This is a genomic window from Siminovitchia sp. FSL W7-1587, from assembly GCF_037963795.1.
GTDB classification, from domain to species: Bacteria; Bacillota; Bacilli; order Bacillales; family Bacillaceae_C; genus Siminovitchia; species Siminovitchia thermophila.
Genome location: NZ_CP150169.1, coordinates 4,202,663 through 4,260,333 on the forward strand (window position 1 = coordinate 4,202,663; position 57,671 = coordinate 4,260,333).

General features: G+C 42.8%; 59 protein-coding genes (2 of these 59 running past the window's edge). 53 read left to right on the forward strand and 6 right to left on the reverse strand.

Going from position 1 to position 57,671, the window contains the following annotated elements:
* The 16 genes from NST31_RS19680 to NST31_RS19755 form a co-directional block, all read left to right on the forward strand.
* On the forward strand, positions 1 to 212 hold the 3' end of the coding sequence (locus tag NST31_RS19680) for an ATP-dependent RecD-like DNA helicase (protein ID WP_077110562.1). 2,185 nt of this gene lie to the left of the window's left edge; 212 of the gene's 2,397 nt are visible here — the last part of the coding sequence; its start codon lies off the left edge, out of view; it ends in the stop codon at positions 210 to 212.
* A gap of 39 nt (positions 213 to 251) precedes the next feature.
* Positions 252 to 782 carry a PRC-barrel domain-containing protein gene (locus NST31_RS19685; RefSeq protein ID WP_339162784.1) on the forward strand — a complete coding sequence of 177 codons (531 nt, stop codon included), beginning with the start codon at positions 252 to 254 and terminating at the stop codon, positions 780 to 782.
* Complete coding sequence (locus NST31_RS19690; protein WP_339162787.1) at positions 742 to 930, forward strand: hypothetical protein; 189 nt, start codon at positions 742 to 744, stop codon at positions 928 to 930. The genes NST31_RS19685 and NST31_RS19690 overlap by 41 nt, the downstream gene beginning before the upstream one ends.
* Before the next feature lie 456 nt (positions 931 to 1,386).
* Positions 1,387 to 2,457 carry an AI-2E family transporter gene (locus NST31_RS19695; RefSeq protein ID WP_077110568.1) on the forward strand — a complete coding sequence of 357 codons (1,071 nt, stop codon included), beginning with the start codon at positions 1,387 to 1,389 and terminating at the stop codon, positions 2,455 to 2,457.
* A gap of 326 nt (positions 2,458 to 2,783) precedes the next feature.
* Complete coding sequence (gene alaS, locus NST31_RS19700; RefSeq protein ID WP_339162790.1) at positions 2,784 to 5,411, forward strand: alanine--tRNA ligase; 2,628 nt, start codon at positions 2,784 to 2,786, stop codon at positions 5,409 to 5,411.
* A gap of 71 nt (positions 5,412 to 5,482) precedes the next feature.
* A complete protein-coding gene (locus NST31_RS19705) occupies positions 5,483 to 5,752 on the forward strand; it encodes an IreB family regulatory phosphoprotein (RefSeq protein ID WP_077110572.1) in 270 nt (89 codons plus the stop codon).
* Positions 5,753 to 6,178 (forward strand): Holliday junction resolvase RuvX, encoded by a 426-nt coding sequence (gene ruvX / locus NST31_RS19710; RefSeq protein WP_077110573.1) that lies wholly within the window; start codon positions 5,753 to 5,755, stop codon positions 6,176 to 6,178. It begins immediately after the preceding gene.
* Positions 6,179 to 6,183: 5 nt separating this feature from the next.
* Positions 6,184 to 6,468, forward strand: a complete 285-nt coding sequence (locus NST31_RS19715) for a DUF1292 domain-containing protein (RefSeq protein ID WP_077110575.1) — start codon at positions 6,184 to 6,186, stop codon at positions 6,466 to 6,468.
* Positions 6,469 to 7,166: 698 nt separating this feature from the next.
* Positions 7,167 to 8,273: an endolytic transglycosylase MltG gene (mltG, locus tag NST31_RS19720; RefSeq protein WP_205179938.1), complete on the forward strand. Its 1,107-nt coding sequence runs from the start codon at positions 7,167 to 7,169 to the stop codon at positions 8,271 to 8,273.
* A 12-nt stretch (positions 8,274 to 8,285) separates the two neighbouring features.
* Positions 8,286 to 8,921 carry an O-methyltransferase gene (locus tag NST31_RS19725; protein ID WP_077110577.1) on the forward strand — a complete coding sequence of 212 codons (636 nt, stop codon included), beginning with the start codon at positions 8,286 to 8,288 and terminating at the stop codon, positions 8,919 to 8,921.
* Between the two features lie 181 nt (positions 8,922 to 9,102).
* Positions 9,103 to 9,579, forward strand: coding sequence for a transcription elongation factor GreA (greA, locus tag NST31_RS19730; protein ID WP_077110579.1), 477 nt, complete (start codon positions 9,103 to 9,105; stop codon positions 9,577 to 9,579).
* Between the two features lie 174 nt (positions 9,580 to 9,753).
* On the forward strand, positions 9,754 to 11,517 hold the full coding sequence (locus tag NST31_RS19735; protein ID WP_077110581.1) for a penicillin-binding transpeptidase domain-containing protein: 1,764 nt from the start codon (positions 9,754 to 9,756) through the stop codon (positions 11,515 to 11,517).
* A 62-nt stretch (positions 11,518 to 11,579) separates the two neighbouring features.
* Positions 11,580 to 12,215 (forward strand): YrrS family protein, encoded by a 636-nt coding sequence (locus NST31_RS19740; RefSeq protein WP_077110583.1) that lies wholly within the window; start codon positions 11,580 to 11,582, stop codon positions 12,213 to 12,215.
* A gap of 22 nt (positions 12,216 to 12,237) precedes the next feature.
* Positions 12,238 to 12,930 (forward strand): 5'-methylthioadenosine/S-adenosylhomocysteine nucleosidase, encoded by a 693-nt coding sequence (mtnN, locus tag NST31_RS19745; protein ID WP_077110585.1) that lies wholly within the window; start codon positions 12,238 to 12,240, stop codon positions 12,928 to 12,930.
* A gap of 1,210 nt (positions 12,931 to 14,140) precedes the next feature.
* The gene (sigK, locus tag NST31_RS19750; protein WP_205179871.1) at positions 14,141 to 14,875 is read left to right on the forward strand and encodes an RNA polymerase sporulation sigma factor SigK; all 735 of its coding nucleotides are present in this window, start codon (positions 14,141 to 14,143) and stop codon (positions 14,873 to 14,875) included.
* A gap of 21 nt (positions 14,876 to 14,896) precedes the next feature.
* Positions 14,897 to 15,055: a hypothetical protein gene (locus NST31_RS19755; RefSeq protein ID WP_171973849.1), complete on the forward strand. Its 159-nt coding sequence runs from the start codon at positions 14,897 to 14,899 to the stop codon at positions 15,053 to 15,055.
* A 46-nt stretch (positions 15,056 to 15,101) separates the two neighbouring features.
* Here NST31_RS19755 and pssA read toward each other — a convergent pair whose 3' ends face one another.
* Positions 15,102 to 15,641 (reverse strand): CDP-diacylglycerol--serine O-phosphatidyltransferase, encoded by a 540-nt coding sequence (gene pssA / locus NST31_RS19760; RefSeq protein ID WP_077110589.1) that lies wholly within the window; start codon positions 15,639 to 15,641, stop codon positions 15,102 to 15,104.
* A gap of 98 nt (positions 15,642 to 15,739) precedes the next feature.
* Between pssA and NST31_RS19765 the strand changes: the two genes are divergently transcribed.
* Positions 15,740 to 16,534 (forward strand): phosphatidylserine decarboxylase, encoded by a 795-nt coding sequence (locus NST31_RS19765; protein ID WP_077110591.1) that lies wholly within the window; start codon positions 15,740 to 15,742, stop codon positions 16,532 to 16,534.
* Positions 16,535 to 16,570: 36 nt separating this feature from the next.
* Here NST31_RS19765 and NST31_RS19770 read toward each other — a convergent pair whose 3' ends face one another.
* Positions 16,571 to 16,711, reverse strand: coding sequence for a sporulation histidine kinase inhibitor Sda (locus tag NST31_RS19770; RefSeq protein ID WP_077110593.1), 141 nt, complete (start codon positions 16,709 to 16,711; stop codon positions 16,571 to 16,573).
* A gap of 335 nt (positions 16,712 to 17,046) precedes the next feature.
* Here NST31_RS19770 and NST31_RS19775 point away from each other — a divergent pair, with 335 nt between their 5' ends.
* From NST31_RS19775 to NST31_RS19810, 8 genes are all read left to right on the forward strand, one after another.
* Entirely contained in the window at positions 17,047 to 17,568 is a 522-nt protein-coding gene (locus NST31_RS19775) for a YqeG family HAD IIIA-type phosphatase (RefSeq protein WP_077110595.1), read from the forward strand.
* The gene (gene yqeH, locus NST31_RS19780; RefSeq protein WP_339162798.1) at positions 17,550 to 18,671 is read left to right on the forward strand and encodes a ribosome biogenesis GTPase YqeH; all 1,122 of its coding nucleotides are present in this window, start codon (positions 17,550 to 17,552) and stop codon (positions 18,669 to 18,671) included. The genes NST31_RS19775 and yqeH overlap by 19 nt, the downstream gene beginning before the upstream one ends.
* Before the next feature lie 23 nt (positions 18,672 to 18,694).
* The gene (aroE, locus tag NST31_RS19785) at positions 18,695 to 19,528 is read left to right on the forward strand and encodes a shikimate dehydrogenase (protein WP_339165624.1); all 834 of its coding nucleotides are present in this window, start codon (positions 18,695 to 18,697) and stop codon (positions 19,526 to 19,528) included.
* Between the two features lies 1 nt (position 19,529).
* The gene (yhbY, locus tag NST31_RS19790; protein WP_077110598.1) at positions 19,530 to 19,823 is read left to right on the forward strand and encodes a ribosome assembly RNA-binding protein YhbY; all 294 of its coding nucleotides are present in this window, start codon (positions 19,530 to 19,532) and stop codon (positions 19,821 to 19,823) included.
* A gap of 18 nt (positions 19,824 to 19,841) precedes the next feature.
* A complete protein-coding gene (locus NST31_RS19795) occupies positions 19,842 to 20,414 on the forward strand; it encodes a nicotinate-nucleotide adenylyltransferase (RefSeq protein WP_077110600.1) in 573 nt (190 codons plus the stop codon).
* On the forward strand, positions 20,404 to 20,958 hold the full coding sequence (gene yqeK, locus NST31_RS19800) for a bis(5'-nucleosyl)-tetraphosphatase (symmetrical) YqeK (protein WP_339162802.1): 555 nt from the start codon (positions 20,404 to 20,406) through the stop codon (positions 20,956 to 20,958). Before NST31_RS19795 ends, yqeK begins: the two co-directional genes overlap by 11 nt.
* Positions 20,959 to 21,129: 171 nt before the next feature.
* Positions 21,130 to 21,486 carry a ribosome silencing factor gene (gene rsfS / locus NST31_RS19805; protein ID WP_077110604.1) on the forward strand — a complete coding sequence of 119 codons (357 nt, stop codon included), beginning with the start codon at positions 21,130 to 21,132 and terminating at the stop codon, positions 21,484 to 21,486.
* The gene (locus NST31_RS19810; RefSeq protein WP_077110606.1) at positions 21,483 to 22,229 is read left to right on the forward strand and encodes a class I SAM-dependent methyltransferase; all 747 of its coding nucleotides are present in this window, start codon (positions 21,483 to 21,485) and stop codon (positions 22,227 to 22,229) included. Before rsfS ends, NST31_RS19810 begins: the two co-directional genes overlap by 4 nt.
* Positions 22,230 to 22,344: 115 nt before the next feature.
* Here the strand turns inward: NST31_RS19810 and comER are convergent, their stop codons facing one another.
* Positions 22,345 to 23,166, reverse strand: coding sequence for a late competence protein ComER (gene comER / locus NST31_RS19815; protein ID WP_339162806.1), 822 nt, complete (start codon positions 23,164 to 23,166; stop codon positions 22,345 to 22,347).
* An 85-nt stretch (positions 23,167 to 23,251) separates the two neighbouring features.
* Here comER and NST31_RS19820 point away from each other — a divergent pair, with 85 nt between their 5' ends.
* The 3 genes from NST31_RS19820 (at position 23,252) to NST31_RS19830 (ending at position 26,799) form a co-directional block, all read left to right on the forward strand.
* Positions 23,252 to 23,887, forward strand: a complete 636-nt coding sequence (locus tag NST31_RS19820; protein WP_339162809.1) for a helix-hairpin-helix domain-containing protein — start codon at positions 23,252 to 23,254, stop codon at positions 23,885 to 23,887.
* A 72-nt stretch (positions 23,888 to 23,959) separates the two neighbouring features.
* Positions 23,960 to 24,430, forward strand: a complete 471-nt coding sequence (locus NST31_RS19825) for a ComE operon protein 2 (protein WP_077110611.1) — start codon at positions 23,960 to 23,962, stop codon at positions 24,428 to 24,430.
* Positions 24,431 to 24,468: 38 nt separating this feature from the next.
* A complete protein-coding gene (locus tag NST31_RS19830; RefSeq protein ID WP_339162811.1) occupies positions 24,469 to 26,799 on the forward strand; it encodes a DNA internalization-related competence protein ComEC/Rec2 in 2,331 nt (776 codons plus the stop codon).
* 593 nt (positions 26,800 to 27,392) lie between these two features.
* On the opposite strand, the gene NST31_RS19835 is transcribed toward NST31_RS19830, so the two are convergent.
* Positions 27,393 to 27,533: a YqzM family protein gene (locus NST31_RS19835; RefSeq protein WP_077110616.1), complete on the reverse strand. Its 141-nt coding sequence runs from the start codon at positions 27,531 to 27,533 to the stop codon at positions 27,393 to 27,395.
* A gap of 289 nt (positions 27,534 to 27,822) precedes the next feature.
* Here NST31_RS19835 and holA point away from each other — a divergent pair, with 289 nt between their 5' ends.
* Positions 27,823 to 28,842 carry a DNA polymerase III subunit delta gene (holA, locus tag NST31_RS19840; RefSeq protein WP_339162814.1) on the forward strand — a complete coding sequence of 340 codons (1,020 nt, stop codon included), beginning with the start codon at positions 27,823 to 27,825 and terminating at the stop codon, positions 28,840 to 28,842.
* Positions 28,843 to 28,887: 45 nt separating this feature from the next.
* Here holA and rpsT read toward each other — a convergent pair whose 3' ends face one another.
* On the reverse strand, positions 28,888 to 29,151 hold the full coding sequence (gene rpsT / locus NST31_RS19845) for a 30S ribosomal protein S20 (RefSeq protein WP_077110620.1): 264 nt from the start codon (positions 29,149 to 29,151) through the stop codon (positions 28,888 to 28,890).
* Positions 29,152 to 29,337: 186 nt separating this feature from the next.
* Between rpsT and gpr the strand changes: the two genes are divergently transcribed.
* The 15 genes from gpr to deoC all read left to right on the forward strand — a co-directional run bounded on the left by gpr (position 29,338) and on the right by deoC (position 47,752).
* Entirely contained in the window at positions 29,338 to 30,465 is a 1,128-nt protein-coding gene (gene gpr / locus NST31_RS19850) for a GPR endopeptidase (RefSeq protein WP_077110622.1), read from the forward strand.
* An 81-nt stretch (positions 30,466 to 30,546) separates the two neighbouring features.
* A complete protein-coding gene (locus tag NST31_RS19855; protein WP_077110624.1) occupies positions 30,547 to 30,879 on the forward strand; it encodes a YqxA family protein in 333 nt (110 codons plus the stop codon).
* 126 nt (positions 30,880 to 31,005) lie between these two features.
* Positions 31,006 to 32,838 carry a translation elongation factor 4 gene (lepA, locus tag NST31_RS19860; protein ID WP_339165626.1) on the forward strand — a complete coding sequence of 611 codons (1,833 nt, stop codon included), beginning with the start codon at positions 31,006 to 31,008 and terminating at the stop codon, positions 32,836 to 32,838.
* Between the two features lie 311 nt (positions 32,839 to 33,149).
* A complete protein-coding gene (gene hemW / locus NST31_RS19865) occupies positions 33,150 to 34,280 on the forward strand; it encodes a radical SAM family heme chaperone HemW (RefSeq protein ID WP_339162817.1) in 1,131 nt (376 codons plus the stop codon).
* A gap of 111 nt (positions 34,281 to 34,391) precedes the next feature.
* Positions 34,392 to 35,420 carry a heat-inducible transcriptional repressor HrcA gene (hrcA, locus tag NST31_RS19870; protein WP_077110629.1) on the forward strand — a complete coding sequence of 343 codons (1,029 nt, stop codon included), beginning with the start codon at positions 34,392 to 34,394 and terminating at the stop codon, positions 35,418 to 35,420.
* Positions 35,421 to 35,516: 96 nt separating this feature from the next.
* Positions 35,517 to 36,098, forward strand: a complete 582-nt coding sequence (grpE, locus tag NST31_RS19875; RefSeq protein ID WP_205179865.1) for a nucleotide exchange factor GrpE — start codon at positions 35,517 to 35,519, stop codon at positions 36,096 to 36,098.
* 43 nt (positions 36,099 to 36,141) lie between these two features.
* Positions 36,142 to 37,983 (forward strand): molecular chaperone DnaK, encoded by a 1,842-nt coding sequence (dnaK, locus tag NST31_RS19880; protein WP_339162820.1) that lies wholly within the window; start codon positions 36,142 to 36,144, stop codon positions 37,981 to 37,983.
* A 144-nt stretch (positions 37,984 to 38,127) separates the two neighbouring features.
* On the forward strand, positions 38,128 to 39,249 hold the full coding sequence (gene dnaJ, locus NST31_RS19885) for a molecular chaperone DnaJ (protein WP_205179854.1): 1,122 nt from the start codon (positions 38,128 to 38,130) through the stop codon (positions 39,247 to 39,249).
* Positions 39,250 to 39,251: 2 nt separating this feature from the next.
* Positions 39,252 to 40,193: a 50S ribosomal protein L11 methyltransferase gene (prmA, locus tag NST31_RS19890; protein ID WP_077110636.1), complete on the forward strand. Its 942-nt coding sequence runs from the start codon at positions 39,252 to 39,254 to the stop codon at positions 40,191 to 40,193.
* A gap of 12 nt (positions 40,194 to 40,205) precedes the next feature.
* Positions 40,206 to 40,958: a 16S rRNA (uracil(1498)-N(3))-methyltransferase gene (locus NST31_RS19895; RefSeq protein ID WP_339162823.1), complete on the forward strand. Its 753-nt coding sequence runs from the start codon at positions 40,206 to 40,208 to the stop codon at positions 40,956 to 40,958.
* A gap of 4 nt (positions 40,959 to 40,962) precedes the next feature.
* The gene (gene mtaB / locus NST31_RS19900) at positions 40,963 to 42,312 is read left to right on the forward strand and encodes a tRNA (N(6)-L-threonylcarbamoyladenosine(37)-C(2))-methylthiotransferase MtaB (protein ID WP_339162825.1); all 1,350 of its coding nucleotides are present in this window, start codon (positions 40,963 to 40,965) and stop codon (positions 42,310 to 42,312) included.
* Between the two features lie 823 nt (positions 42,313 to 43,135).
* Entirely contained in the window at positions 43,136 to 44,233 is a 1,098-nt protein-coding gene (locus NST31_RS19905) for an endospore germination permease (protein WP_339162827.1), read from the forward strand.
* On the forward strand, positions 44,230 to 45,723 hold the full coding sequence (locus tag NST31_RS19910; protein ID WP_339162828.1) for a spore germination protein: 1,494 nt from the start codon (positions 44,230 to 44,232) through the stop codon (positions 45,721 to 45,723). Before NST31_RS19905 ends, NST31_RS19910 begins: the two co-directional genes overlap by 4 nt.
* A gap of 2 nt (positions 45,724 to 45,725) precedes the next feature.
* Complete coding sequence (locus NST31_RS19915; protein ID WP_339162830.1) at positions 45,726 to 46,901, forward strand: Ger(x)C family spore germination protein; 1,176 nt, start codon at positions 45,726 to 45,728, stop codon at positions 46,899 to 46,901.
* A gap of 179 nt (positions 46,902 to 47,080) precedes the next feature.
* The gene (deoC, locus tag NST31_RS19920; RefSeq protein ID WP_339162833.1) at positions 47,081 to 47,752 is read left to right on the forward strand and encodes a deoxyribose-phosphate aldolase; all 672 of its coding nucleotides are present in this window, start codon (positions 47,081 to 47,083) and stop codon (positions 47,750 to 47,752) included.
* A 2-nt stretch (positions 47,753 to 47,754) separates the two neighbouring features.
* Here the strand turns inward: deoC and NST31_RS19925 are convergent, their stop codons facing one another.
* Complete coding sequence (locus NST31_RS19925) at positions 47,755 to 48,675, reverse strand: Na/Pi symporter (protein ID WP_339162836.1); 921 nt, start codon at positions 48,673 to 48,675, stop codon at positions 47,755 to 47,757.
* A gap of 181 nt (positions 48,676 to 48,856) precedes the next feature.
* Here NST31_RS19925 and rpsU point away from each other — a divergent pair, with 181 nt between their 5' ends.
* From rpsU to NST31_RS19970, 9 genes are all read left to right on the forward strand, one after another.
* Entirely contained in the window at positions 48,857 to 49,030 is a 174-nt protein-coding gene (rpsU, locus tag NST31_RS19930) for a 30S ribosomal protein S21 (protein ID WP_057983047.1), read from the forward strand.
* 12 nt (positions 49,031 to 49,042) lie between these two features.
* Positions 49,043 to 49,495: a GatB/YqeY domain-containing protein gene (locus tag NST31_RS19935; protein WP_339162842.1), complete on the forward strand. Its 453-nt coding sequence runs from the start codon at positions 49,043 to 49,045 to the stop codon at positions 49,493 to 49,495.
* Between the two features lie 847 nt (positions 49,496 to 50,342).
* On the forward strand, positions 50,343 to 51,647 hold the full coding sequence (locus NST31_RS19940; RefSeq protein WP_339162844.1) for a nodulation protein NfeD: 1,305 nt from the start codon (positions 50,343 to 50,345) through the stop codon (positions 51,645 to 51,647).
* Between the two features lie 29 nt (positions 51,648 to 51,676).
* Positions 51,677 to 52,669 (forward strand): flotillin-like protein FloA, encoded by a 993-nt coding sequence (floA, locus tag NST31_RS19945; protein ID WP_077110652.1) that lies wholly within the window; start codon positions 51,677 to 51,679, stop codon positions 52,667 to 52,669.
* A 33-nt stretch (positions 52,670 to 52,702) separates the two neighbouring features.
* Positions 52,703 to 53,221: a hypothetical protein gene (locus tag NST31_RS19950; RefSeq protein ID WP_339162846.1), complete on the forward strand. Its 519-nt coding sequence runs from the start codon at positions 52,703 to 52,705 to the stop codon at positions 53,219 to 53,221.
* Between the two features lie 111 nt (positions 53,222 to 53,332).
* Positions 53,333 to 53,617, forward strand: a complete 285-nt coding sequence (gene yqfC / locus NST31_RS19955) for a sporulation protein YqfC (RefSeq protein ID WP_077110656.1) — start codon at positions 53,333 to 53,335, stop codon at positions 53,615 to 53,617.
* A gap of 16 nt (positions 53,618 to 53,633) precedes the next feature.
* Positions 53,634 to 54,821, forward strand: a complete 1,188-nt coding sequence (gene yqfD / locus NST31_RS19960) for a sporulation protein YqfD (protein WP_339162850.1) — start codon at positions 53,634 to 53,636, stop codon at positions 54,819 to 54,821.
* Positions 54,822 to 54,824: 3 nt separating this feature from the next.
* Positions 54,825 to 55,799, forward strand: coding sequence for a PhoH family protein (locus NST31_RS19965; RefSeq protein ID WP_339162852.1), 975 nt, complete (start codon positions 54,825 to 54,827; stop codon positions 55,797 to 55,799).
* Between the two features lie 115 nt (positions 55,800 to 55,914).
* A protein-coding gene (locus tag NST31_RS19970; RefSeq protein ID WP_077110662.1) for an HD family phosphohydrolase crosses the window boundary here: on the forward strand, positions 55,915 to 57,671 show its 5' portion. 412 nt of this gene lie beyond the right edge of the window; 1,757 of the gene's 2,169 nt are visible here — the first part of the coding sequence; the start codon lies at positions 55,915 to 55,917; its stop codon lies off the right edge, out of view.

Here is a 57,671-nt window from a genome sequence, read left to right on the forward strand (position 1 = left end):
GCGGAGAGGAAGAAGCTTTTCGCATGGGCATTTCGAGGGTGGATGATCAGAAGAGACAAACGACTTTGTATGAAAAATTGGCGGCTTCCGCCAGCTTGCCGGTGGATAAAGATAAAACAATAGAACAAGCGGACTTGTCTTTTGAAGAGAAGCTTTTTATGGTTGATCCCATGATCGGCATGGAAAATGTTACGCCTTATGATTTTCTTTAATCGGCAGACAATATAAATGTTCGGAAAGGCGGGTTTACTTTGCGAACATTTTCTTTGTTAAAAGGAAAGCCGGTGTTTGACAATGGCGGGGAGCTGATAGGGGAAGTTTGCGACATTTGTATCGGAGAAGACGGATTGGTAACAGATCTTTTGCTGCTTGGCAAAGGTTTGATCGGAAAAAAGTACCGGCTTCCCATCCAATCTGTTACGTCGTTTGGCAATGACGGGGTCATGATCGACAGTAAAAACAGCCTGGTGAAATATTATGAACTCCATGATGAATATACGATGCACCATAATCAGCCATTAGCCAAAAAAAATACCTTATCCCAGCAAGGTGACAAACTTGGTCTTCTGGATGATGTATATTTTATGGAAGAAGTGGGCACAATCGTTGGATACGAACTGACAGATGGTTTTTTTTCGGATATTACAGAGGGAAAGCGTGTCATTCGCACAGCACATCCTCCAAAAATCGGAAAGGACGCCATGATCGTGTCGGTAAAAAATCGACGAGGTGGAAAAGCCCATGATGAAATGTCCAAACTGCCAGAGCAAGGACCTGGGTAAAATTGGTGTGAACCAGTATTATTGCTGGAACTGTTTCATCGAGCTGTCCATTGGAAAGCAAATAATATATACTCACCAGGTGGAAGAAGACGGATCTTTAAGTTCTTTAGATGATTTGTTCGATGAACAGCAACGAAAGTTGATTTAGAGGCTGCCGAAAACGGCAGCCTTCTTTTCGTTACATAACTTATGGTGTTGTGAATGGGATCAGTGGCCAGGAGGTCGGAAAAGGGATATGGTATTGCCAAATCAGCTTGCCTACTAGCTAGGAGGGCTAAGTTGAGAGGGATTTTTAACACAAATAATTTTTTGCTATTTCGTATTTGTTTATGTCCCAGTCCCTGTTTCATCCACATGAAGAAAAACGGTGTAATGATTCTAGTGTGGACGGGCCACCAGCTTGAAGCATATTCTAAAGATAAAGTTGCTCCTTGACCATGCCGCAATGCTTTAAAAGAATGAAGGTGCCTGGGACGGCTCCTCGCAATAATCTTGTTCTTTTTTAAGTTTGTCCGCTCCGGCTTTCCTTATCCTTCCTCCTTTTTTCGACATGATGGTTAGAATTGGCCAAAGTCGAAAAACTATTATTAGGGAGGGACATTCGTTGAGGGAACCAAGAACTCGCTTATTATACCAATTCGGCATCATCTTGATCATCTTTGTTCTGCTTTATTTTTTCCTGCTCATCAAACCGCTGTGGAAGCCTTTGCTGACCGTGTTGTGTATTGGGATGCTCCCTTTTGTGGCCGGGGGATTTATTGCTTATTTGCTTTATCCGATAGTCGGGAAACTGGAGCTCCTTGGAATGAACCGGGCTGTGGCCATTAGCTTCATCTATATTTTATTTTTTGGGGGGATCGGCTATGGCCTTTATTTGGGAATTCCGGTATTAATAGGACAGATGCGACACTTTTCCGAACATGTGCCCGAGCTTGTGGATTACTATAAAAGCTTAATCAGAGAGTTGGATGCTTCAACCTCGCGTTGGCCTGACGGGATGAAAAGTGAATTAATGGAGCGGGTGGACAGCTTTGAAGTTTGGATTGGCCAATTTATGGAGAAGGCCATTTCCTCGGTTGTGGGCCTCGTCAACTACGTGATCGTTTTGGCTGTGATTCCTTTTATTTCGTTTTATTTTCTGAAAGATTTGGAACTTGTCAAAAAAGCGGCATGGTATATGACTCCTAAGAAGTGGCGGAATAATGCCCAGGTATTTTTGTCGGCGGTAAATGTGTCACTTGGAGGATATATACGCGGACAATTGCTTGTCTGTTTTATCCTTGGGATCATTTCCAGTCTCCTGTTTTGGTTGATAGGCCTTGATTATCCCATTATGCTCGGTTTAATCATTGCTTTTACAAACATTATTCCCTATTTTGGAGCAGTGATCGGAGCGGTGCCCGTCTTGGCCATTGCACTCATGTCATCAATCAAACAAGCGGCGTTTGCCTTGGGAATCGTCATGTTGCTGCAATTCTTGGAGGGGAATGTTTTATCGCCGTATATTGTTGGTAAATCAATCAATATTCATCCACTTTTTATTATTGCCGCGCTCATTATCGGCGGTGAAGCGGGCGGGCTATGGGGTATGCTTCTTGCTGTGCCGTTGTTGGCCGTGTTAAAAGTGGCGATCATTCATACCCGCGATTATCTTATCCATTCAAGATCAACTTAGAATTGACAAATCGATCTTCCATTCTCTATAATTTCTGTAACAATCAAAATGAAAAATCAATGAGGGATCCATTCTTGTTGCTGACCATCTGAGCAGGTTGAAATCTGCGTAAGAGAGGAATTTCCGAGGCTGAAAGAAATTCCAGATGAAGGGCGACAATGAGCCAATCCTGAGAGCAGCTAATCACTGCCGTAAACCGCGTTAAGGTACCAAGAGATGTCAAACAAGTGAATTGGTTTGATAATCAGGGTGGTACCGTGACGAAGCTTCGCCCCTGTATGGGGAGAAGTTTTTTTATTTTTTATGAAAATTTTGGAGGTATTAACATGAAAACGTTGACTGGGTCGCAAATAAGACAAATGTTCCTTGATTTTTTCCAAGAGAAAGGGCATAAAGTGGAGCCTAGCGCTTCACTTATCCCCCACGATGATCCTTCTTTACTGTGGATTAATAGTGGGGTAGCCACACTGAAAAAATATTTTGATGGCAGGGAAATCCCCGAAAATCCGCGAATTGTCAATGCCCAAAAGTCCATTCGAACGAATGATATTGAAAATGTCGGAAAAACAGCCAGACATCACACCTTTTTTGAAATGCTGGGGAACTTCTCGATTGGCGATTACTTTAAAAAAGAAGCGATCGAATGGGCCTGGGAATTTTTAACGAGTGAAAAATGGATCGGTTTTGAAGATGAAAAATTGTCAGTGACCATTCACCCGGAAGATGATGAGGCTTTTGAGATTTGGAACAAACATGTCGGACTTCCAAAGGAAAGGATCATTCGCTTGAAAGAAAACTTCTGGGATATTGGAGAAGGACCAAGCGGTCCGAACTCTGAGATTTTTTATGACCGTGGACCAGAATATGGAGATGATCCAAATGATCCTGAATTATATCCAGGAGGGGAGAATGAGCGCTATCTGGAGATTTGGAATTTGGTTTTTTCCCAATTCAACCACAACCCTGATGGCACCTATACACCGCTTCCGAAAAAAAATATTGATACGGGGATGGGCTTGGAGCGCATCGCGTCCGTTGTTCAAAATGTGCCGACCAACTTTGATACAGACTTATTTATCCCAATTATTCAGGAAACTGAAAAGCTATCCGGACAGGCGTATGGGAAGGAAAAAGATAAGGACACCGCTTTTAAAGTCATTTCGGACCATGTCAGAACAGTTGTTTTTGCTGTTTCCGATGGCGCGCTTCCTTCAAATGAGGGAAGGGGATATGTGTTGAGAAGGCTGCTCCGAAGGGCAGTCCGATATGGAAAGGAAATCAATATTGATAAGCCTTTTATGTACAAGCTCGTACCCATTGTCGGCGACATCATGAAAGATTATTATCCGGATGTGTTACAAAATACGGAGTTCATTCAACGCGTCATCCAGAACGAGGAGGAACGCTTCCACGAAACCTTAAACGAAGGATTGGAGATATTTTCCTCACTCATTCAAAGAGCAAAAGCGGAAGGAAAAGACACGATACCGGGAGAAGAAGTGTTTAGATTATATGACACTTACGGATTTCCAGTGGAACTAACGGAAGAGTATGCAGAAGAAGAGAAAATGAAGGTGGACCATGAAGGGTTTGAAAAGGCAATGGCTGAGCAAAGGGAAAGGGCCCGTTCAGCCCGTCAGGAAGCAGAATCCATGCAAGTTCAATCAGGAGTTCTTGGAAAACTGAAGGTAGCAAGCGAGTTTGTCGGCTACGATACGCTTCAAGTGAATACGAACGTTGAAGCAATTGTAAAAGAAGGCGAACTTGTAGAGGAAGCTCGTCCGGGGGAAACTGTACAATTTATTTTAACAAAAACACCATTTTATGCGGAAAGCGGCGGACAAATTGCCGATGAAGGAATAGTCGTCGGAGAAGGCCTGAAAGTAAAAGTATCGGAGGTCAAAAAAGCGCCAAACGGACAACATCTTCATACCGGTGTCATAGAAGAAGGAACGCTTCAAAAAGGCTTGGAAGTGCTGGCTGTCATTGATGAGCAGATGAGACGGCAAGTGATTAAAAATCATACCGCCACCCATCTGTTGCATAAGGCATTGAAAGATGTCCTAGGCAAACATGTCAATCAGGCGGGATCTTATGTGGGACCTGACCGCCTACGCTTTGACTTCTCGCATTTTGGAGCCGTTACGGAAGAGGAACTTGAAAAAGTTGAAACGCTAGTGAATGAAAACATTTGGACAAATGACCCTGTTCATATTTCATATAAAAGTCTGGAAGAAGCGAAGAAGATGGGAGCAATGGCTCTTTTTGGAGAAAAATACGGAGATACGGTCCGGGTTGTGCAGGCGGGAGAAAGCCTGGAATTATGCGGCGGCTGTCACGTATCGAATACAGCCGAAATCGGGCTCTTTAAAATCGTTGTTGAAAGCGGCATTGGCGCAGGTATCAGGAGAATAGAAGCCGTTACAGGTGAACATGCCTACCGTTACATGAACGGGCAGATACAAAAGCTTCGGATGATTGCCGACATGCTGAAAACGAAGCCGGGCAATGCTGTCGAAAGAACCCAAATCCTGTTAAATGACCTTAAGGAGCTTCAGCGGGAAAATGAATCTCTTACAGATAAATTGGCCCATTTGGAAGCGGGAAGCTTGTTGGACAAGGCAGTCGAAGTGAATGGCATACAAGTGATCGCCAGCAAAGTTCAAGGCGCAGATATGAACGCGTTAAGAAGTATGGCAGACGATTTGAAACAACAGCTTGGTTCAGGTATTGTTGTACTCGGATCTGCACAAAATGATAAAGTAAATATCGTTGCCGCCGTTACAAAAGATTTGACAAAAAAATATCATGCGGGGAAACTTGTCAAAGAAGTCGCTTCACGTTGCGGCGGTGGAGGCGGCGGCCGTCCCGATATGGCTCAAGCTGGAGGCAAAAACCCCGGTCAATTGGATGAGGCCTTATCTTTTGTCACGGATTGGATAAAATCCATTTGATTCCAAGTCGAAATCATGTACAATGAAGACAGGTCATTTCATGAACGGCCGCATGAGAGAGGTGTTGTAAAATGGGCTCTTTTGACGAAACGATGAGGTTTAATTTTCAAGAGGATCCAATGGACCATGATGTCAAAGGTGTTTTGCTCCATGTGTACGGGGCGCTTCAGGAGAAAGGTTACAATCCAATTAACCAAATCGTCGGATACTTGCTTTCCGGGGATCCGGCCTATATCCCCAGGCATCAGGATGCTCGGAATATTATGAGAAAATTGGAACGTGACGAGATCATTGAAGAGCTGGTCAAGTCGTATTTAACACAACATCGTGAGGGAAAATAAATGCGAGTGATGGGCCTCGATGTTGGCTCCAAGACAGTTGGCGTGGCCATTAGTGACGAAATGGGATGGACTGCCCAGGGAGTTGAAACAATATCGATCAATGAAGAAAAAAACATGTTTGGATTTAAGCGGATTGGTGAAATTATTAAAGAATACGGTGTTGAGAAAATCATCGTGGGCCTGCCAAAAAATATGAATAACACAATTGGTCCTCGTGGTGAGGCAACCAAAGCCTATGCTGATCTTCTCGCCGAAAAATTTCAACTGCCTGTAATCCTTTGGGATGAGCGCCTGAGTACGATGGCCGCCGAAAGAGTTTTGCTTGAAGCGGACGTAAGCAGAAAGAAGAGGAAAAAAGTGATTGATAAAATGGCCGCAACCATGATCCTGCAAAATTTCTTGGACAGCCAACAAATAATGAGGTGAAAAAAATGGAAAATGATGAAAAATATTTTACTGTCGTAGATGAACAAGGAAATGAAGAATTGCATGAAATTCTATTTACATTTGACTCTGATGAATTTAACAAGTCATATGTGCTGTATTTTCCGGTAGATACTGAAGAGAACGAAACCGAGGAAATTGAAATTCATGCTTCCGCTTTTGTTCCAAATGAAGAAGGCGAAGAAGGAAGCCTGCAGCCCATTGAAACAGAAGAAGAATGGGATATGATCGAAGAAATGCTAAACACTTTTCTTGCTGAAGAGGAAGAGTGAGTGTTATCTATAACAAACCGATCCCGTTAAAGGGATCGGTTTTATTCATTTTTATCATATAATGAGGCAATTAGGATGTGACGAAATCCAGCTTCGAAAGACAGTATACCCATATGTAGGTGAATCATCTGACCAGTAGGGCTTTAACAGTAAATGATCGTACAAAGAAAAGGTGCAAGCTTTTTCGAGAATGTCGCGGGTTGAGTCTGCCTCCGGAGAGTACGTCCCTATGGTGAATCGCCTGTCCAATGTGACCCCCACAGTAAATGATCGTACAAAGGAGAGGCGCAAATTTTTTCAAGAACGTCGCTGTAAACCTGCATGGCAACCAGGAGATACTGTTCAATTGCTTTAGCACAATAAAAGAGCCCTCATCGCAGGCAGGGAACAGGTAAAGCTATTAATGATGTTTGCCCATCGAATAAACTCACTATCAGGAACGCTCCGAGAAGTGCATGTAAAGATTGTGCTCACGATATGTGATGAGAGTCAAGCTGCTTTGCTGGATGTCTGAAAGCCGCCTTCGCCATTTGTTCATGTTTTGCCGGCTTGGCATTTTTTATCCAACTAGATGATAAGAGTGAAAAATAACAAAGTTATTGTATAATAGAAAACGTATAAAAACAGAATACCGGGAGGGGATTCCCGTCGTGAGAAAAGAAGGAACCAAGCTCGATAAAGAAAAAAAGGCGGAATTGATGAGAGAAAATCTGCTAGAAAGAAAAAGTGAGGCGATTATTATTAGAAAAATAGTGGCTATTATCGCTCTTATTACCGTTATTTTGATGACAGTAACCATTCTGGGAGGCATCATTTATATAAAATCAGCCTTAAAACCGGTTGATCCGGAAAACAATAAAACGGTCAAAATTGAGGTTCCCATAGGATCGTCAACATCCACAATTGGACAGACGCTCAAGGAAAAAGGCATTATAAAAAATGCCACCGTCTTTAAATATTATGTCAAATTGAATAATGTTGCCGGTTTTCAAGCGGGTGTTTACGACATGGCGCCATCTATGACACTGAGTGAGATAGCTCAAACACTGCAAACAGGGACATTGGCCCGGGAGGCCATTTTTAAAATAGCTGTCCCGGAAGGGTACCAACTGGAGCAAATTGCCGAATCGATCGAAAAGCATACCGACTACACAAAGAAAGAGATCATGGAGAAACTGGATGATCAAGAAACGATTAAACAGTTACAGGAAAAGTATCCGGATCTTCTGACTGACAGTCTGTTGAATAAAAATATAAAACATCCGCTGGAAGGATATTTGTTTCCTGCGACCTATTCTTATTATGAAGAAAACCCGCCATTGGAATCTATCATTGATCCGATGATCCAAAAAACATACGAAGTAGTAACCAAATATGATGAACAAATGAAAGAAAAAAAGATGGACGTTCACAAATTGCTTACCCTGGCTTCTTTAATTGAAAAAGAGGCAACAGAAAAAGCCGATCGCCACCTTATTTCCAGCGTATTTTATAATCGCATTCAAAAGGATATGCCTCTGCAAACCGACCCGACTGTTTTATATGCATTGGGCGAGCATAAAGAAAGAACGATGTACAAAGATTTGGAGGTCGATTCTCCGTATAATACATACAAGGTGAAAGGCCTCCCACCCGGTCCGATCGCCAATGCGGGAGAAGCTTCCATTAAAGCGGCATTGAACCCCGCCGAAAGCCAATATCTTTATTTCTTGGCGGAATATGGCACAGGGGAAGTTCATTATTCCAAGACATTGGAGGAGCACAATAAGCTGAAGGCGAAGTATATTACGGAAAAAAGAGATTAAGGGGGTTTTTCCATGAATGAAGTCGTCCATCAATATGTGGAATCTTTTCTTCCGCCCAGAAATGAGCTTTTACGGAAAATGGAACGCATTGCAGAAAAAAACAATGTTCCGATCATGGAATTAATGTCTCTTCATGTGATGCTTCAATTTATGAGGATTCAAAATCCGGAACGAATTTTGGAAATAGGAACGGCCATCGGTTATTCCGCTTTAAGAATGGCTTACGCCCTGCCTGATACAAGTATTGTCACAATTGAACTCGATGAGCAGCGGGCAGAGGAAGCTCTAGCAAATATTCGTCTTGCTGGCATGGAAAACAGAATCACGTTGCTCAAGGGAAATGCGTTGGATTTGGTTGATGAGGTGGCGTCATATGCCCCTTTTGACGCCATTTTTATTGATGCGGCGAAGGGCCAATATATGAATTTTTTTAACATGTATAGCACGTTGCTGACAAATGACGGTTGTGTGTATTCAGACAACGTTTTATTCAAAGGACTCGTTGCAAATGACCATGTTGAAAATAAGCGACTAGAAGGAATCGTAAAAAAATTAAAGGAATATAATCAGTCGATAATGGATAAAACAGACTTTATAACGACCATTATTCCGATTGGCGACGGGCTTGCAGTCAGTAAAAAAATTTGAATCCAGGAAACAGGATGATATTTCCTTGAACAAAAATCATTTTTATATTACGATAGCATAGATAATATAATATAAATTGGCAGGAAACGAAGGCGCGCCATTCATTTGGCGCGCTGTCATGTATTAAAAGGACAATTTCCCGGTTATAAAAGGGAAATGAGAAGAATAAGGAGTGAGGGATATGGCAACGGAAAAAGTATTTCCAATGACAAAGGACGGAAAAGAGAAACTTGAAAAAGAACTTGAATATTTAAAATCTGTGAGACGAAAAGAAGTCGTTGAACGGATTAAGGTCGCCAGAAGTTTCGGGGATCTATCCGAAAACTCGGAGTATGATTCGGCAAAAGAAGAGCAAGCGTTTGTCGAGGGGCGGATTACCACGTTGGAGAACATGATCCGCAACGCGAAAATTATTGAAGATGATGAGTTGAATTCAGATCAAGTAACGCTTGGAAAAACGGTAACGTTTATTGAACTTCCCGATGGTGATGAAGAGACGTATACCATTGTGGGCAGCGCGGAAGCGGATCCATTTGAAGGGAAAATTTCCAATGACTCTCCGATTGCCAAGAGCTTAATCGGGCAAAAGGTCAATGATGAAGTAACCGTTCAAACACCGGGTGGTGAAATGCGGGTTCGAATCATCTCGATCAAATAATGGAATGCACGGCAGCTAAAAAAATGGCGGCCGTGTTTTTTTTCATTGAAATGCTTGGTGAACTTCTGGTCGGCAATCGCACCTTGTGTCTAAAGGGTTGGTACCTGCAAAGTTTTCAGATTCAACGGTTATCACATGGATTCCGCGGCAACAATGGGGATGAGGTGCTGTACCATGAAAAAGCGGATTCTAGTCATTGTGATGGCCATATTTTTTATGTTTGCGGTTTTACTGGGAAGGCTTATGCAAATACAATTATTTCAAACGGAACATTTTTCAAAGCATCGTGTTAACCTGATCAGGGAAAGCGTAAAACAGAGGACGTTGGAGCTTGTGCTTGATGATGGACGGGGGCAATTCTTGGATTCGGAAGGAAGCCCGCTCTCGTTTGAAAAGAAAACCGTTCTCGTACTATTCCCTTTCATTAAAACACTTGATTGGAAAAGCGGGGAATTGGCCCAAATTTTAAATATTCCCCAAGCAGAACTTCAAAAGCAGGTGGAATATGCGGAAGAGCCGTTTGTGGCCGGATTGGAACAGCCGTACATTCTGACGGGAAAGCAAACAGAACAAATTGAGCGTTTGGATGTGCCGGGTGTTTTTGCCGTAGAAAAAAAATTCCCTGCTGAAAAACCGCTGGCTGCCCAGTTGATTGGCATTTACGGTGAAAATGAGGAAATGTTCCAAGAACGTTACCCTAAAAAAGATAGATCGAATGTAAAGCTTGGTTTGACCGGCTTACAGAAACAGTTTGATGAATTTTTACTTCCCGAGCGTGAATCAAAACTTGTCTATCATGTGGACGGGATTGGCCACCCATTATTCGGAATTCAAGTAAAATATACGGGAGACGGAAACCCTTTTTACCCTTTGCAAGTGAAAACAACGATTCGTCGCCCATATCAGGAAAAGATAGAAGACTTGCTTGATTTGCACCATATTAAAAAAGGCGGAGCCATTTTGCTCGATGTCCAGACGAATGAAGTTTTAGCGGCGGCTTCGCGGCCACATATTGATCGTAAAACCCCTTTTTCTGATGAAGGCTCGGTGAACTGGATGTTTAAGCAGCTTATCCCTGGATCAGTATTTAAAACAGTCGTAGCGGCCGCTGCGATAGAAGAAGGGCTTGTTAACAAGGAAGAACTATATAATTGCAATGCGGGACTCAGAGGGGAAGCCGCAAGCAGACAACTGGGCAACTTGAATTTTGAGGACAGTTTTGCTCAAAGCTGCAATATTACATTTGCGGAACTGGCATGGAAATTGGTTAAAGAAGATCCCGAAAAATTAGAGGAGTATGCCGAAAAAATGGGTGCCATTGGTTCTGTTTCTTGGGAAGACCAACTTTTTCAGATGGAACATTTTCGACAATTTGACCATGACAATGGAAGAGTTTTCGCAAATGAGGAGAGTAGACGTGATCGCAATTATGTTTTTCAAACTGGTATTGGCCAGCAGGAGGTTCGCTTAACACCCGTTTCGGTGGCAAACATGATGGCGACAATCGCCCGTGGAGGTCAAAAAATGGCCGTTAAGACTGCTTCCGAAATCCAATATGGAAATGGAACGGTGATGGCCACATTTGCTGAAAAAAAATTAAAAGGTAGAGAACTGTCCCCTTATACTGCCATGCAATTACAACAGCTTTTAAGAAAGGTTGTAACAGCACAAAACGGAACGGGGAATGTATTCCAAACTCTGGCTTATGAGGTGGCGGGTAAAAGCGGAACCGCTGAAACTGCCAGGGAGAAAGATGGCGAGCAGTTGCATCACAAATGGTTTGCGGGCTATTTTCCATTTAATAACCCGAAATATGCCCTTGTGGTTGTCAATTTGGATGTCCCTTCAGATGAAGGGGGGATCAATATGCTATTTGGTGATATCGTTTCGATGGTTTACGAGGAGAATAAAGCTCACTCTAATCTTTCAACCCAATAAAAATAATTCACGTATAACTCCGGTCATGATATGATATTGTCAACGAGAAACGGAGGGATACCATGCCGGTTGACTTTAATCAACGTTCACGCTCTGAACTCAGGGCGAAGAGAAGAAAGACAAACATCATTTTAAATACGCTTATCGCGATCGTAATAATTCTTATTCTAATTGTGGGCGGGAGAATTTTTTTCGGCGGGGACAACCCGAATGAACCGGATGTTGCTTCTAATCCGCCAGACTCGAAAAATACAGCTAAGCAAAAGAACAGTGATAAAAAAAATGAACCTGCAGAAGAAAATGAAGCGACAGAAGAAGAACCCGAGGAAGATCCTGAAGAGGAATCCGAAGAAATAATTGAAAAAGAAAGTGATGAACCAAACGTAGAAAAGGTCATCGTTGACCCGAGTTGGGAACCGGTCGGGACAGAACAGGCCAATGGCCATCAGCCATCGTTTAACAAAGGTACAGTGGATTGGAACGAGAAGTTGAATGCAGTTTCCTACGCTGTTAACATTCCGCAAGACAACATGATTCTTTGGTGGATTGAAGGTGGAGCTGACAGGCAAAATCAGGCTATCGCCACAGTGTCAGCCAAGGGCAGTGCGGATACATACAGGGTCTTGATTGAGTGGGTTGATGGTGAAGGCTGGAAGCCGACTGAAGTAAAAAAATTAATACAAAACGATAAGAAATAAGGACAGACGGGAGTATATTTCCATGAAAATAGGAATCATCGGGGCAATGGAAGAGGAAGTTGCCTTATTGCGAAAAAAAGTGGACAATGCAAAAACGGATGTGATCGGCGGTTTCGAATTTACGGAAGGCCTGCTGGCGGGAAAAGAGGCCGTCTTGTTAAAGTCGGGAATTGGAAAAGTAAATGCAGCCATGTCAGCTGCCATTTTATTAGAAAAATATAAGCCTGATGCAGTCATTAATACAGGGTCTGCTGGAGGATACAATCCGAACTTAAACATCGGAGACCTGGTCATATCAAACGAAGTGCGCCACCATGATGTGGATGCTACCGCCTTCGGTTATGAGTATGGACAGGTGCCGCGAATGCCTGCTGCTTTTAAAGCTGATCCGGCTTTAATGGAAGCGGCCCTAAAAGCATCAAAAAAAATAACGGGAATAACTACGGAACAAGGGCTGGTCGCAACCGGAGACTCGTTCATGAGCGACCCGGAAAAGGTAGAATTTGTCCGGGGGAAATTCCCAAATCTGCAGGCGGTTGAAATGGAAGGCGCCGCCATAGCACAAGCGGCTTTCCTATTTAACACGCCGTTTGTAATCATCCGGTCACTGTCTGACATCGCTGGAAAAAAATCTGAAATATCTTTTGATCAATTCATTGAAAGAGCATCGGCCAATTCCGCTGCACTCGTCATTGAAATGATCAAGCTTTTGTAAAAAGGAAATGGGGTTTGATCCAAAGGGGTCGCCCCGTTTTTTATTTTCTCTTTCGGGAGAAACCAAATAAGTATAGCGGCCAAAATGGAAGGTTATTCAGATAACTCATGATGCTTGCCGATTCGATAAATATTATCCAAGTTGGTGTTGGTGCCGAACCTGGGAAGAAAACCCGGTGAATGGCTCAATAAGCTTGGTATATGATGCCTTAATCTCGAAGAACTTTTTGAAGAAAAGATCATCAACATTTGAAATGCGGTGGTGAACATGGAGAGAATCCGGTGTGAATGGCTCGATAATAAGCTTTAGTATATGATGCCTCATCCTCGAAAAGAGGCCGTAGAACCGATCATCAATATTTGGAATACGATCGTGAACATGGAGAGAATCCGGTGTGAATGGCTCGATAATAAGCTTTAGTATATGATGCCTCATCCTCGAAAAGAGGCCGTAGAACCGATCATCAATATTTGGAATACGATCGTGAACATGGAGAGAATCCGGTGTGAATGGCTCGATAATAAGCTTTAGTATATGATGCCTCATCCTCGAAAAGAGGCCGTAGAACCGATCATCAATATTTGGAATACGATGGTGAACATGGAGAGAATCCGGTGTGGTGGTTGGCTCGATAAGCTTGATATATGATGCTTCATCCTCGAAAAGAGACCGTAGAACCGATCATCAACATTTGGAATACGATCGTGAACATGGGGAGAATCCGGTGTGGTGGTTGGCTCGATAAGCTTGATATATGATGCTTCATCCTCGAAAAGAGACCGTAGAACCGATCATCAACATTTGGAATACGATGGTGAACATGGAGAGAATCCGGTGTGGTGGTTGGCTCGATAAGCTTGATATATGATGCTTCATCCTCGAAAAGAGACCGTAGAACCGATCATCAATATTTGGAATACGATCGTGAACATGGGGAGAGAAGCCTTTAAATGCTGCAATCTCGAATGGCCCCATAGAAAGCCACCAAAGGGAGTTCATGATGCCTCAGAACCAGTTTAGCTTGCCAAATATCCCCAAAGGGTTGACGATTGCCCATCCCTTCAAATCGTATTGTAATGAGTCAAATTTTTTGCATCTAATGTTGTAAATGGATTGAATCTTGCCTTCAATCCTATTTTGCAAAGACAAGCAAGTGTCCCCATTTTTACACATATACTTCATGTAAGGCTTAAAAAATGGGGGTGAGGAATTGTCGGGAATCTTGACGGCAATCGGTCTGTTATGGAAAGAACTTATCTTTTTAGTGTCGTACGTAAAAAATAATGCATTTCCTCAGCCGCTTTCTCCTGAAGAAGAAAAAAAATATTTAAAAAAAATGGCAGAAGGAGATGAAGAAGCGCGAAACATACTAATAGAGCATAATCTGCGGCTTGTCGCCCATATCGTCAAAAAATTTGAAAATACAGGGGAAGACTCTGAGGACTTGATCTCAATCGGTACAATCGGCTTAATCAAGGCAATTGAAAGCTATTCCACCGGTAAAGGAACAAAATTGGCAACCTATGCAGCGCGCTGTATTGAGAATGAGATTCTAATGCATCTACGGGCGTTGAAAAAAACAAGAAAAGATGTATCGCTCCATGACCCCATTGGCCAAGACAAAGAGGGAAATGAAATTTCCTTAATGGATGTGTTAAAGTCTGACGCTGAAGACATTTTTGAAACGATACAGTTAAATATGGAGCTTGAAAAGGTAAAAGCATATATCGATGTTTTGGATGACAGGGAGAGAGAAGTTATTATTGGGCGCTTTGGTTTAAATCTGGAGAAGGAGCGGACGCAAAGGGAGATAGCAAAAGAACTGGGGATATCCAGGAGTTATGTATCTCGGATAGAAAAAAGAGCATTGATGAAAATGTTTCACGAATTTTACCGGGCAGAAAAAGATAAAATGAATCGGAGTAAAAAGAAAGATGATTCATAAGTAATGACGAGAGAAAGGGTGATGATGATTACAAATCATCCCAATAACGATCATTGCAGCGAATATCAGTTGGAAGTGGAACGGATGATTTATGAAGGGGGAGGCGTATTTGAGGATTTGCATATAAGGACAGCTCCCTCGTCTAAAGGCGGGAAGCCGCCGGAGCAAAAAAACGGATAACGCATGCTAAAAAGCCAGTTGCGCCTTATTATGCGCAGCTGGCTTTTTAGATTTTTTTCCAAGTAAATGTACTGACCATAAGCAGAGATAGTAAAAGAGTGATAAACAAGAATGCCGAAGGCGGCAAGTAGGGAGCGGCTAAAAAGCTTAATGTCAACAGGCAGCCCGCAGCAGTAATGGGCAACCCCGTAAAGTAGCCGTTGTTCTCGGTTAAGTTAAATCTTGCAAGGCGGAATGCGCCGCATCCAATGTAAAGTACCGTAAAAAATACACCCGGAAAACCAAACAAATGTAAAATTCCTTGGTATAATAACAAGGCGGGAGCAACACCAAACGAAATAATATCACTCATTGAATCGAGTTGTTTTCCCAGCTCCGATTCAATTTGCAGCTTTCTGGCAGCCATTCCATCAAAACGGTCGGCTAAAGCGGCGATAAAGATGAATACAAGGCTTAAGTGGAGTTGGCCGTTTATGCCGGCGATAATGGCAAATCCCCCAAGTCCTAAGTTAACCAGGGAAAGTAAGTTGGCAGTTTGGGATTTTAACTTCTTTATGGTATGATCGAGGACTTCAAATAAAAACAAGTTGATTCCTCCTTTTTTCATAAGCCTTTTTATTATATCATTATATGATTTCTAGAACGGAAAGTTAAGGAGAATTTTTTTGTCTGGAGGTATTTTTGTTGCGTGCGCGACTTTATCGGTTTTTTATTGAGTTGTCAAACGGGCCGTTGACTTCTAATGCACTTAAAAAGTTTTCATGTTCCCGGTTAAGCCGGCCATTCATAAAATCATATGCGAGGGTTTACCGGATTAATCATGAAGAAATAGCAGGAGATATTGGCCAATACCCGAATTTGCATGCTTTTTTCACAAGGAAGCTTAAAGAGACTGTACGTCCAATTGACGAGAGGCGTGACATCGTAACAAGTCCCGTTGATGGTGTGTTGGAGGAAGTCGGACTTATTCATCCAACGAAGGAGATGGTGGTAAAGGATAAAACATATTCCGTTGCCGAAATACTTGGGAGCCAAGAGAAAGCAGAAAAGTTTACTGGCGGCACTTTCATGATCATTTACTTGAGTCCTTCCCACTATCACCGCATACACAGTCCGGTGAATGGCAAAGTGGAGTCCGTTTATTCGAGAGGAAGCAAATCTTATCCGGTAAACCGGCTTGGGTTAAAATACGGCAAGTCGGCATTATCGAAAAATTATCGGGTCATTACAGAAATGACGACGGAAGGTGGGACGGTCGCCATAATAAAAGTAGGCGCCATGTTCATCAATTCAGTGGTGGTTACAAATAACAACAAAATTTGGCAAAAGGGGGAGGAAGTAGCTTATTTTTCGTTTGGATCGACGGTTATCTTGCTGTTTGAAAAAAACCGCTTTACATTGAGTGATGACATCAAACCGGCATCCGAGCTGAAAATGGGGGCTCCGATTGGACAAATTTATTCGGCTCATAATAATTAAGCACCTGAAAACAGGTGCTTAAACCTTTGAAGGGTTTCAACATGATATTTTTATTTGCGAAGCCAAGGAGCGCCGCTTGATTTCTGTTTCCATCAGCGTAATAAAATCACGATTTAAGTTTAACTTTTTTGCTTTAAAATACGTTTCGATCAATAGTTCATCTGACAACTTTTTCACCACTCCACCTCCCAGAGGAATTCAAGTTCTAAAGTTGTTATTTATGGAATACGCTGGTAAATTGTATGTTATATTCACTTTAACAAATAAAAGACGCTGGAACAAGCGTTCCTTTATCCACAATCAGTGGTGGATAAGTTGTTGTTAATTTGTTTATAAAAGATCGTAACCTTGTCAAAGATGCTTTCATTCTGTTTATAAAGTTACCCACAGTTTGAAGGTTGTATCTATTTGTCGAAAAGTTTCATTACTATTTTTCCGTTTGTTAAATTTTGAAAGATACACAAAGATTATATATGATGAACATATGAAAAGATGTAACGAGGTGCACGGATTTGTTAAAACTATTTTTACCAAACGAATATTTAAAAAGTATATTTCATTTACAGCCAGAAAAGCTGAAAGAGCAAGGTATAAAAGGAATTATTACGGATCTTGATAATACGCTTGTTGAATGGGACCGCCCAAACGCAACAGCGAGGCTTGTGGACTGGCTGGAAGAGATGAAAAGGCATAACATGAAAATAACAATTGTCTCGAATAATAATCAGGATCGTGTGAGGGCTTTTTCGGAGCCGCTCGATATACCGTTTATACATAGAGCAAGAAAGCCATTGGGCTCGGGATTTAGAAAGGCTGCAAGAGAAATGGGGTTATCCAAAGAAGAAACAGTCATCGTGGGAGACCAGCTATTGACGGATGTATTCGGAGGAAACCGCGCGGGTTTTTATACGATTTTGGTCGTTCCGGTAGCCCAGTCTGATGGATTTTTTACCCGCTTCAACAGAATGATTGAAAGAAAAATCATGGCGAATCTTAAGCGAAAAGGGCTGATTCAATGGGAGGAAGAAATGTGAATCATAGCAGTGAATTACATTGCATAGGCTGCGGAGCAGCCATCCAGACGGCGGAACCCGGAAAATTGGGCTATACGCCCCGTTCCGCATTGGAAAAGGAAGAAATCATCTGTCAAAGATGTTTCAGGTTAAGACATTATAACGAGGTCCAAGATGTTTCACTAAATGATGATGATTTTCTGCAAATATTGCACGAACTAGGCAGAACGGACAGTTTAATTGTAAACATTATAGACATTTTTGATGTAAATGGAAGCTGGCTGCCGGGGCTGCAGAGATTTGTCGGAAATAACCCGGTCATCCTTATCGGAAACAAAGTTGATTTGCTGCCGAAATCAACAAATAAAGGGAAGCTGGCATCATGGTTGAAAAAAGAGGCGAAGGAAATGGGGCTGAATCCGATTGATGTTCTGCTTGTCAGTTCGGAAAAAGGATTTCAAGTCAGGGAAGCAATAGAACGAATAGAGCAATTGCGGAATGGGAAAGACGTATACGTTGTCGGATGTACCAATGTAGGAAAATCGACTTTTATTAACCGCATTATTCAAGAAACGGCGGGACAAGAAAACGTGATTACTACCTCGCCAATTCCTGGTACTACCTTGGACATGATCAAGATTCCACTGGACGACGGCAAGCATCTCGTCGATACACCGGGTATCATAAATGACCATCAAATGGCCCACTTTATCAGTAAAGAAGATTTAAAGACCATTACGCCCAAAAAAGAAATTAAGGCGCGTGTTTATCAATTAAATGAACAACAGACCCTTTTCTTTGGGGGACTTGCCCGCCTTGATTATTTGAAGGGCGGACGACGGCCAATTGTCTGTTATTTGGCGAACAGCATAGACATTCACCGCACAAAACTTGAAAAAGCGGATCATTTGCATAAGGTTCATGCTGGGGGAATGTTGCAGCCGCCGGGAAAGGAAACATTAGATAACTTTCCTGAGCTTATTCGTCATGAATATAAAATCAAAGAAGAAAAAATGGATATCGTGTTTTCGGGCCTTGGCTGGGTCACTGTCAACGAAGGAGCGTTTGTCGCCGCATACGCTCCAAAAGGCGTTGGCGTCATGCTTCGAAAAGCGCTCATTTAAGTCGGGAGAGGAAGGAATGGATGTTGAAGAAATTATATGGGATTATCGGAGATCCGGTTCATCAATCATTATCGCCGCAAATGCATAATCAGGAATTTGAGAAATTGCGGATCCATGCTTATTATCATCCTTTTCGGATTGCCAAAGAAGATTTGGCGGTGGCCATCAAGGGAATGAAAGTAATGGGTGTTCAAGGATTCAATGTAACAGTTCCCCATAAGTTGGCGGTCATGCCGTTGCTTGATGAAATAGACCCGCTCGCGCAAAAAATCGGGGCTGTTAATACGGTTGTGCGAAAAGGCGAGAAATTTGTCGGGTATAACACGGACGGCATGGGCTTTGTCAGAGCGTTGCAAATGGATTGGAAAGAAGATTTGGCTGGAGAATCGGCACTTGTGATCGGGGCCGGGGGAGCGGCACAGGCTATTTACTTTTCGCTGCTTTCGGTCGGTGTCAAGCATATTGATATATGCAACAGGACGGTTGAAAAAGCGGAAGCAATGATTGATTCGAGCTCAAGTGATACAAACTCCCGCGCGCTGACCTTGGCAGAAGCGGAAGAGGAAATGGGAAACTACTCTTTCGTTATTCAGACGACCTCGATCGGGATGGCTTCAACCGAAGGTAAAAGCCCTGTTTCGCTTGACAGGTTAAATGCGGGTGCATTTGTTTCCGACATTATTTATAACCCGGGCCAAACGGAATTTTTAAAACAGGCAGCCCTAAAAGGGGCAAAGACGCAAAATGGGGTTGGGATGCTCGTCCATCAAGGAGTGCTCGCTTTTGAAAAATGGACAGGCATCACACCGGATGTCCAGCGGATGACCGAAGTTGTAACGGCACATATAGGAGGATAATATGTTAACAGGAAAACAAAAGAGGTTTTTACGATCAAAGGCACACCACCTTCAGCCTATTTTCCAGGTTGGAAAAGGTGGCGTCAATGAGAATATGGTCAAACAAATAAGTGAAGCATTGGAAGCCCGCGAATTGCTTAAAGTCAGCGTTTTGCAAAATTGTGAAGAAAACAAAGAAACGGTGGCGGCAGCTATTGTCAAGGGAACCGATGCCACGCTTGTTCAAGTGATTGGAAATGTCATCATTTTATATAAAGAATCGAAAGAACATAAAACGATAGAACTACCGGTTTAATTGGCAAAGGTGGACAGTATGAGCAGAAAAGTAGGGATCTTGGGAGGAACATTTGATCCGCCGCATTTAGGGCATTTAATTATCGCCAATGAAGCGCTTGATCAACTCGGGCTCGATGAAATAAAATTTATGCCAAATCAAGAACCTCCCCACAAAAAAAGAAATACGGGAACGAGTGCGACGGATCGCCTGAAGATGGTGGAACTTGCTATTGCGGATCACCAAAAGTTTTCATTGGAAAAGATCGAATTGGAACGCCGCGGGCGTTCATATACGTACGATACGATTAAAGAATTAAAGGAAAGAACTCCTGACGCTGACTTTTATTTTATTATCGGTGCCGACATGGTGGAGTATTTGCCAAACTGGTATAAAATTGATGAACTCGTCAAACTTGTTCGATTCGTCGGTACGAACCGCCCGCGTTTTCAGTTAGAAACACCGTACCCCATTCAAATTGTTGAAGTACCCAAAGTGGATATATCGTCCACTCTTATTCGCAATCGGGTAAAGGCGGGGAAATCTGTAAAATATTTATTGCCAGACAGTGTAATCCGATATATAGAGGAGAATCGGTTGTATGGATCGTGAAGAAGCATTACAAATCGTGAAGCAAAGAATATCAGGGCCGAGATTTGATCACACGGTACGGGTTCTGAAAACCGCATTGGACTTGGCGGTACAATACGGAGCGGATGAGAAAAAGACGGAAATCGCCGCTATTTTTCATGACTATGCGAAGCTCCAACCGATCAGTGAGTTAAAAAAAGTTATTCTGGAAAAAAAGCTTGATTCCCGATTGTTGGATTACCATTCGGAGTTGTGGCATGGTCCGGTGGCTGCATCCATCGTTCAAGAAGAGATGGGGATCCATGATAAAGATGTGATCAACGCCATCCGCTATCATACAACTGGACGAGCCGGCATGTCACTATTGGAAAAAATCATCTATTTGGCGGATTATATTGAGCCTGGACGCCAGTTTCCCGGATTGGATGAAGTCAGGGCCCTTGCTAAAACGGATTTGGATTTGGCATTAACAAAAGCAATTGGAAACACAATGAAATTTTTGATCGACCAATCGGCTCAAATCTTTCCTGATACATTAGAGGCATATAATGACATGGTAAAATAAAGTGAAACTTCATTCAGTAGGCGTTTTCTTCCAACTCCTACTGGATGTTAGTTGAACCAATCGGGCATTTAGGTGCCGTTTTCTCCCATTTAGACCTTTTGTATCAACTTAGGTCTTGAAGTAGGAGTATTACGGCACCTTACATGCGGGATAAAAGGAGGAATTCCCATTTTGAATGCAAAATCAATATTGAAAGCAACATTTAGAGCGGCGGAGAACAAGAAAGCGGAAGATATTGTTGTTTTGAATATGCAAGGTGTTTCGTTGATTGCCGATTATTTTCTTATTTGTCATGGCAGCTCGGAAAAACAAGTTCAAGCCATCGCCAAGGAAGTAGTCCACTCTGTCGAAGAATTGGGCTTGGACGTCAAAAAAGTAGAGGGGTTGGATGAAGCCCGCTGGGTCCTTATTGATATGGGGGATGTGGTAGCCCACATTTTCCATAGAGAGGAAAGAAGTTATTATAACTTGGAGCGCCTTTGGGGTGATGCGCCAATGGAAAACCTTCAAAGGGAAATCGCCCCGTGAGTTATGAACAATTCTCTTATATTTATGACCGCTTAATGACTGATGCTCCATATGACAAATGGGTTGAATATGTCCTCGACGAAAAAAGCCGGTTTCATGTTTCGGGAAACCGGCTGCTCGATGTGGCCTGCGGTACAGGGGAGTTATCCATCAGGCTGGTTAGGGAAGGATTTCAAGTAACGGGCGTTGATCTGTCCGACAGCATGTTGGTTGTGACTGCCTCCAAGGTAGCTGATAAAGGGATTCACTTGCCGTTGTTTCAGCAGGATATGAGCCAGTTGGAAGGATTGCCCACTTATGATTTCATCACGATTTTTTGTGATTCTTTAAACTACTTGGCTTCCGAAGATCAAGTGAAAGAGACGTTCAGGCGCATGTATAGTCATTTGGAGGATGGCGGGCTTTTGCTGTTCGATGTCCACTCTCCCTTCCAAATGCTTCACGGGTTTGCAAACAGGACATTTACATTAAATGAGGAGGATATTGCCTATATATGGCAATCTTATCCCGGAACGGCCCGCTATTCTGTTGAACATGAGCTTACTTTTTTTGTTTTGGATGATATGACAGGGCAATTCAACCGGATCGATGAATGGCATTATCAGCGGACATATCCAGTGAAACAGTACACTACATGGCTAAAAGAGGCCGGTTTTGATGTTCTTCGGGTAACAGCCGACTTTTCCGAGGACCCCCCGATAAAAACGTCTAAGCGGATCTTTTTTACATGCAGAAAAAAATAAGCATTGCCGATTGTTAAGCGGTCGGCATGCTTATCATGCGCTAAGGTCATTGGCAACAAGTGAATCGTTGACAAGAAAGGATTGCAAGAATCTTAAAAAGAATGTAACATATGCTTTAAGAGTAAAACGCTTTCTCGATGGAATCCGCTTCATCCGCGAATTTTTTATGGGTTGCCTGAAACAACTTTTCGAACATATCCCCTGTTTCCCGCTTTAACACTTCGATTCCTTCCCCGGTAATTCCGCCTTTGACACACACTTTTTCTTGCAGGGCCGGTAAAGAATAATATCCTTTTTTCAACAATTCGCCAAAGCCAATCAGCATACTTTCAGAAAGGATGGTCGCTGTTTTTTCATCAATACTTGTTTCTTTGACGGCTGCGTCAATGAGTCTTCTTGTTAAATAACAATAAAAAGCGGGCCCGCAGCTGACAATATCGGAAGCAACCCGAACAATACTTTCGTCGATTTCCACCGGAACAGACACCTTCGAAAACATTTCTTTCAAAAAGGATTTCCACCGATCTTCACAACTCTCTCCAAAAGTGACGAGCGAAACACCTGATAATGCCCGATTTGTAATGCTTGGTATAATTCTGGCACAGGAGGATGCAACGCAGTTTTCCAGCCACTTCACCTCAATGGGGCTCGTGATCGAGACGAGACATTTTTCCTTGGTAAACAGCGCTTGCTGCTCTTTGACCATTTTGACGATATCAAATGGTTTTACACAAATAAAGATTAATTCTGATTCGTTTATGACATCATCAGGCTTTTGGGCCACGGTAATTTCTTCATAACGCTTTTGCAGGTCGTAAGCTTTTCCTAAAGTCCTATTTGTTACAGTTAATTCAGAAGGGGAAACCGCTCCGCCATTGATTAGAGCTTCTGTGAGAATGGTTCCCATATTGCCGGTTCCTATCATTCCAACCTTCATGCTGTTCCCTCCTTCACATTTACTATTCCTGACAATATATGCCCATACATAAAAAAATATACTGGAAAGAAAGGCGGTAGATAAGATGGTTTTTTTTGAAAAATATAAATTCATTTTAATGGCAGCGGCGGCGATAGTCATCGGATTGTTTTTGTTTTTCAGCAAGCCTTGGGAGGAGCCGGTGGTGCAAAATGATATATCTTTTTCTGCAGAAGCTGAACCTCCAGTTCAAGATGCTGCCCCTTCCGTTTCCGAGGAGCGAAAGGAGCCGATGTATGTAGATGTGAAAGGAGCCGTAAAAACGCCTGGATTGTATCGTGTGAAAGAAGGCGACCGTATTTTAGATGTCATCAGTCTGGCCGGAGGCTTAGCTGAAAAAGCGGATGAAAAACAACTCAATTTGGCACAAAAAGTACATGACGAAATGGTTCTTTATGTTCCAGAAATGGGAGAAGAGACTGAGGTTCATATGGTCAACTCCGATCAGCAGGGTGGCGGAAGCCAGGGAATTAGCGGACAAGAGGGGGATAAAATCAATATCAATAAAGCCGATGCCTCTCAGTTGGAAACATTGCCGGGCATAGGCCCTGCCAAGGCAAAAGCCATCATTGATTATCGGGAACAACAGGGCGGTTTTAAACAAGAGGAAGATTTAAAAAATGTTTCGGGGATCGGGGGAAAAACGTATGAAAAACTACAAGATTCCATCACGGTTCGTTGACTTGTCCAGTGGTGTGCAGATAAACTTAAGTAAAACATTGAATGAAAGATATGTGGGGAAAGGGAGAAAAAGATGGAAAGAATTTCTTGGAAACAATACTTTATGGCCCAAAGCCATTTGCTGTCTTATCGGAGCACTTGTACCAGGCTTACTGTAGGGGCCACGATAGTTCGTGATAATCGTATCATTGCCGGTGGTTACAATGGTTCAATTGCCGGTGGTGTCCACTGTATAGATGAGGGTTGTTACGTAATCGATGGGCATTGTGTTCGGACAATTCATGCAGAAATGAATGCTATTATTCAATGTGCCAAGTTTGGGGTTGCTACTACAGATGCCGAAATATATGTGACACATTTTCCGTGTCTTCAGTGTACAAAAGCCATTATCCAGGCAGGCATCAAGTCAGTCTATTACGCTGAAAATTATCGGAACCACCCTTACGCGGTGGAACTTTTGGAGCATGCCGGCGTCCATGTTGAGCACGTACCCCTTGATAAAAAGATTTTTTTGGCATTTGCCAATGATGAAAGGGAGAGCTGAATAGCTTCTCCCCAATATATATAAGGAATGGGGAATATATGGCAGGTCAATGGATATTTCTCGCACTGTCAGCGCTGGCTGGCATCTTACATTCTTTGGAAAACCATTTTCTTGTTTGGTTATTTAGCATATTGCTCTTCGCCCGAGTTGTTTATACTCGAAAGCAGCGGATTCTGATTTCGGCCGCTGGATGCTTTCTCGCATTTTTTCTCGTAACTGAAAAAGCAAAACTTCTTCGCGTGACACATTTTCCTTCTCCGGGTTCTGCCCGCCTTTCTGTTACCTTCAAAGAAACTCCGCAAATAGATGGTGATCGGCTGAAGGCCATCGTGACAACATCCGAACAGGAAAAACTCATGCTTGTCTACCGAATGAAAAGCAAACAGGAGAAGCAACAAATACAGCTTCATATACAAGCCGGCAACATTTGTCACTTAGAAGGCATTCTTAGTCGCCCTCAATCAAAACGAAACATGCATGCTTTTCATTATGAACAATATTTAAAGAGGAAACAGATTTATTGGCTGTTCGAGCCGGATCACTTTTCACCGGCTGTCTGTCAAAAGTCTTCTTTTTCGGCATTACATTTCCTGAAAAATGCGAGAAGTGACACAATCAAGAGAATGAACAGCATGTTCCCGGAACGGGTAGCTGCTTACGGAGAAGCCCTTATATTTGGAGACAGGGACTCCATTTCGGAAGAGGCCAATGAGGGATACCGAAGGCTAGGGGTCGTTCATTTGCTTGCCATCTCAGGCCTCCATGTGGGTTTGATTGTTGGGGCTTCCATTTTTGTGCTTCTTCGTGCCGGCTGTACATGGGAAACAGTATATCGTGTAATGCTCGTTTGGCTTCCACTATATGGCTTTGTAAGTGGGGGAAATCCGCCGGTTGTGAGAGCGGTGCTTATGGCGTTATTGATTTTTTCTGCCAAAAGGTGGCGGCTGCCGTTGTCAACACTTGATGCTCTTTCCATCAGCTTTTTACTTTTTTTATTCGTTGACCCTTATGCGGTTTACCATATCGGGTTTCAACTCTCGTACGCCGTCAGCTTCGGAATTATTTTATCGGTTCCTCTTTTTCGGCATCTTCATTCTTTTTGGCAAATGATCCACATTTCAATGGTTTCGCTTCTCAGTTCACTTCCAATTCTTTCTTTCCATTTTCATGAATTTTCTATCATCAGTTTGTTTGCCAATCTTCTGTTTATCCCTTTTTATACGCTTTTTCTTCTTCCCGTCATTTTTGTATTGTTTTGTCTCAGTTTTGTTCTTCCGCCTTTCTCCGGGTATCTTGCCATTTTTTTGGACAAGGTATTGGCGGCATCAGAAAATGTTGCTATTTGGACAGGTTCTTTTCCGTTTGCGACTGTTGTGACAGGGAAGCCTTCTTTGGTCAGTATTATTTTCATGACTGTCGGTATTTTCATCTACTTCCTGCTGGCCGAAAGAAAATACCACCCTGTTTTGTCTGTTTTTCCTCTTGTGTTAGTTCTTGTTATCCATTGTTTTGCCATCCGTTTTTCTCCATATGGCAAGGTTGTTTTTATTGATGTGGGTCAAGGGGATAGTGTTTTGATTAAGCTGCCGTACAATCGGGGTACATACTTGATTGATACTGGCGGCCAGCTCTTTTTTCCAAAGGAAGAATGGCAGGAAAGGAACAGGACATTTCAGGTAGGAACTGATATTTTGCTTCCGGTGTTAAGAAGTCATGGGATTAATCGAATCGACAAGCTGATTTTAACCCATAGCGATGTCGATCACATCGGTGCTACAAGGGAATTAATGGAGAAAATCTCAATTGGGAAAGTGTACATTACGCCAAATTCGTGGGAAAAACCGCTCATGTTGGAGACAGTTCGGCTGGCAAAGGAAAAAAAAATTACCGTAAGTGAAGTGAAGGCAGGATATGGCTGGAAAAATAAGTCAGGCACCTTTCAAATGATTTATCCGTTTGATGATCAATATGAAGGGAATAATGATTCACTCGTTTTATATGGAAAATTTGGCGGGATGACATGGTTGTTTATGGGGGACGTAGAAAAAGAAGGAGAGGAGGAATTGATAGCCGTTTATTCTAGGCTCCGAGCTGATGTCATTAAAGTCAGTCATCATGGAAGCAAAACATCGACCATTCCGTCTTTTGTGGAACAAATTAAACCGAAATACGCAGTTATTTCCGCCGGCCAAAACAATCGGTATGGCCATCCACATCCGGAAGTGTTGGAAACTCTTGAGAACAATGGCGTCCGGATATTTCGTACAGACCTTCAAGGTGCCGTCCATTTTACGTTTGGGCGCTCCAAAAAAGGAACCTTTCAGACCATTTTACAATATGATATTTCAGATGATGTCCGTCATAATTAGCAGCCTACAAAAGGGAAAACTTTAAGCAGGCCGCTGATTGTTAGTTGACATAATCGTTGTGTCCTTCAATACTACGCTTCATCTCGATTCTTAAAGCAGAAACCTACTGTCAGTTAAAGCGCGATAATGAAAGCAAAACTTCAAGCGCTTCAAGCAACGTTGTGTACTTGGGCCGCTAAAGTGGAACAAAAGCTAATATCGCAAGGATCTTGTTGGCGAGATCAGGCAGTGAAGTCCGTAAAGCTCGCGCTTTTTCGGCGTGTGTCATGTTTATGCATAGCTCGCGCTTTTTCGGCGTGTCATGTTTGATGCATGCTGTTCGATCTTTCCTGGTCCTGTCGCTTCGCTTGTCCTTGTACACCCTGTATGTCGCGGCGTTTTTGTGAACTTTGACTGAAATTTTGCGCCGAACTGAACAAGACCTCATCGAATAACATTGATGCAGAGCATATTTTGTTGTTATCGCAGGAAATTTGCCAGTCGTTGGAGGCTTTGTTGGACAAAGCAGTTTGCTTCGAGAGAATATTTATATCATTTTCACCTTGTAAAAATAAAGAAGAAGCTTGCATGCGCAAACTTCTTCTTTATTCTCGCTATTTTCCGAGCACTTCAATAACTGTTCCAATCACAAAAATCGCTGTAAAGAATACAAATGACACTATAAAGCCAACTCCGGAATCTACGGCATCATTTCTTTTTGATTGAACATTTTGTTCAAATTCAAATTCTTTCACAACTACCCCTCCTGTTTCCACTTTAGTATAGTTGAATGCGCAAAAAAAATCCACTGTTCCATTACCACTCTTGACAAGACTTGACACATATACTTTGTTCACTTGCGGTCACACTATGTAATGAAGCGTTTTTCCGCTTATGAATACGTGTCCTAGGTCGTATTCATAAGCGTTCATATAGATTGGGGGACACTTGGCCTGCGGGCAAAGGAGTCCCCATTGCACTTGTCAAAATCCTCCTCTTTCCTTACGATGTAATTAAAAGATCAGGTAGAGAGAAGGATTGTCTATGGCTTTTTTGAAAAGCATCGAGGAAAAGAAATTTTCACCGCTTTACTTATTATATGGAACTGAACCGTTTTTAATCAATGAGGCGAGAGAGAAATTATTGGCGAATGTGTTAACGAAAGAGGAAGCGGAGTTTAATTTTTCAAGTTACGATCTGGAAGAAACTAGTGTCGATCTAGCGATTGATGATGCCGAAACTTTGCCTTTTATGGGTGAAAAAAAGTTGATCATTTTACATAATCCTGTTTTTTTAACGTCTTTAAAAACAAAAGAGAAAGTAACCCATGACTTAAAAAGATTGGAAGCATATGTGGAAAACCCCGCCCCTTTTACTGTGCTAGTCTTCACAGGCGAGTATGAAAAGCTGGATGAACGAAAAAAGCTGGTTAAGCTGTTGAAAAAAAACGCGGACGTCTTGGATGCGAAACCCCTTAATGAAAACAGCTTGAGAAAATGGGTGGAAAATAGAGCTACTTCCCTTCAAGTGTCCATGGAAGATCAGGCAATCGACATGTTGCTTGAGTTGGCAGGCAATGATTTAATGATTTTGAACGAAGAAATTGTGAAGCTGGCGCTTTATGCCGCGGACTCCAAACACATTACCGTGGAAGCGGTAGAGAAGCTGATTTCTCGGTCATTGGAGCAAAATATTTTTACGCTTGTTGATAAGGTTGTGAAACGGCATATTGGAGAAGCTTTACAAATATTTTATGATTTGGTTAAACAAAATGAAGAGCCGATTAAAATACTTGCCGTACTTTCAGGACAGTTTCGACTCATTTACCAAGTAAAAGAATTAACGGCAAGAGGTTATGGTCAAAAGCAAATTGCCGGAATGTTGAAGGTGCATCCTTATCGGGTCAAATTGGCGGCAGGACAGGCTCAATCTTTTTCTTCCGAGGAACTAATCCGGATTATGGAAATGCTCGCAGAGAGTGATTTGAAAATGAAATCAACAGGAATGGATAAAAAAGTCATCATTGAACTATTCCTGATGAAGCTCGTTCAGCCTAGTTCATGAAACAACATCAAAAAAACGACCGTTTCGGGTCGTTTTTTATGTTGGTTACGCACCAAGATTGTTTAATTTTTTGGCTAAGCGTGCTTTTTGGCGGTTGGCCGCATTTCTATGGATAAGTCCTTTTGTTACAGCTTTATCCAATTGCTTGATAGCATTTTTAAAAAGATCTTGTGCATTTTCCTCATTTTGCTCAGCAGCCACTTCAAACTTTTTCACAGCTGTGCGCATAGCTGATTTGAAAGCTGAATTTTGGGCATATTTATTTTCATTAATTTTCACGCGTTTAATGGCGGATTTAATGTTTGGCATTCTATTCACCTCCTGACACCATTGGCTACTCGATATACCTGTTCGTTATCTTATAGAACAAGAGTATTTTATCAAAGAGACTTTTATATTGCAATACAAATTGTCATCCCATCTTACCATGAATGAATTTCCGCAGGAAAGGAGAAAATGTGTTAGTAAGACATGGCATAAGGAGGCACAACAAATTTGAAAGATGAACAGTTGGATTTAAGCGCTTATTCAGTCAGGACGGACTTGGCAAAAGAGGCGTATGAAATGGCGATCGACCTCCATGCAAGAAAGAAAAAAGCCGACAGTGGCAAACAGGAGCTCGAGGGTGTCATTACTGAAGAAAGGGAGATTGATGAGGTCCACATTTCCCAAGTGACGATTACAGAGGAAGCCCAGGAGAAAATCGGGAAAAAAGCCGGGCATTATTTGACGATTGAGGTTCAAGGAATCCGCAGTCAGGATGCTACGCTTCAGCAAAAAGTGCAGAAGATTTTCGCCGCAGAGTTTAGCCGCTTTTTAAGGAATTTACATATTCCCAAAACGGCGAGCTGTTTAGTTGTCGGCCTCGGAAATTGGAATGTGACGCCTGACGCACTCGGTCCTATCGTTTGTGAGCGTCTAATTGTAACAAGACATTTATTTGAATTACAGCCTGAACATGTTGATGAAGGGTACCGGCCTGTCAGTGCGCTTGCTCCCGGGGTGATGGGGCTTACCGGCATTGAAACGAGTGATATTATTTTCGGCGTTGCTGAACAATCTAAGCCGGATTTTATTATCGCGATTGATTCTCTTGCTTCCCGGTCAATTGAAAGAGTCAATAGTACGATTCAAATTTCGGACACGGGTATACACCCCGGCTCCGGGATCGGCAATAAGCGGAAAGAATTGAGCAAAGAAACCCTCGGAGTCCCCGTGATTTCCATTGGAGTGCCCACTGTAGTCGATGCGGTAACGATTACGAGTGATACGATTGATTTTATTCTCAAACATTTCGGAAGGGAGATGGATGAATCGGGAAGACCTTCTCGTTCATTGTCCCCTGCGGGCCTATCATTTGGCGAAAAAAGAAAGCTGACGAATGAAGATTTGCCTGAAGAAGCGGGGCGAAAAACGTTTCTGGGGATTGTTGGCATGCTCGATGAAAATGAAAAGAGACGACTCATTCATGAGGTATTGGCTCCGCTCGGACATAATTTAATGGTGACGCCAAAAGAAGTGGATGTATTTATTGAAGATATGGGAAACTTGATCGCTTCTGGTTTAAATGCAGCCCTTCATACGAATGTTGACCAAGAGGATGTCGGTTTTAAAACTAGATAAAAGCAAGCTGTTTGTGTTTGTTCTAGCAACTCTATTGATACATATATATGAATAGAGAAGTGTCATGAAAGAGGTAATGATATGGGCAAGTTTTTCCTGAAGTGCGTTATTTCAGTGTTTCTGTTATTCATCGGTGTCTTGATCGGCATGGAAAAAGCAAATGAAGGAATGCGCTCGATGAAAGGATATGAAGACACCTCGCTTCCGTCGCCCGTTCACTTGAAAAAAGGAGATGACGGGAATATGGAAGCCGCTTTGCTTGGCAATGAGGTTCATTCTATGGAAACATTGGAAGACAAAAAGAAGAAGCTGGAGGAAATGGAATCCTTCAATTTTTTTTCTTCCTTGGGGAGAGCACTTGGCAACACTGTGACCAATGTGACCCAAAAATTGGTTGATCTGTTTGTCAGTTGAACGTATATCCATCTTCCATTTGGCGGATTGCCGGATAAAGCGCATATGCGCTTTTTTTGTTTATTGAATAATGGACTGATATAATTTATTCTAGTTTACATGCGCCGATTAACAGGAGTGAAGAACATAATGAATCAAAAAGAGAGAATAAAGAGACGGGAAAGGATACGAAATTTCTCGATTATTGCCCATATTGACCATGGAAAGTCTACTTTGGCAGACCGCATATTGGAGAAAACAGAAGCCCTTTCGTCGCGTGAGATGAAAAACCAGCTTCTTGATTCTATGGATTTAGAGCGTGAGCGGGGTATTACGATAAAACTAAATGCTGTTCAATTGACTTACAAAGCGAAAGATGGAGAAGAGTATATTTTTCATCTAATCGACACGCCCGGACACGTCGATTTTACGTATGAAGTATCACGGAGTCTCGCGGCATGCGAAGGAGCCCTGCTTGTTGTGGATGCTGCACAGGGGATTGAAGCGCAAACATTGGCAAACGTCTATCTGGCGCTTGACAATGACCTGGAAATTCTTCCGGTTATTAATAAAATTGATTTGCCAGCAGCAGACCCGGAGAGAGTTAGACAGGAAATAGAAGATGTGATCGGTTTGGACGCATCCGAGGCTGTTCTTGCTTCGGCAAAAGCAGGAATCGGTATTGATGAAATTTTGGAACAAGTTGTTGAAAAGGTCCCGGCGCCAACAGGTGACCCGGAGGCCCCATTAAAAGCACTGATTTTTGACTCGCTTTATGATGCATACCGGGGTGTCATTGCCTATATCAGAATTGTGGAAGGTACGGTTAAAGCCGGTGACCGCATTAAGATGATGGCGAACGGGAAAGAGTTTGAAGTAGTTGAAGTAGGTGTTCATGCACCGAAACCAATGGTGGTAGACGAATTGACGGTAGGGGATGTCGGGTTTATTACGGCCTCTATTAAAAATGTCGGAGATACAAGAGTAGGGGACACGATTACAAGCGCCGCCAACCCCGCTCCGGAGCCTCTCCCCGGCTATCGGAAAATGAACCCGATGGTTTTTTGCGGTCTGTATCCGATTGATTCAGCGAAGTTCAATGATTTGAGAGAAGCTTTGGAGAAGCTCGAATTAAATGACTCATCATTGGAATATGAGGCAGAAACTTCGCAGGCGCTTGGCTTTGGATTTCGCTGTGGATTTCTGGGGCTTTTACACATGGAAATCATCCAGGAACGGATCGAAAGGGAATTTAAAATTGATTTGATTACGACCGCACCAAGTGTCGTTTATAAGGTGTATTTAAATGACGGCACCGAAATAAATGTTGATAACCCTGCCAATATGCCCGACGCTCAACAAATTGAGCGGGTGGAAGAGCCATATGTGAGGGCGTCTATGATGGTGCCGAACGATTATGTTGGGGCAGTCATGGAACTTTCGCAGGAAAAGCGCGGCAATTTCATTGACATGCAATACTTGGATGATATCCGGGTTAACGTCGTTTATGAAATTCCTCTTGCGGAGATTGTCTATGATTTCTTTGATATATTAAAATCCAGTACGAAAGGTTACGCGTCTTTTGATTATGAGCCTGTAGGCTATAAAGAATCCAAACTTGTCAAAATGGATATATTATTAAACAGTGAAAAAGTGGATGCGTTAAGCTTTATTGTACACCGGGATTTTGCATATGACCGTGGCAAATCGATCGTAGAAAAGCTGAAAGATATTATTCCCCGCCAGCAATTCGAAGTGCCGGTCCAGGCGGCCATTGGCAACAAAATCATTGCCAGATCAACAATCAAGGCGATACGCAAGAATGTTTTGGCCAAATGTTACGGAGGCGACGTCTCCCGTAAACGTAAATTGTTGGAGAAGCAAAAAGAAGGAAAAAAGCGGATGAAACAAGTGGGGTCCGTAGAGGTGCCTCAAGAAGCATTTATGGCTGTATTAAAAATGGATGATCCGGGAAAATAGAGCCAATTGTTTCCCGAGGCAGCTTTCCAGCCAAGCGGATTTGTCTTTGAAAATCATGTAACATTTTTGAAAAAGCTGCATCTTGCTTGGCGACGATGCAAATGCGACTGCCCCGGTTTAATACTTTCACAGGCTTGCGACCTTCAGATGCTAGGCGCAGCATTTTGGCAAAACAGCGATATAAGCTAAGAGTGAGTGAATGAGAGCATCCGGGAAATCAAATGCTGTATTTTTGAAGGAGGCGGAACTGGTTCCGTCTCTTTCCCTTTCCACTTCGGAGGAACTATTTAAAAAACAAGGTTGTGACCAAATTGAAGGCCGCTTATATCCATATACCATTTTGTGAGCATATTTGCCATTATTGTGATTTCAATAAATTTTATCTTCATACCCAGCCTGTAGATGAGTATTTGGACATGCTTGAAAAAGAGTTCTCAATCTATAGCGAACTGTATCCGTATGCCAGCTTGGAAACCGTATTTGTTGGCGGCGGAACCCCGACATCATTGAATGAACGGCAACTCGAGACACTTTGCAAAGCTATCAAGAGACATCTTCCATATAAAGAAGGAGAATTTACGTTTGAAGCAAATCCGGGGGATTTGTCTGAAGAGAAACTGAAAATCCTGAAAAGTTATGGGGTAAACCGATTAAGCATCGGTGTCCAATCTTTTAATGACGAGCTTTTAGAAAAGATCGGCCGCTCTCATCGTGCAGCAGATGTATACCGCTCCGTCGACCTTGCCCGTAAGGAAGGTTTTACAAATATAAGCATTGACTTAATTTATGCTTTGCCCGGGCAGACGGAAGAAGACTTTTTGATAACAATTCGGGAGGCGCTTGCGCTTGAACTTCCTCATTATTCCGGCTACTCCTTAATCGTGGAGCCAAAGACGGTGTTTTACAATTTATTGAGAAAGGGAAAGCTGAAACTGCCAGGTGAAGAATTAGAAGCTCGGATGTATGAGGACCTGATGGATAGCATGGAAAAAAACGGACTTTGTCAATATGAAATAAGCAATTTTTCCAAGCCGGGTTTTGAAAGCAAACATAACCTCGTTTATTGGAATAATGAGCCCTATTTTGGTTTTGGGGCTGGTGCGCACGGTTATGTGAATGCGAAAAGATATGCCAACTACGGTCCGTTAAAAAAATATATGGAACCGTTGGCTGCTGGAACATTGCCCATTTTCACGGAACATGAAGTGACGCCTAGGGAAGCAATGGAAGAAGAAATGTTTCTTGGGCTTCGGAAAAAGGACGGGGTAAATATGATCTGTTTTCAGGACAAATTTTCAGCTCATCCAAAAGAGGTTTTTGGCAGGGAAATTGCAAGGTTGATCTCCAAACAGTTGTTAACCGAAAAAGGTGATCGGCTCCAATTGACAAAGCAAGGGCTTTTTCTAGGAAATGAAGTGTTTCAGTCATTTTTGACCGGATGATCGTTTTGCTTCGTAATGAGTCAAATATCGTTGACATCAACACGCCATTTTGATACTTTTATATTAGATTTAGCACTCAAATAACGAGAGTGCTAACAGAGGTGATAAGTGATGCTGACTGATCGTCAACTTCGTATTTTACAAGTCATTATTGATGATTTTATCAGATCTGCTCAGCCAGTCGGCTCCAGAAGCCTGTCCAAAAAACAAGGAATCAATTTGAGCTCGGCAACAATTCGCAACGAAATGGCCGATTTGGAAGAGCTTGGCTTTCTTGAGAAAACTCATACGTCTTCCGGGAGGATTCCATCAGAAAAAGGATACAGATATTATGTCGACCATTTATTGGTTCCGCAAATATTGCTCAATCACGAAATAAAGATGATTCATTCCATTTTTGCGGAAAAAATTTATGAGCTGGAGGATGTTGTTCAAAAGTCAGCCAGCACTTTATCGGAATTGACCAACTACACGGCCATTCTTCTTGGGCCTGCAGTTAAAGAACATAAGCTGAAGCAATTGCAAATCGTGCCGCTTGCCAAAGATAAGGCAGTGGCCATCATCATAACCGATACCGGCCACGTGGAAAACCGCATGTTTACTTTGCCTGAACATTATGCGCCCGGTAATATCGAGAAGCTTGTCAATATTTTAAATGAGAAATTGGCGGGAGTGCCGATTGCTGAATTAAAAGAAAAAATCCAACATGAAGTGGCAGAAATCCTTCGAAAGAATGTACATCAGTATGATTTTATTTTAAGATCCATTTTGGAATCGATCGATATTCCGGCAAATGAAAAGATCTTTTTTGGCGGAAAAACAAATATGCTCAACCAGCCCGAGTTCCATAATATTCATAAAGTGAAATCTCTATTAAACTTAATAGAGCAGGAAGAAGGGTTTTATGAACTGTTTAGGCATATCCCAAACGGCATCCATGTCAAGATTGGCAAAGAAAATGAAATTACCGAGATGGAAGACTGCAGTTTGATCACGGCCACTTACTCGATTGCGAAAGAGCCGGTTGGAACAATTGCCATTTTAGGCCCGACAAGGATGGAGTATTCTCGCGTCATCAGCTTGCTTGACTACTTGAGTAAGGATATGAGTGATGCCTTGACAAAACTGTTTATGGAATGATAACAGTAAATGGTATGGTTCAAGGAAATCGGCAGATTTCTGCTGATTTCCACTTTTCCGTGTCAATTTTTTATGAAATTTTAAGGAGGTGAAGACATGCAAGAAGAACAGAAAGAACAATTGCAGTCAGAAGAAGAAATGAATGAAAGCGGCGTGGAAGCCGTAGAGGAACATGCGGAATCGAACGAAGAGCATGCAAAGGGCCCGGAGGGTGATTCCGAGGACCAGGCAAAGAAAATAGAAGAGCTTGAAGCAAAGCTACAAGAATACGAAAACCGCTATTTACGCCTTCTCGCCGATTTTGATAACTTCCGCCGGCGCGTTAAACTCGACAAGGAAGCGGATAAAAAATATAGAGCCCAGCATTTAATTACAAACTTGCTTCCGGCGTTAGACAACTTTGAGCGTGCCATGCAGATTGAGCCGGATAATGAGCAGACAAGAGCGCTGCTCGATGGGGTAAACATGGTATACAAGAGCATCATTGAGGCTTTGAAAAGTGAAGGGGCAGAACAAATCGAAGCTGTCGGCAAAGAGTTTGACCCCAATCTCCATCAAGCTGTTATGCAAACGGAAGACGATGAAGCAGGCGAAAACATCGTGGTTGAGGAATTTCAGAAGGGGTACATGTTAAAAGACCGCGTCATTCGCCCAGCGATGGTAAAAGTTAGCAAATAGTGTTGTTTAGCTCGTACATATTGTGAAGGAGGTTATTCGGAAAATGAGTAAAATTATCGGAATCGACTTGGGAACAACAAACTCGTGTGTATCCGTACTAGAAGGAGGAGAACCGAAAGTAATTCCCAATCCGGAAGGGAATCGGACGACACCTTCGGTGATCGCTTTTAAAAATGGTGAGATCCAAGTTGGTGAAGTGGCTAAAAGACAGGCGATTACAAATCCTAATACAGTCATTTCCATCAAGCGCCATATGGGAACTGATCACAAAGAGGATATCGAAGGGAAAAGTTACACTCCTCAAGAACTGTCGGCGATCATTTTGCAACATTTAAAGTCTTATGCCGAAGATTATCTTGGAGAGAAAGTTGAAAAAGCGGTTATTACCGTACCAGCCTATTTTAACGACTCTCAGCGCCAGGCTACGAAAGATGCCGGAACGATCGCGGGTCTTCAAGTCGAAAGGATCATCAACGAACCAACCGCTGCCGCGCTTGCATATGGTTTGGAAAAGCTTGATGAAGATCAAACGATCCTCGTTTATGACCTTGGGGGAGGTACTTTCGACGTCTCCATTCTTGAGCTTGGCGATGGCGTCTTTGAAGTGTTGGCAACAGCCGGAGATAACAAATTGGGCGGAGACGACTTTGACCAGGTAATCATCGACTACCTTGTTGATGAATTTAAAAAAGAGCATGGGATTGACTTATCACAGGATAAGATGGCCCTCCAACGCTTGAAAGATGCAGCTGAAAAAGCGAAGAAAGATTTATCCGGTGTGACGCAAACGCAAATTTCCCTGCCTTTCATCACTGCGGGAGAAGCGGGACCGTTGCACATGGAAATTTCCTTAACACGCGCGAAATTTGAAGAGCTGTCTTCTGAGCTCGTTGAAAGAACGATGGGTCCTACACGCCAGGCCATTAAAGACTCAGGAAAATCGGCTTCAGAAATTGATAAAGTCATTCTAGTAGGGGGATCTACCCGAATTCCGGCGGTTCAAGAAGCAATTCGAAAAGAGACAGGAAAAGATCCGCATAAAGGTGTAAACCCCGATGAAGTCGTAGCGATGGGTGCGGCGATCCAAGGCGGAGTATTGGCAGGCGATGTCAAAGATGTTGTCCTTCTTGATGTAACCCCGCTATCGCTTGGGATTGAAACAATGGGTGGTGTATTTACAAAACTAATTGAACGCAACACAACCATTCCGACATCCAAATCCCAAGTCTTTTCAACTGCTGCGGATAATCAGACTGCCGTGGATATACATGTACTCCAAGGTGAACGTCCTATGGCAGCGGATAATAAAACGTTGGGTCGTTTCCAGTTGACGGATATTCCTCCGGCACCTCGGGGCATCCCGCAAATAGAAGTCAAGTTCGACATTGATAAAAACGGCATCGTGAATGTAAGTGCCAAAGACCTCGGTACTGGAAAAGAGCAAAACATAACCATTAAATCTTCCTCCGGTTTATCTGAAGAGGAAGTTGAACGCATGATTAAAGAAGCCGAGGAAAATGCGGAAAAAGATAAACAGAGGAAAGAAGAAGTTGAACTGAGAAATGAAGCGGATCAACTCATTTTCACGACTGAAAAAACCTTGAAAGACCTCGAAGGCAAAGTAGATGAAGCGGAAGTGAAAAAAGCCGAAGAAGCAAAAGATGCCTTAAAAGCGGCGATTGAAAAAAATGACATGGAAGAAGTAAGGCAAAAGAAAGACGCTCTACAGGAGATCGTGCAAAACTTGTCCATGAAACTATATGAAGAAGCCGCAAAGCAAGCCGAGGCACAACAAGGGGCCGAGGGGCAAGATGCCGCCGGCGGGGACGACAATGTAGTCGATGCCGAGTTTGAAGAAGTGGACGACGACAAGTCTAAAAAATAACATGTTTGCAGATAGGAAAAGTCAAAGCCACGTTACAGGCTTTGACTTTTCTTCATGTGAGGATAAAAAGTTATTCTCCTTTTAATCAGTCCATCAATTATGGTAAAATGAAAGTTATGTGAAAAGATTCGGGAGTGTGGAGACATGAGTAAGCGTGATTACTATGAAGTGCTTGGTGTATCGGAAAACGCTACAAAAGATGAGATTAAAAAGGCTTATCGCCGTTTGTCCAAAAAATATCATCCTGATATTAATAAAGAGCCTGGCGCAGATGAAAAGTTTAAAGAAATCACCGAAGCATATGAAGTATTAAGCGACGATCAAAAACGAGCCCAGTACGACCAGTTCGGTCACGAAGGACCGCAAGGTTTTGGTGGTGGCGGCTTTGGAGGCGGCGATTTTGGCGGCTTCGGGGGATTTGAAGATATATTCAGCACCTTTTTTGGCGGTGGACGCAGAGATCCAAACGCACCGCGGCAAGGTGCTGATTTGCAGTATAATATGACATTGACATTTGAAGAAGCTGTTTTCGGGAAAGAAACGATCATTGAAATACCGCGTGAAGAATCATGCGATACATGTGGGGGCTCCGGAGCCAAACCCGGAACTTCATCCGACACATGCCATCATTGTCACGGAACAGGCCAGTTAAATATTGAACAAAATACGCCATTTGGAAGAATTGTGAACCGGCGTGTCTGTCAATACTGTCATGGAACGGGCAAGATTATCAAAGAAAAGTGCCGGACTTGCCATGGCGAAGGGAAAGTAAAGAAACGGAAGAAAATCAGTGTCAAAATCCCCAAAGGCGTGGACGACGGTCAACAAATGCGTGTAGCAGGCCAAGGGGAGCCCGGAATCAATGGTGGTCCACCGGGAGACTTATTCGTTGTTTTCCGAGTAAGCCCGCATGAGTTTTTCGAAAGAGACGGTGATGACATCTATTGTGAGATGCCAATCACGTTTGTCCAGGCTGCCCTGGGGGATGAAATTGAAGTGCCGACACTTTACGGAAAGGTCAAGTTAAAAATACCTGCCGGCACCCAAACCGGAACGCGTTTCCGCCTTCGTGACAGAGGTGTACAAAACGTGCGCGGTTACGGCAGAGGAGACCAGCATGTTCTCGTTAAAATTGTAACGCCTACAAAGCTTTCCGATCAGCAAAAAGACTTGCTTCGCCAATTTGCCGAAATGAGCGGAGAGTCGCTTGATGAGCAGCATGAAGGCTTTTTCGATAAAATGAAGCGCGCTTTTAAAGGGGATTAACCATGAAATGGTCAGAAATCAGTGTTTATACGACAAATGAAGCGATTGAGCCCATCAGTCATATCATGCATGAAGCTGGCGCTGCAGGCATTGCAATAGAAGATAGGGAAGACCTGGATAAGAAGCGGGAAGATCAGTTTGGAGAAATATATGAATTGAATCCGGCGGATTTTCCCGATGAAGGTGTCATTATAAAAGCATATCTGCCTGTCAATGCCCAACATGCAGAAACAGTAAGTACCATTCAACAACAAATATCAAAACTTCCTCAATACCAAATTAATATTGGAAAAAATCTTGTCAAGGTTGCGGAAGTGAAGGAAGAAGACTGGGCTACAGCGTGGAAAAAATATTATCATCCTGTCAAAGTATCAGAGCGTGTGACAATTGTTCCTTCATGGGAAGAGTATGAAACTGGCAACAGTGACGAATTAATCATTAAATTGGACCCAGGAATGGCATTTGGGACCGGGACTCATCCCACCACCGCCATGTGTATTCGGGCTCTTGAAAAAACAGTCAAACCGGAAGACTTTGTCATTGATGTAGGGACCGGTTCAGGTGTATTAAGTATTGCGGCATCATTACTGGGGGCCGAACAAGTCACGGCCCTTGATCTAGATGAAGTGGCAGTGGAAGCTGCCCGGCAGAACATCGCTTTAAATGGTGTAGAAGACATCGTTTCAGCAAGACAAAACAATCTTCTTGAAGGCATTGAAAAAAGCGCTGATGTGATCGTGGCCAACATACTGGCTGAAGTGATCGTCCGCTTTTCCAAGGCGGCAGCTGAAGTTTGCAAACGCAATGGCTACTTTATTGTTTCCGGCATCATCCTGCAGAAGAAAGATTCAGTCGCTGATGCGCTGCATGAAGCAGGATTTCAAATAGAAGAAACAATGATCACGGAAGATTGGGTAGCGATGATTGCCAGAAGAGTGAATTAGAGGGTGTAAAACATGCAACGTTATTTTCTTGATGGTCAATATCAAGGCCAGGAAACCGTTCTTTTATCAGGAGACAATTATCATCATATCGTCAATGTCATGAGAATGAAGCCGGGAAATGATATTTGGGTTGTATTCAACGGTGGAGAGGCTGCAAAGGCAACGATTGCATCCCTGGAAGATCATACTGTGAAAGCGCGGATTATTGGATGGGAAGACAGGGCGACAGAACTCCCGGTTCATGTGACAATAGCGAGCGGCCTGCCCAAAGGGGATAAATGGGAATGGGTGATCCAAAAAGGAACCGAGCTGGGCACTTCACAGTTTGTCCCTTTCAATGCAGACCGCTCCGTAGTAAAATGGGATGAGAAAAAATCAGCCAGAAAACTGGAACGATGGAAAAAAATTGCAAAGGAAGCTGCGGAACAAAGCCACCGGCAAGCGGTTCCGGAAATGCACTCTCCATTGTCTATTGAACAACTCTTGGTTTTCAGCGAAGATTTTCATCATAAAATCGTAGCTTATGAAGAAACAGCAAAACAGGGTGACCGAAGCCAATTTGCCAGGAAGCTTTCCGGAGTGAACAAAGGTGAAAAAATCATCATTGTTTTCGGTCCGGAAGGTGGTTTGACCGAGCGGGAAGCAGAGCTGCTTACGGATAACGGCTTTGTATGCTGCGGATTGGGCCCCAGGATATTAAGAACGGAAACGGCGCCGCTATATGCCATGGCAGCCATTTCTTATCATTTTGAATTAATGGAGTGATAATATGTCTCTCGTAGCTTTTCATACATTGGGTTGTAAAGTAAACCATTACGAAACGGAAGCCATTTGGCAGCTGTTTAAACAGAATGGATATGAGCGCGTGGATTTTGAATCGACGGCTGATGTCTATGTCATCAATACATGTACGGTAACCAACACTGGTGATAAAAAAAGCAGGCAAGTGATCCGTCGCGCAATCCGGAAAAATCCGGACGCTGTTATTTGTGTGACGGGGTGCTATGCGCAAACCTCTCCTGCTGAGATCATGGCCATTCCTGGTGTGGATATCGTTGTAGGAACGCAAGATCGTGTTAAAATGCTTGATTACATTGAGCAATATAAACAGGAACGCCAGCCGATCAATGGAGTTAAAAACATCATGAAGAACCGTGTATACGAAGAGTTGGATGTCCCTGCTTTTACAGATCGTACACGTGCTTCCCTTAAAATCCAGGAAGGATGCAATAATTTTTGTACATTTTGCATTATTCCCTGGGCACGCGGTTTAATGCGCTCAAGAGATCCTCAAGAAGTCGTTCGCCAGGCACAACAGCTCGTTGATGCAGGCTATAAGGAAATTGTTCTTACAGGCATTCATACAGGCGGGTATGGAGAAGACATGAAAGACTATAATTTGGCCGCTTTGCTTCGTGATTTGGAGGCTAACGTAACTGGATTAAAAAGGCTGAGGATTTCTTCGATTGAGGCCAGCCAACTGACCGATGAAGTAATAGATGTGATCGACAAGTCCAACATTGTTGTCCGGCATTTGCATATTCCACTGCAGTCAGGTTCAAACACTGTATTAAAAAGAATGCGCAGAAAATATACGATGGAATTTTTTGCAGAGCGCCTTGAGCTCTTGAAAAAAGCTCTTCCAGATTTAGCCGTCACATCTGATGTGATAGTGGGCTTCCCTGGTGAAACGGAAGAGGAGTTTATGGAGACCTATGAGTTTATTAAGAAGCATCAATTCTCGGAGCTCCATGTATTCCCATATTCGATGAGAACCGGGACACCTGCGGCGAGAATGAAAGACCAAATCGCTGAATCCGTTAAAAATGAACGTGTACACCGGCTCATTGCCCTTTCCGATCAATTGGCAAAAGAATATGCTTCCCGCTTTGAAAATGAAGTGCTGGAAGTGATCCCGGAAGAGCCGTTTAAAGAAAACCCGGAAAGCGGCTTATATGAAGGATATACTGACAATTACTTGAAAGTAGTATTTCCTGCAAACGAAGAAATGGTCGGGAAACTCGTAAAAGTGAAAATTACAAAGGCGGGTTACCCGTACTGTGAAGGAAAATTTGTACGTGTCCTTCACAGTGATTCGTCCGCTTCCATGGTTGGGTGAATGGTTGACTGCAGTGAGGACTGCAGTCTTTTTTTGTAAGGAAAGTTCCTCTCACTTGAAGTCGCAGGGGAATTTTTTATGTTAATGACGTTATTTGAATATTTTATACGAAATTCGTATGAAGCAAACGGCGTGTCCAGTTTTAACGCCTAGCAACTAGGGTATTTCGCTCTCTTCTCCTTGAAAAAGCCCGTTTTTTCTGAGTGGTTGTTTTTTCGCTGAGGAGATTTCGGAGCACTGTGGCAAGTCAACAAAATCTGTATCTGCGCCCTCTCGTGAACCAAAGAATCCTTGTTCACCTCATCACAAAACAGCTTGAAAGTTTATTCAGAAACAGACTAGCGCATCTCTTGCGCCCTCTCGCAAACCCAAAGAATCCTTGTTCACCTCATCACAAAACAGCTTGAAAGTTTATTCAGATACAAACTAGCGCATTATTTAGCCTGGCGCTGCGCGAAGTTTGTTTTAGAAGCAATCATGAGTGTTTGGAAGCAAGCTGTTCGACTCGTAAGGGAAAGCTGAGTGTTTCATGATGCTGTTTGCGATGTGAAGAAAGTAAATCTTAGTGTTGCTGCTATAACTTTCCCGCCTCGCCAATCGTCTTCTCTCTAACGATTGCGCGCCAGGTGCTTTTTGTATGTCTGGTTTATGAAAAATCCTCTGTATTTCCACTTACCATATTCCTAACGTTTAGAATGATTACTCATAATTTTTACCCCTAAAGGGAAATATATGTCATATATTACTCTGTTCCAACTTGATAGTGATTTTAAAATCGGAATGCCATTTTTTCAGACGCTTCCATATGAAAGAGGAATCCTTGATGAAAGAAAAAGACACTATCACAAATTTGCAATTCATTTTTCTTTGCATGACGGCCATTGGATTGCACAATCATGTCATCGTGATTACGCCACTCATTCAGACTGCTGGAAGGGACTCTTGGATATCGGCGGTTGTAGCGGCCGCACTTACAATTATTTGGGGGTTCCTTCTTTTTTATATTATTAAGACTACGAATCAGGAGCATTTGTATACATGGTTAAAGAAGCGGATTGGTAAACCTTTTGCTGCTGCTCTCGGCGGAATTATATATCTTTACTTTATCTTTTTGGGGATGATCACCCTAAGGGAAACGATAACGTGGACGAAAATTACGTATTTACAAAATACCCCTTCGTGGTCACTGACCATTTTAATTATCACCCTTTGCGTTCTGGCTGCTTGTACAAGTCTTAGAACCATTTCTATTGCGAATATCTTTATATTGGCGTTCGTTGTTGTTTTTGGATTCTTCGTCGCTTTCGCAAATATAAAAGTGAAAGATTACTCTCTCTTAAAGCCGTTGCTGGAACATGGGTTTGAACCGGTTGTAAAAGGCATGGTGTACCCGGGATCCGGGTTTGCTGAAATCATCTTGCTCATTTTTTTGCAGCATAAATTTGCCGAACAAGCCCGTTACCGGAATATTGTTTTGTTAGTGATTGTGCTTTTTTTTCTCACGGTTGGCCCGCTTATTGGCGGCATTATCGAATTTGGCCCCAAAGAAGCAGCGAATCAACGGTTTACGGCTTTCGAAGAATGGGGGCTCGTTTCGATTGGAAGATATGTGGAACATCTCGACTTTTTGTCCATATATCAATGGTTGTCAGGCGCGTTCATTCGTATAACACTCATGTTTGTGACAGCGATTGAAATTTTTCGGTTTAAAACCAAGAAATTGAAAGTCATTGTTTTGTTAGTAATTGCGGGGCTTACGACTATAGTATCTCTGATACCGGTCAGGGATGATTTGCATTATCAATTATTAAAAAGTGTATTTATGCCTTTCTCGCTTTATTTTTATTTAACGATATCCATCATCATTTCACTCATTATTTTTTTCGTTAAAAGGAAGGAAAAAAGGAGGAAATCGGTTTGAAATGGAGGAAAAAATACGGTTTGAAGAATAAACAATCAATCACTCAAGACACGTTTGAAGTAAACGAAGAAGAACTGCGGCAGTTATTTGAAAAGTGCTCTGATATTCATTTTCAAAAAGTTTATGTTCATAAAACAGAAGGATTGCTGTTGTTTTGTATTGGAATGATTGATTCTCCATACTTGAATGATCATGTGCTCCCTGCTTTCGAACAATTTTTTCAAAAAAATAATATCCCTTTGTTGTCACGTGATCGGGATATATTAGATAAGCTTCAATTACAGGACGCTTCTATCATTTATACGAAAGAAGAGATCATTCAGAAGATATTTTCCGGCTATGGGATTTTTTTCTTTGAGAACGAGGGCTTGCTTCTTGCTGTCAATATGGAGAGAAAGCCTCAGAGGGAGCCGGAAGAGTCAGGGATGGAAATTGCCATCAAAGGGTCCCGGGACAACTTTGTGGAGGATATCGCGATCAATATGGCCCTGATTCGCAAACGTCTGCCGACAAACTCTTTGCGTTCCGAAGAAATGACGGTTGGACGAAGGTCCAAAACAGCCATAAAAGTTCTTTATATAGATGATATAGTGGACCGTGAAATTTTGAATCAAATCATAAACAGCATTCAAAAAATAGATATTGATGCGATTTACAGCGGTCATCAATTCATGCAGCTTGTCGATAAGAAGCTATACTTGTTCCCTACACATGATTATAGTCCCCGCGCTGATTGGATTGTCAAAGCGCTCTTGAGCGGCCGTATCATCTTATTGATTGATAACATCCCTTATGCGGTGATCGTCCCCATTAATTTTATGTTATTGCTCAAGGGTGCGGAAGACTCCGAATATCCTTCCCTTTATGTTAGTTTTGGGCGGATTATCCGCTTGTTTGCGATCGGAATTGCGGCCTTTTTGCCTGGTTTTTGGGTGGCCATTACTTCATTCCATCAAAGTCAACTGCCCATTGCGATGCTGGCGACCGTCATTGAATCCAGGAAAGGGATCCCGTTGGCAGGTGCGGTAGAAGCCCTTACTATGCTTCTGCTTTTTGAGCTTTTTCGTGAAGCGGGGCTGCGGCTGCCGGTACAGGTGGGGCAAACATTAAGTGTTGTCGGCGGCTTGATTATTGGTGATGCGGCGATCAGAGCCGGATTAACGAGCCCGTCAATGCTGGTCGTCATCGCGGCTTCAAGTGTGGCAACCTTTACCTTGATCAATCAATCGTTAGTGGGGATTGTAGGCCTCGTTCGATTTTTTGTGTTGATCATCTCATCTTTTTTTGGGTTTTTTGGCTTTTTTCTATCGGTATTTTCCGTTACGTTATATTTGGCCAACATTCGAGTGTTTGGAGTACCCTATTTACAAGTGGCAACAAGAATCAGTCTTGCCAATACGATAAAATCTTTTTTTCAGCTTCCTCCCACACTTGAAAGTAAGCGACCGAACATGTTTCATTCACGAGACACAACCAGAAGGGAGGAGTGATTGTGGCAACCAAATACAAGCTGTGTTTTTTTTCTGCTATGATGATCTTCTTTTTGGCGCTCGCGGGGTGCGGTGATTCCAATTCGCCGGAACAACTCGCCTATGCACATGGACTTGGCTTAGATTACGAAGATGGGAAAGTCAAAGTCCATTTGCAGCTCCTAAACTTGGGGGCATTGGCAAAGACTGAGGGTGGCGGCGGAGATGTCAGTAGCCAGAGCACTTCGGAGTTGGCAACAGCATCAGGCAAAATTCTTGATGAAGCTATTTTCAATCTATATCGTTCTGCGCAGCATGAAATTTTTTGGGGGAATTTGTCCCATATTGTCTTAACGGAACGATTTTTAAGTGAGTATGGATTAGGACCTGTTATTGATATGTGGAGCCGATTTCCGGAGGCCAGATACCAAATTAAATTTTACAGTACAAATGATAAGGTGGAGGAAATTTTGCTTACTGATCCAGTGATGGATGTGTCAAAATCGTTAAGCTTATTGGCTACCCCGGAAAGTGCTTCTAAGCAAAATACCCTTGTGTCGTTTGTGAATTTAAGGAAAATATTAATTGAATTGAAAGAGCCTAATTACTTGGCCAGAATTCCCTCCATATTCGTTGTAGGAGAGACTTGGAAAACACCTGAAAAAAAACGTCCTTTTGTAGCGTTAAACGGATTGACTTTATATGATAGAAAAAAAAGGTTCCTTGGCACTGTAGAAGGAAAGCATATTGAAGGATATCGTTGGACTATCGAGAAGTTTGATCGGGCCCCGGTTATTTTGGATACGGATGGTGAGGCGATAGGATCTATCGTCGTTCAAAAAAAGAAAGTAAAAATTACTCCGAAACCGAAATCGGACCATGTGAAATTTCATATGAAAATAAAAGCAGAAGGTCATATTGCCGAGATAGACAAAAAAGTAGCTATCCAGACAATTGAACGAAGAGCAGCCAAGAAGATCAAACAACAAGTGTTGCAAACCTATCGAGAAGCCCTTAAAGTCCATCCAGATGCTGATGTTTACCGCCTTTCTGAAACATTATACAGAAATGATGTAAAAGCTTGGAAAAAACTCTCCAAAAAAGGAAAATTGGACTTACAGCAAGATTCGCTCCAAGTGGATGTTGAAGTCACTATTATGGACTTGTGGCGGGACCACATGTCCAGGTTCCTTGAATAATTCTTTGCAGTCTATTTGAGCAGGTGGATTGAAATAACAAGATGATCAAACGCTATGCATGGGCCAATGGAGCGTACTCTATTTGATATTACCTGGACATGACCCAAAAGATAAAAAGCCTTTTATTGTTTCATCCATGATGGTAAACTCAGGAGGAACAAAAAGAGGAGGGGGATTATGTGGCTTTAAACATTGCGCCATTCATTGACCATACATTGCTAAAAGCTGATGCAACAAAAAAACAAATCAAGATATTGTGCGATGAGGCAAAAACATACCAGTTCGCCTCCGTATGTATTCACCCAACATGGGTAGCCTATGCCAGATCACTTTTACAAGATACGGATATCAAGGTGTGCACTGTAATCGGTTTTCCAATAGGGGCCAATACACCGGAAACAAAAGCGTTTGAAACGAAAAATGCCATTGAAAACGGGGCCAGCGAGGTGGACATGGTAATGAATATCGGCGCCCTGAAAAGCGGGAACCACACTCTCGTTGAGCGCGACATTCAAGCGGTTACCGTTGCAGCAAAAAGCAAAGCGCTTGTCAAAGTCATTATCGAAACCTGTCTACTGACTAAAGAAGAAATAGAAATCGCCAGTAAAATGGTCAAAAGGGCAGGAGCAGATTTCGTAAAAACATCGACAGGTTTTTCGACAGGAGGAGCGACTGCGGAAGATGTGGCTTTGATTCGTACAGTGGTCGGGGATGGACTTGGTATTAAAGCTTCAGGGGGAATCCGCAGCCTGGAAGATGCAAAAAAAATGATCGAGGCCGGTGCTACAAGACTTGGCGCGAGTTCAGGCGTACAAATTATTCAGGGGGCAATCGGAAAAAGCAGCTATTAAGTCTAACGCTGATGTATTTTAATGATCAATTGGCCAAATTGAGTGGAAAACGGCAATACAACGAGAGAGCAAACAACATTAAACAAGACACTGGCGTGTGCAAGTTGTGTCATGGGATCATCGCTCAAAAAGCGGCTCCACTCGGCTAATGTTTCTATAAATGGAATGAACAGCAAACCTCCCAACACATTAAGCCATAAATGGGCATATGCTGTGAGTCTTGCTTCCCGGCCTGCTCCAATTCCGGCAAGCAGCGCTGTGGAACAGGTGCCAATATTAGAACCAATCATGATTAAAATACCTGCTTCCAAGGAAATTGTATTTGTGCTAAGAAAACTCATAGCAATACCTGTTACAACTGTGCTGGATTGGATAATGGCTGTTAATATCATTCCACCGATTAAAGCAAAAGGGACACTTAACTCAATTTTCCGGATAATCCCTTGCGCTGCTTTCAGGTCGGAAAGGGGACCAGACAACCAGCCGAAACCTTCCATGGAAGCAAAAATAATGCCGATGCCCAATAAAATAAATCCGATACTTCTTTTTTTAGTACTTTTAAACAATTGGCATAAACAGCCGCTCACTAAAAAAGGGATGATCAAACTTGTAACATTGAAGGACAATATTTCCAATGTCACAGTTGTCCCGATATTTGTCCCAAGAATAATTCCAATTGTTTGCGGAAAGGATAGTATTCGTGCGGAGACAAGTCCCACTGCAATAACTGTAACCGCGGAGCTGCTCTGGAGGACAACAGTCATGGCGATCCCGGCAAGCATGCTTCTAAGCGGTGTTGCTGTTACTTGTCTGAGCCAACGTTCCATCGCACTGCCGGACAAATGAAACAGCCCGATTCGCATCCACGTCATCCCCAGTAAAAAGCATCCTGCAAGTAATAAAAATAAACAGATGTACAGCATGTCCTCCCCCCTTATGAATCATATGGGATGGTTTCTGCGGACATGCACAAAAAATTGTTACCGCCTGTTTCGTACGGTAAATGGATTGACCTGAATTTCTCATTATAATATAATAACTTAGTACATGGTTTTTTCCATGCATGAACATGTAATTGCTATGTTCGGAGGGAGGGAAAGAGAGATGTCAAAAACAGTTGTTCGTAAAAACGAATCGCTCGAAGATGCTCTTCGCCGCTTTAAGCGAACAGTTTCCAAAACTGGAACTCTTCAGGAATACAGAAAGCGCGAGTTTTATGAAAAACCAAGTGTCCGGCGGAAGAAGAAGTCTGAAGCCGCAAGAAAGCGCAAATTTTAAGAGGGTGAATTCATGAATCTTCTGGCACGTTTGGATGAAGATATGAAACAGGCGATGAAAAGCAAGGAAAAAGAAAAGCTTTCTGTCATTCGAATGCTCAAAGCAGCGCTGCAAAATGAAGCGATCAAGCTTGGAAAAGGGCAATTGTCTGAAGACGAAGAATTGACAGTTCTTTCTCGCGAATTGAAACAACGCAAAGATTCCCTCCAAGAGTTCGAAAAGGCGGGGCGTGAAGACCTTGCCGAAAAATTACGAAATGAAATTAATTATGTCAATGTATATATGCCTGAACAATTGACTGATGATGAATTGAGCGATATAATTCGAGAAACGATTCAACAAACAGGTGCTTCTTCTAAAGCTGATATGGGTAAAGTCATGGGAGCCATCATGCCCAAAGTAAAGGGAAAGGCGGACGGCGCCCTAATAAGCAAGCTTGTCCAAGAGCACCTTTCAAAATCATGACAAATCCGGGAAGCGCACGCTTTCCGGTTTTTCTATGCAGGGGTAAGAAATGATGATTTTTGTATGAAAATTCACACGATGTCAACTGAAGTTTTACTGCCCAGCAAATATCAGTCTCCTCTCCTCGAAAAAACTGTGTAGTTAGTTGTATTTTGAAAATTAAAGCATGAGGATACTCTACAAAATTTGCTCCTGCGCATATATTCGAAGAGTTTTGTTCAGCTCGTCGTAAAGCTGTTTGAAGATTGAAGCAACATGATACTTTGAAGTAAATTGCTTGGATTTTTCGTTGCCGTGTTTCGCTTTATTCCGCTTTTCCCGGCAGTAAATTTCCCCTGTAAGAAGCGCAGCTATTAGGGGGACATTGCTTCCGGTAAAAGCCGGATTAGCTTGGGGCGACTGGACAAGTAAAACTTCGGCAGTGATACATCATGTTTTTCAAAAGGTGTTGATCACAAAGGCGTCGCAAAATGTACACGATGTACGACTGTAAGCAAAGCGACAAGACAAGGGCTTTGAAAGCATCGTCATCACACTCATACGCAGAAAAAGCGCTAGCTTCAAGGATATAGTTGCTTGAGGCTTGCCAATAGGAAGCTTTCGAGCTGCCATTTGCCAGTAAAAGCCATTGGTTTTCACTAATCATCAGATCAGCGTCGAAAATCCTCCGCACTTGAAATTTCCTTTATGTCATGTGCACCAGTTTATAGACGCTGAACGAGCGCTTGCGCTTTTTTGTGAATAGCGTTTTAATAAGGATTTTTTTCGATATAATAATGGCAAGAATGAAACTTTTTTAAAAGGCCTCCCGTAATACAAATAGGAGCTTTCGGAAGGGGGTGATATCATGAAAAGGATCATTGCCGCTGTTTTCCTTTTTGTTGCCGGTTTTTGCATGTTGCTGCCGGTAGGGGCATCTGCCAAAGAAAACAATGTGTATGTCATTCCGATTCAAAACGATGTGGAAAAAGGATTATATGCATTCTTGGATCGGGCGATCAGTGAGGCGGAAGAAAATAATGCCGATATGATTGTTTTTGATATGAATACGCCAGGAGGAGCGGTAGATGCCGCACGGGATATCGGAAACCGGATCGCAGAAATAAAAAACATCAAAACCGTCACCTTTGTTAATTCGTGGGCCATTTCCGCAGGATCTTATATTGCGCTTCATACAGAAGAAATTTATATGACGCCCAATGCTGTAATGGGAGCGGCAGCCGTTATTGACCAGTCGGGAAATACCGCCGGGGAAAAGGCTGAAAGTATGTGGCTTGCGGCTATGGAAGGAGCGGCAAAGAAGAGCGGACGTGACCCGAAAATTGCGAAGGCGATGGCAAGCGGAAAAGTCGATTTACCCGAGCTGAAAGAAAAAGGCAAGTTGTTGACTCTGGAAGCGGATCAGGCTGTGAAAGTGGGCTATTCAGAAGGAACCGTCAAGGATATCGATGAACTTTTGGCGAAAACCAACATGTCGAACGCAAAGGTTCATACGGTTGAAACCACTTTCGCGGAATCGCTTGCACGAATCATCACGAATCCGATTGTCGTCCCGATATTATTAACCATCGCCAGTTTGGGACTTGTTCTGGAATTGTATTCACCAGGTTTTGGAATTCCTGGTTTCATGGGGTTGTCTTCTTTACTCCTGTTCTTTTACGGCCATTATGTTGCCGGCCTTGCAGGGTATGAATCTTTGCTTCTTTTCATATTGGGACTCATTTTTATTGCAGCGGAATTTTTTGTTGCAGGCGGCATTTTAGGGATTCTTGGCACTGTTGCTGTTATAGGAAGCATGCTGCTTGCGGGAGAAAATGTGATTCATATGGCTGTTTCAATTGTTACTGCTCTGATTATGGCTATTCTTTTCATGATTATACTTGTAAAGGTGTTTGGAAAGCGGATGAACATTTTTAAAAGATTCATTTTAACTGATTCAACGAGCACTGAAAAGGGATACGTGTCAAACGTAAACCGGTTAGAGTTAGTTGGTAAAAAAGGTGTCACGATTACGCCGCTTCGGCCATCTGGAACCGTCCTGATTGATGATGAACGGATAGATGTCGTTGCAGAGGGAAATTTCATTGAAAACAATACCGGTGTTAAAGTGGTGAAAGTGGAAGGCTCCCGCATTGTCGTGCGCCCCGTGTAAAACATAAATAAAGAGGAGGCAATATATTGATGTTAGGTCCTGATACAATTTTCTTACTTGTGATGATCGTTTTAGGCATTATTGCACTAGCCATACTATTTACATTTGTACCGGTGGGGCTCTGGATTTCAGCCCTTGCAGCCGGGGTCAAAATTGGGATTTTTACACTGATTGGTATGAGGCTGAGAAGGGTCATTCCCGGAAGAGTTGTCAATCCGCTGATCAAAGCTCATAAAGCGGGACTTCCGGTTGCGACTAATCAATTGGAGAGCCACTACTTGGCAGGTGGTAATGTAGACAGGGTTGTCAATGCTCTGATTGCTGCGCAGCGCGCCAACATTGAACTTACATTTGAGCGTGCCGCAGCTATTGACCTTGCAGGCCGCGACGTATTAGAAGCGGTCCAAATGAGTGTAAATCCAAAAGTAATTGAAACACCGTTTATTGCTGGTGTGGCAATGGACGGAATTGAAGTGAAAGCAAAAGCAAGAATTACAGTGCGCGCCAATATCGACCGACTCGTCGGGGGAGCCGGTGAAGAAACAGTCATTGCCCGTGTTGGGGAAGGGGTTGTTTCTACGATCGGTTCCAGTGATAACCATAAGAAAGTCCTGGAAAATCCTGATATGATCTCTCGTACCGTACTGGCAAAAGGACTTGATGCCGGAACCGCATTTGAAATTCTTTCGATTGACATTGCGGATGTTGATATTGGGAAAAACATTGGAGCTCAGCTTCAAACAGATCAGGCGGAAGCCGACAAGAAAATTGCCCAGGCAAAAGCGGAAGAAAGAAGGGCCATGGCTGTTGCAAGCGAGCAGGAGATGAAAGCCAGAGTAGAGGAAATGAGGGCAAAGGTGGTCGAAGCGGAAGCGGAAGTACCACTTGCTATGGCGGAAGCCCTGAAATCTGGAAATTTGGGTGTCATGGATTACATGTCTCTTCGCAACATTGACGCAGATACGGATATGCGTGATTCTATCGGAAAAATGTCGAAACCAGATGATGACAAACAGAAATAAGATGGGCAGCTCTTTTGAAAGGGGGGCACTCCTTTGGAACAATTTTTGCCAATCATTATCATAGCCATTATAAGCTTTTTGCTGAACAGTAAAAAGAAAAATCAGCCGCAAAGACAAAAAGCTGACCAACATCAGCCAATCCGTCCAGTCCAACAAAAGCCTGCCCGTCCAAACACTGATCTTGAAGAACGAAGCAATTCAAACGAAAGAATGGACGAAGAAAACAAACCTTTTCAAGTCGATATGCCCCGCAGCCTTCGCGAAGCTGCCGATATATTATTGACACAGATCGAAACCAATCCTGCTATTGAAGAGGAGAAAGCGCGGGCAGAAGGAGAATTGGAAAAGCTGAAAAAGCAAGCAGAGACCTACGAAGAGAAAATTCGCGCTGTACAAAAACGGGCTGCTGATCATGCCGATACCTTCATACCTAAAAAAGCAAAACCAAGTGAACAAAGACCATTGTTTGGACATCAAAAAGATATTGTCCGGGGGATGATCATGCACGAGATACTTGGTCCTCCAAAAGCATTGAAACGGCGAGTCCGTTAGCAGGACGTGAATCAATGGCGAGAAAAGGCAGGTTTTTCCGCCTAAATGTTGAAACGAGTGATGAAACCTCCCTTCATTTCATACATATGAGATGAAGGGGGGTTCTTTTTTATGCCCAAAAAAATGACAGATCGGCTCCGCAAATGGATGACTAATAAAATGGAACTTCCGCCTGATGTATTGATGGATCTCCCGCGTGTGACGATTATCGGACAAATTCATATATATATCGAAAATCACAAAGGTCTTCTCGCTTTTTCCGATCGTGAACTCCGTCTTCTGCTGAAACAAGGCCAGCTATTGATTAAAGGAAAATCATTCGTGATAAAAACGATTCTTCCGGAAGAAATTTTGTTGGAAGGGCGCATTGAAGAAGTATTGTACCTGAAACAGTAAGTAAGGAGGGGCCCAGATGAAGAACCGGTGGGTTACGTTCGTAACAGGCAGGGTGCTCGTAAAAATAGAAGGAACAGGTTTGGAGCGCCTTATCAATATTTGCGCGCGCAAAAAAGTGTCATTATGGTCTATGCGGAAAATGAAAACAGGGGCGATGTTTTTTTATATCTCACTTCTTGATTTACATAATTTCAGGCATATCGTCCGCGACTTTGACTGTACCGTTTCTTTTATTCGCGGAGAGGGAATACCGTTTCTTTGGAAGCGGCTGCTAAAAAACAGCGGCTTTCTTATTGGTGTATTTCTGTTCCTTGTCATTTTGACTGTATTATCCAATATCACATGGGGCATTCAAATCAACGGGGCAAATCCGGAAACGGAACATAATATTCGCAAAGAACTGAACAAGCTTGGCATAAAAGTCGGCACATTTCATTTTTTCAATCAAGATCTTGAAAAGCTTCAACAACAATTGACGGAGCGTGTGAATAATATTACATGGATCGGCGTGGAGTTAAAAGGGACAACCTTCCATTTTCAAGTTGTTGAAAAAAATGAACCGAAAACGGCAAAGCCGCTGGGTCCTCAGCATCTTGTTGCCAAAAAGAAAGCGGTAATCGCCGAAATGTTTGTTGAAAAAGGCAAGCCGATTGTTAAGGTCAATCAATTTGTTAAAAAAGGCCAAATGCTTGTATCCGGAATGATCGGCGGAGAAGAAGGAGAGCAGCTTGTTCCGGCCAAAGGGGAGGTTTGGGGCAAAACATGGTATCAGTCCGAGGTTGAATACCCGCTGACAACCCCTTTTGAGGTGTTTACCGGGAAGGAAAAGCGGATACACGGTATCAAGATTGGTTCGGTCGCTTTTCCTGTTTGGGGCTTCGGGAAAGAGGAATTTAAAAGCTTTGAAACGGAAAAAACTGAACACCCGATCAGGTTTTTAGGGTGGGAACTTCCCATAGCGTATGTAGATGAAACCATTCGAGAAAGCGAAAGCTTCAAGCGGGAACTGACAAAAGAAGAAGCGGTTCAGGCAGGTAAGGATTTGGCAAAAGATGATTTGCGGAAACAACTTCCTGAAGATGCAAGAATAGATAAGGAAATTGTTTTGCATGAGGCTGTGGAGAATGGTAAAGTTAAGCTAATAGTGTATTTCCAAGTAATTGAAAACATAGCAAAAGAAAAACCGATTACCCAAGGAGATTAGTATATGTCAGAGGAATTATTCCAGAAGAAAATTCAGCTTGATAATGATGATGAAGTTTTTATTCTTTTTGGAAGTGGAGACAACAATTTAAAAATACTGGAAGATGAATTTCAAATAAAAATCGTGACACGCGGGGAAACGATCAACATTTCCGGTGAGGAAGAAGCCGTCACCCAAGCTCAAGAGACAATCAGACAGCTTTTGGATGTGACGCGCAGCGGCACTCATATTGGCCCGCGGGATGTTGCCTATGCCGCAAAAATGTCTAAACAAGGCAAGGTTGACTATTTTTCTGAACTATTTCATGAAGAAATTGGCCGAAATGCCAAAAGTAAATCCATTCGGGCAAAAACCCTTGGACAACGGCATTACATAGATGCCATCAAAAAAAATGACCTCGTATTTGGCATCGGTCCCGCCGGGACGGGGAAAACTTATTTGGCTGTTGTCATGGCTGTAAATGCATTAAGGAGCGGAAAGGTCAACAAAATTATATTAACGCGTCCTGCGGTGGAGGCTGGAGAAAGTCTCGGTTTTTTGCCCGGAGATTTAAAAGAAAAAGTGGATCCGTATTTACGCCCGCTCTACGATGCCCTTCATGATGTGCTGGGTGCCGAACATACACAGCGTTTGGTTGAAAGGGATACGATCGAAGTGGCCCCGCTCGCCTATATGCGCGGGCGGACACTTGATGATGCGTTTGTCATTTTGGATGAGGCCCAAAACACAACCCACGCTCAAATGAAAATGTTTTTGACCAGGCTTGGCTTTGGTTCGAAAATGGTCATTACGGGCGACTCTACACAAGTGGATCTCCCTCAGGGGGCCAAATCCGGATTAATTGCGGCCGAAGTCATCTTGCGTGGTGTGAAGGGAATTACTTTTATTCATCTTGATCACAGCGATGTTGTCAGACATCCGCTTGTTGGCCGCATCATCACTGCCTATGCTCAAAATGAGACACCCCCGGGACGTTGATCATTCCGGGGTTTTTTTATTTCACAAAAATATTTCGTGTTTTTATTGTCTAAAACTGCTATCATTTGGAATATGAGCATCTGCTATAAAATGAAAAAAGTCTGTGGAGGATTTTATGGATTTTCAAAAATTAATTGGCAAAGTACGGACAATCCTTAGCTATAAGCTTTTCACGGCACTTATTTACATCGTCTTGAGTATGCTGATGTTCGCTGTGCTCTATACAAATGTTAAGCCTGAAACATATGACGTTGAGTTGTTCTCTGTAGCTGAAAAGACAATCCGCTCGCCAAAAACGATAGAGGATGAAGTGAAAACAGAGGAAGAACGTCAAAAAGCGGCAGATGAAGTTGAAAAAGTCTATGTTCATAAACAAGAAATTGCCCAAAATCGAATTTTACTCGTAAATTCCATCTTCGATTTTGTAAAAGAAGTGAATCAGGAAACAAAAGATTTGGAAAAAGAAAATCAGAAACAAGAAGGGAAAGCGCCGGACAAACTCGCCTTGTTGAAAGAAAAGCTTTCCACCGATGAAACGGAAAATGTGACTGAGACGATTTCCGATCAAACACTCATTCGTCTCCTCGATGCAAAAGAGGACGAATTGGATAAGGCGCGAAATTTGTTGGTCAGTCACATTGAGGCGATTATGAGTGATAAAATTCGGGAGGAACAAGTAACGGCTGCACAAGGGACGCTGGCCGGGCGCATCTCCTCGGCGGGACTGTCGCAAGAGATTGAACAGGCCGCTATAGAACTGGGTGAGTATGCGATTGTTCCCAACGAACTGTATGATGAGGATCTGACAGAAGAGAGAAAGCGGCAAGCGATGGAAGAAGTGGAGCCTTTTAAAATATTACAAGGCCAAATCATCGTGCAAGAAGGCCATTTGATTGACAGGGAGATATACCGCCATTTGGAACTGCTTGGTCTTTTGAAAAGCACGCCTACTGTTCTGCCTTTTGTTGGCCTTGCGATTTTTGTCTTTCTTTCTGTCGGGGCCTTTTATGTTTCCTTCGCGAAGTTAAACTTGGCTGACCTTCAAAAGCAAAACCTTTTGCTGTTGACCAGCATTATTTTTGTTGCATCCCTTCTCATTATGAAAATCGTCAGTCTGATGGAAGAGGTAGACCGCTTCGAAATCGGGTATATTTTTCCGGCGGCGATGGCACCTCTTTTGATCAGGATTTTGGTGAATGAGCGGTTCGCATTGTTTATGACGGTTATTTTGGCCGCCTGCGGCAGCATCGTATTTCGGGATGACATATCGGGAACGATAGATATGGAGATCGCCATCTACTTTTTATTCAGCGGTCTCGCGGCTAATTTATTTTTGTCGGATAAAAGTGAGAGGTTCAATGTTTTACGGGCAGGAGTACTCGTTTCGTCCATAAACATTTTGATCATTTCTTTTCTCCAATTTATTGGCGGCGGCCAGTTTGCCAAAATGGAATTCTTTTTCCATATTGTATACGGAGTCGCTTCGGGAATTCTTTCCTCTGTTTTAGCCATTGGTGTCCTGCCGTTTTTGGAAGCGGGATTTGGCATTTTATCAACGATTAAATTGATTGAGCTATCGAATCCGAATCATCCATTGCTGAAAAAAATTCTTACGGAAGCTCCGGGCACATATCATCATAGTGTCATGGTTGCCAACTTGGCGGAATCTGCGTGTGAAGCAATCGGTGCAAACGGATTGCTTGCCAGAGTTGGCGCCTATTATCATGATGTCGGCAAAACAAGAAGGCCGCATTTCTTTATTGAAAACCAAATGAATATGGAAAACCCTCACGACAGGCTGCCCCCGTCAAGAAGCAAAGACATCATCATCGCTCATGTAACGGATGGAGTGGCAGAGTTAAAAAAACATAA

What these genes read in the sequence shown, in the direction of transcription:
- NST31_RS19735 (WP_077110581.1), top strand. Translation starts at nt 9,754, where the DNA reads ATGAAAAAGCGGATTCTAGTCATTGTGATGGCCATATTTTTTATGTTT.
- NST31_RS19830 (WP_339162811.1), top strand. Translation starts at nt 24,469, where the DNA reads ATGGCAGGTCAATGGATATTTCTCGCACTGTCAGCGCTGGCTGGCATC.
- NST31_RS19795 (WP_077110600.1), top strand. Translation starts at nt 19,842, where the DNA reads ATGAGCAGAAAAGTAGGGATCTTGGGAGGAACATTTGATCCGCCGCAT.
- dnaJ (WP_205179854.1), top strand. Translation starts at nt 38,128, where the DNA reads ATGAGTAAGCGTGATTACTATGAAGTGCTTGGTGTATCGGAAAACGCT.
- rpsU (WP_057983047.1), top strand. Translation starts at nt 48,857, where the DNA reads ATGTCAAAAACAGTTGTTCGTAAAAACGAATCGCTCGAAGATGCTCTT.
- NST31_RS19935 (WP_339162842.1), top strand. Translation starts at nt 49,043, where the DNA reads ATGAATCTTCTGGCACGTTTGGATGAAGATATGAAACAGGCGATGAAA.
- yqfC (WP_077110656.1), top strand. Translation starts at nt 53,333, where the DNA reads ATGCCCAAAAAAATGACAGATCGGCTCCGCAAATGGATGACTAATAAA.
- holA (WP_339162814.1), top strand. Translation starts at nt 27,823, where the DNA reads ATGGCTTTTTTGAAAAGCATCGAGGAAAAGAAATTTTCACCGCTTTAC.
- NST31_RS19895 (WP_339162823.1), top strand. Translation starts at nt 40,206, where the DNA reads ATGCAACGTTATTTTCTTGATGGTCAATATCAAGGCCAGGAAACCGTT.
- NST31_RS19855 (WP_077110624.1), top strand. Translation starts at nt 30,547, where the DNA reads ATGGGCAAGTTTTTCCTGAAGTGCGTTATTTCAGTGTTTCTGTTATTC.
- hrcA (WP_077110629.1), top strand. Translation starts at nt 34,392, where the DNA reads ATGCTGACTGATCGTCAACTTCGTATTTTACAAGTCATTATTGATGAT.
- yhbY (WP_077110598.1), top strand. Translation starts at nt 19,530, where the DNA reads ATGTTAACAGGAAAACAAAAGAGGTTTTTACGATCAAAGGCACACCAC.
- grpE (WP_205179865.1), top strand. Translation starts at nt 35,517, where the DNA reads ATGCAAGAAGAACAGAAAGAACAATTGCAGTCAGAAGAAGAAATGAAT.
- floA (WP_077110652.1), top strand. Translation starts at nt 51,677, where the DNA reads ATGTTAGGTCCTGATACAATTTTCTTACTTGTGATGATCGTTTTAGGC.
- NST31_RS19825 (WP_077110611.1), top strand. Translation starts at nt 23,960, where the DNA reads ATGGAAAGAATTTCTTGGAAACAATACTTTATGGCCCAAAGCCATTTG.
- yqeH (WP_339162798.1), top strand. Translation starts at nt 17,550, where the DNA reads ATGGGAGGAAGAAATGTGAATCATAGCAGTGAATTACATTGCATAGGC.
- NST31_RS19755 (WP_171973849.1), top strand. Translation starts at nt 14,897, where the DNA reads ATGATGATTACAAATCATCCCAATAACGATCATTGCAGCGAATATCAG.
- NST31_RS19725 (WP_077110577.1), top strand. Translation starts at nt 8,286, where the DNA reads ATGAATGAAGTCGTCCATCAATATGTGGAATCTTTTCTTCCGCCCAGA.
- NST31_RS19940 (WP_339162844.1), top strand. Translation starts at nt 50,343, where the DNA reads ATGAAAAGGATCATTGCCGCTGTTTTCCTTTTTGTTGCCGGTTTTTGC.
- rpsT (WP_077110620.1), bottom strand. Translation starts at nt 29,151, where the DNA reads ATGCCAAACATTAAATCCGCCATTAAACGCGTGAAAATTAATGAAAAT.
- greA (WP_077110579.1), top strand. Translation starts at nt 9,103, where the DNA reads ATGGCAACGGAAAAAGTATTTCCAATGACAAAGGACGGAAAAGAGAAA.
- mtnN (WP_077110585.1), top strand. Translation starts at nt 12,238, where the DNA reads ATGAAAATAGGAATCATCGGGGCAATGGAAGAGGAAGTTGCCTTATTG.
- NST31_RS19740 (WP_077110583.1), top strand. Translation starts at nt 11,580, where the DNA reads ATGCCGGTTGACTTTAATCAACGTTCACGCTCTGAACTCAGGGCGAAG.
- alaS (WP_339162790.1), top strand. Translation starts at nt 2,784, where the DNA reads ATGAAAACGTTGACTGGGTCGCAAATAAGACAAATGTTCCTTGATTTT.
- dnaK (WP_339162820.1), top strand. Translation starts at nt 36,142, where the DNA reads ATGAGTAAAATTATCGGAATCGACTTGGGAACAACAAACTCGTGTGTA.
- yqfD (WP_339162850.1), top strand. Translation starts at nt 53,634, where the DNA reads ATGAAGAACCGGTGGGTTACGTTCGTAACAGGCAGGGTGCTCGTAAAA.
- mltG (WP_205179938.1), top strand. Translation starts at nt 7,167, where the DNA reads ATGAGAGAAAATCTGCTAGAAAGAAAAAGTGAGGCGATTATTATTAGA.
- NST31_RS19905 (WP_339162827.1), top strand. Translation starts at nt 43,136, where the DNA reads ATGAAAGAAAAAGACACTATCACAAATTTGCAATTCATTTTTCTTTGC.
- NST31_RS19690 (WP_339162787.1), top strand. Translation starts at nt 742, where the DNA reads ATGATGAAATGTCCAAACTGCCAGAGCAAGGACCTGGGTAAAATTGGT.
- NST31_RS19965 (WP_339162852.1), top strand. Translation starts at nt 54,825, where the DNA reads ATGTCAGAGGAATTATTCCAGAAGAAAATTCAGCTTGATAATGATGAT.
- NST31_RS19925 (WP_339162836.1), bottom strand. Translation starts at nt 48,675, where the DNA reads ATGCTGTACATCTGTTTATTTTTATTACTTGCAGGATGCTTTTTACTG.
- mtaB (WP_339162825.1), top strand. Translation starts at nt 40,963, where the DNA reads ATGTCTCTCGTAGCTTTTCATACATTGGGTTGTAAAGTAAACCATTAC.
- ruvX (WP_077110573.1), top strand. Translation starts at nt 5,753, where the DNA reads ATGCGAGTGATGGGCCTCGATGTTGGCTCCAAGACAGTTGGCGTGGCC.
- NST31_RS19820 (WP_339162809.1), top strand. Translation starts at nt 23,252, where the DNA reads ATGGTTTTTTTTGAAAAATATAAATTCATTTTAATGGCAGCGGCGGCG.
- yqeK (WP_339162802.1), top strand. Translation starts at nt 20,404, where the DNA reads ATGGATCGTGAAGAAGCATTACAAATCGTGAAGCAAAGAATATCAGGG.
- prmA (WP_077110636.1), top strand. Translation starts at nt 39,252, where the DNA reads ATGAAATGGTCAGAAATCAGTGTTTATACGACAAATGAAGCGATTGAG.
- NST31_RS19705 (WP_077110572.1), top strand. Translation starts at nt 5,483, where the DNA reads ATGGGCTCTTTTGACGAAACGATGAGGTTTAATTTTCAAGAGGATCCA.
- comER (WP_339162806.1), bottom strand. Translation starts at nt 23,166, where the DNA reads ATGAAGGTTGGAATGATAGGAACCGGCAATATGGGAACCATTCTCACA.
- NST31_RS19715 (WP_077110575.1), top strand. Translation starts at nt 6,184, where the DNA reads ATGGAAAATGATGAAAAATATTTTACTGTCGTAGATGAACAAGGAAAT.